A 53,805-nucleotide genomic window follows, 5' to 3' on the forward strand; every position below is an offset into this window, starting at 1 on the left:
GTCGCCTTCGCCGTTTTCCAGCGGCAGCGTGTTCTTCACCTTCCACGGCTTCACTTCGCCGACGGCCAGGCTGCCAGCCACCTTCGCGATCGCATCCTGCTGGTTTTGATGGAGCTGCTTCATCGTGCGGTTGACGGCTTCGTCGGTCGCGGCCTGCACGGCAATCCCGACGCCGACGCCGACCGCCGGGTTCGCGGTGACGAGGCCCGTCGCCGCGCCGGCCAGTGCGCCGCTCGCCGCGCCGACCGATCCGCAGCCCGACAGCGCGGCCGTCGCCGCGCACAGCGCGCCGATCGTCGCGATACGGATCGCGATACGGATCGCGATGCTCATTGCAGCGCGCCCCAGCGCTCGGTCGCCGGCTCGGCCGACGCCCATTTCCACACGGGCCCGTCGCGGCAGATGGTGGCGACGTAGAACGCCGATTGCGCGGCCTTGTCGGCCTTCGCCGGCGTGTCGACCGCGAACACGATTTCCTTGCAGTCGAGCGGGCCGATGCTGATCATCCGGCTGACCGTCACGCGGCCTTGCTCGTCGTCCTCGATCGGGAACGAATGGTGCGTCGACCACGGCGCGACGCCGCCGACATCGAGCGGGCCGGCCGCCTTCGCGATCTGTTCCTGCGTGTAGCGATGCGCGACGCGTTGCGTGTACTGGACGCCCGCCCGCGCGCCGGCGACGGCGCCGAGGCCGATGCCCGTCGCGACGGCGGCGTTGTTGGTGACTTTGGACGCGATCGCGGCGCCCGCGATACCGGCGCCGGCTGTCGCGCCTTCGCTGTACAGCGAATTGCAGCCGGACAGCAGTGCGGCCGTGGCGATCGCGGCCAGCACGACGCGCGCCGGCGTGGCCCGGCGCGGCGATTCGAAACGAATGTTCATCCCTGAGTGCAAGTCCTGTCTGGGTGAGCGGCGACGCATGCACGCCCCTGATGCCGCGTCATTGTTTCGCAATTGTCATAGGAAAACTGCAAAGCTTTGACAAATCGCCGCGCGCCAGGCCGCGTGCGCGCGGGCGGCGTTATTGTCGGATAGATGCTGGACGAGGGGTCGAAACGTTACAAATTGAAGGTAATTGTTACCTTCGCGTGCGACGAGGCGACCTAGACTGTTTTGTTATGGAATGTTTCTACGACGGCCTCGAGCCGCGCCGCATATGAGACACCCAGCCATGCGCCGTTCCAAACGGTTGTCACACCGGCCGCCCGACGCGGCGGCCGGCCATCCGGAAGACCGCCCGCGTCCGCAGACCGACGCGCCCTCGGCACCGCCCGCGGGCGTGCCGGACGAGACGCCGTCGGACGGCGATCACAACCAGGGTGGTGCCCGCCCGGAAGGGCTCGACTATCAGCGCGATCTCGGTCAGGAGCAGGACGCTTGATACGGTCGTCGCCGCATTCCACCGCCGTATTTCATTGCAATTCTCGGAACTGAATCGCCGCGCGGCCGCCTTCGGGCCGCCGCGCCTGCTGCGGCGCGCGTCGCGCGCCAGCCAATCGAATCGAGGAGGGGAAATCGCATGAGCAGATTGATCGTGGTATCGAATCGCGTCGCCGCCGGCGAGGACACGCGCCCGAGCGCGGGCGGCCTGGCCGTCGGCGTGATGGACGCGCTGAAGGAAACGGGCGGTGTCTGGTTCGGCTGGAACGGCGAGATCGTCGGTGCGCCGGATGCCGAGCCCGCGATCCAGCGGGACGGCAACGTGACGTATGCGACGGTCGGGCTGACCCGGCGCGACTACGACCAGTACTATCGCGGCTTCTCGAACGCGACGCTGTGGCCGGTGTTCCACTACCGCGGCGATCTCGCGCGCTTCGATCGACAGGAGTACGCCGGTTATCTGCGTGTGAATGCGATGCTCGCGAAGCAGCTCGCCGCGCTGCTGCGTCCGGACGACCTGATCTGGGTGCACGACTACCACTTGCTGCCGTTCGCGCATTGCCTGCGCGAGCTCGGCGTGACGAACCCGATCGGCTTCTTCCTGCACATCCCGTTTCCGGCGCCCGACGTGCTGCGTCTCGTGCCGCCGCACGAGGAACTCGTGAAGTTCATGTGCGCGTACGACGTCGCGGGCTTCCAGACGGAGGCCGACAAGCAGGCCTTCACCGACTACATCGAGCGGCGCGGCATCGGCGCGGCGAGCGAAGACGGGATGCTGCATGCGCACGGCCGCGTCGTGAAGGTTGCCGCTTATCCGATCGGCGTGCATCCCGACGCGATCGCGCAGGCGGCCGTCCAGTACGGTTCGCGCAAGCCGGTGAAGATGCTGCGCGAGGCGCTGGGCGAGCGCAAGCTGGTGATGAGCGTCGACCGCCTCGATTACTCGAAGGGGCTCGTCGAGCGCTTCCAGTCGTTCGAGCGGATGCTCGCGAATGCGCCGGGCTGGCAGGGGCGCGTGTCGCTCCTGCAGATCGCGCCGCCGACGCGCTCCGACGTGCAGACCTATCAGCAGATCCGCGAAACGCTCGAAGGCGAGGCCGGCCGCATCAACGGCCGCTTCTCGCAGCTCGACTGGACGCCGATCCAGTACCTGAACCGCAAGTACGAACGCAACCTGCTGATGGCGTTCTTCCGGATGTCGCACGTCGGTTACGTGACGCCGCTGCGCGACGGGATGAACCTCGTCGCGAAGGAATACGTCGCATCGCAGGACCCGGCCGATCCGGGCGTGCTCGTGCTGTCGGAGTTCGCGGGCGCCGCGGCCGAGCTGACCGGTGCGCTGCTCGTCAACCCGTACGATCTGTCGCAGATGGCCGAGGCGCTCGAACGCGCGTTGTCGATGCCGCTCGCGGAGCGGCAGGCGCGTCACGAGCAGAACCTCGCGCGGCTGCGCGAGAACGACCTGTCGGTCTGGCGCGACACGTTCGTCGCCGACTTGCGCAGTGTCGCGGCGACGGCGTCGGTCACACGGCGCGCGGGCCGGCGAGTGGCGCATGCGTGAGTGCACGCCGGGAGCCGGTGGCGCCGAAGAAGCGGCCGACGATGCAGCCGGCCGCTTTTTCGTCGTGACGGGCGGCCCGGGTTCCGGCAAGAGCACGTTGCTCGATGCACTCGAGCGGGCCGGATTCGCGCGCTCGCAGGAGGCCGGGCGCGGCGTGATCCGCGACCAGATGGCCGTCGACGGCCCGGCGCTGCCGTGGCGCGACCCGGCTGCGTTCGCCGAGCTGATGCTGGGCTGGGAGATGCGGTCCTACCACCTCGCGCGGCAGGCGCGCGGGCCGGTGTTCTTCGACCGCGGCGTGCCGGACGTGATCGGCTATCTGAAGCTCACCGGGTTGGCGGTACCCGCGCACGCGCAAGCCGCTGCGCGGCGTTTCCGCTATCACCGGCGCGTGTTCATCGCGCCGCCGTGGCCCGACATCTATGTGCAGGACCCCGAGCGCCGGCAGGATTTCGCGGAAGCGGTGCGGACTTATGACGCGATGGTCGATTGCTATACGTCGTATGGCTATCGGCTGATCGAGTTGCCGCGCGTGAGCGTGAAGGCGCGCGTGCGCTTCGTGATGGATGCGCTCGACGCCGCATGATGCCTGCTGCGTGGCGGCGCGCGACGGTGTCAGGCCGCCGCGTCCGGCCGCGGCGACGCGATGCGCAGCAGGCTCACGACCGCGGCCACCGCCGCGAACACCGCCGCGACATGGAGGGCGATCGTCGGCCCGTGGTCGGGCGCGAGCCCGAAAATCAGCGCGACGAGCGCGGCGCCGAGCGTCTGGCCCGTCAGGCGCGCGGTGCTCAGCATGCCGCCGGCGCCGCCGCTGCGCTCGCGCGGCGCGGACGACAGCATCGCGCGGTTGTTCGGCGACTGGAACAGCCCGAAGCCCGCGCCGCACAGCGCCATCCGCCATACGATGTCGACCGTACCCGGGTGCGCGCCGATCGTCGCGAGCGACAGCAGCCCGGCTGCAAACAGCGCAAGCCCGATCCCGCCGAGGACGCCGGCCGAATAGCGGTCCGACAGCACGCCCGCGAGCGGGGCGGCGAATACGATCACGAGCGGCCACGGCGTCATGTAGAGACCCGTCTCGACCTGCGAGAAGCCGAGCGAATGCTGCAGCCAGAACGGCAGCGCGACGAACGCGAGCATCTGCGACGTGAACGACGCCATCGACGTGTAGATCGACAGCGCGAACATCGGGATGCGCATCAGGTCGACGGGCAGCAGCGGCGCCGGCTGCGACAACTGACGCTTCACGAAGAAGTAGCCGACCACGCATGCGATGGCCAGTTCGGCCGCGACGTACGCATGACCTTCGCCGTGGCCGAGCCCGTCCACGGCCGTGATCAAGAGGCCGAACACGCACGCGTTCATCAGCGCGCTCGGGAAGTCGTACGGCGCGTCGTGCAGCGGGTTGGCCGGCAGCGCGCGCACGCTGCCGAGCACGGCCGCGATGCCGATCGGCACGTTGACCGCGAAGAGCCAGGGCCACGACGCGAACGACAGGATCGCGGACGCGACCGTCGGCCCGATCGCCGACGACAGCGCGACCACCATCGCGTTGATCGACAGCCCGCGCCCGAGCATCGACGACGGATAGATCATCCGCACGAGCGCCGCGTTGACGCTCATGATGCCGGCCGCGCCGAACCCCTGGATCACGCGCATCACGGCCAGCACCGGCAGCGAGCCGGCCAGCGCGCAGCCGAGCGACGCCGCGGTGAACAGCGCGAGCCCGGCGATGTAGATGCGGCGATAGCCGATGCGTTCGCCGAGCGATGCGAGCGGCAGCAGCGTGATCGTGACCGCGAGCTGGTACGCGTTGACGATCCAGATCGACGCGGCGTCGGACGCATGCAGGTCGTGCGCGATGGTGGGCAGCGCGACGTTCGCGATGGCGCCGTCGAGCACGGCGAGCGTGATGCCCAGGGCCACGCAGACGATCGCCCAGTAGCGTTGCGGAAGCGGCAGGCCGGTATCGGCGTTCATGACGGGAGCGAGAGCAGGGTTGTCCGCACGCCCGCTTGCCGGTTGCGTGCGCAACCATGCGCAGCGGTGGCGGCGGCGATGAACGGCCCGGCCGGCGCGGCTGCGCCGGAACGGGGTCGGTCGAGTGTATCACCGGGTTGCATCGCGCGCCGCCGCGCCGCGCACTCGCCCGCTGGGGCGCGCATTCAGCCTTCGAAGTCGAGGCCGCCGAGCCGCACGAGCGGGTCGGCCTGCGTGCGCGATGCGAGATCGATGTCGCGCGCGCTTTGCCATGCGCCGAGCTTTCTCGGCAGCGCGGCCAGGTAGTGCTCGAAGCGCTGCGGGCCGTCCGGCTCCATCAGCCGCTCGATTTCGTCGGTGTCCCACGTCAGTTCGAGGTTCAGCGAATGCACGAAGCCGCTCACGTGCTCGTGCGGCGCGCTGCGGATCTGCACGCGGGTCGGGTGCCCGTGCCCGCCGTAGGGGACGACGTCGGCCTGCACGTGACCGGCGAAGAACGCGGCGATCGCCTGTGCGATGCGCGGAGCGAATTCGGTATCGAAACGGCGGGCGGTTTCGGGCTGCATGAAGGCGTCTCCTGTATGCCGAAAATCGTAGCACGGCGACGACGCGTTTCGGCACGTGCGATACCGGTAATCGCGCGTTACCACTTGCTGCATCTATTACGGTCGAGGGCGGCCACAATGCATCGCATCCAGTACCACTTCGCGTGGGAGTCCATCATGAAAAAGATTGCCGCAGTGTGTGTCCTTGCCGGTTCGCTCGCGGCCGCGGGCCCGGCGTCCGCGCATGGCCGCGACGGCGGCGCCGTCATCGGCGCATTGATCGGCGGCGCGGTGCTGGGCGCGATCGTGACGTCCGCGATGAATCCGCCCGTCGCGTATCAGGCGCCCGCGTACCAGGCACCGGCCTATCCGCCGCCGACGTACTACCAGGCCCCCGCGTACCAGCAGCCGGCCTACCCGACCTATCAGCAGGCGCAGTATCAGGACGACGGCCCGAACTATTGCTACGACCGCTACCAGCGCGCGTATGTGTGCGGTGCGCCGGTGCAGGGCGGCTACGCGCGGCCGGCCGGCTGGTAAGCGCGCGGCGCACGAGCCGGTTCCGGGCCGATTGGCCGGCACCCGCCGGCGTTCGCTTCGCCGGGCCGGACGATGAAAGGCCCTCGCTCGATGCGAGGGCCTTTGTCTTTTGCGTCGCCGTTCGCCGGCCAGCGTGATGCGCGGCCGGCGTTTGGCGGGCCGTGCGTGGATACAAACGGTTGCAATTGCGCGTCAGTGGCGATGACCGCCGCCGTCGCCGCGACCGTGTCCGCCGCCACCGCCCTCGTTCCAGTCGCCGCGGCGTCCGCCGCCGCGCCACCAGCCGTTGCCGCGGTTGCCGCGATCGCCGTCCCAGTGATGGTAGTCGCGCCGGCCGCGATCCCAGTCGCGTCCGCCGCCACCGCCCCAGATATTGACCGTGCCGTACACGGGGGACGGCGCGTACGCATAGCCGGGATCGGAATAGTAGGGCTGCCCGTAACCGTATCCGGCGTCCGGGGCGACGACGCAGCCGGCCAGCAGGGTGGCGACGCCGGCGGCAGCAATGAGCTTCAGCATGATGTTCTCCGTTGGTTCCGCTATAAGTACCGCGCCCGGGGATTGCCGGCTGTTTGCAATTGTGTCGCCAAATTACAGCCTCGTAAGGTCTTGCGACGAAAGTGTTAGCATCCGGGGCTCATTTGTTTTTCAGGAGCACATCGATGAAATTCGCGATCCGGGCCGCGCTGGCCGCCTTCTGCGTGACCACGGCCGCCGCGTGCGTGGCCGCGCCGGCTTCCGCGCCCGCCGTGCCGGCCGAGTCGATCAAGATGTTTCCGCAGGCAGCGGCCGGCCAGCAGCGCGTCGTGATCGCGCTGCCCGCGCTCGAGAACGAGGGCGATGCGCGCGTCGAGCTGATGATCGGCAAGACGCTGCAGACCGACTGCAACCAGCAGTGGTTCGGCGGCGAGCTGACCGCCGAGGACGTGAAGGGCTGGGGCTACACGTATTACCGGCTCACCGACGTGAAGGGGCCGGCATCGACGCTGATGGCGTGCCCGGGCCAGGCGCCGCAGCAACGGTTCGTGCAGGTGCGCGGCGACGGTCAACTGTTGCGCTACAACAGCCGCCTGCCGCTCGTCGTCTATGTGCCGGACGGCTTCGACGTGCGCTATCGCGTGTGGCAGGCGTCGAAGGACGTGCAGCAAGCCCTGAAGCAGTAATCGCTGCGCGGCGTCCCGCCGCTACGCAACGGCCGCGCCGCTCGTGCCGACGAGCGCCGGCCATGCGGTCAGCGCGGCCTGTGCGACCGCCTCCAGATCGCGGCGGCTCGCGCCGTCGCGCGCCTGGATCGACATGCCCTGCTGAACCGTCACGTAGTAGCGCGCGATCGCATCGAGATTCGCTTGCGCGGATATTTCGCCCGTCGCGACGCCTTGCGCGAGGCGTTCCCGCAGCGCGTCGACCGTGCCCTCGCGCATCGCGATCAGCGTTTGCCGGACCATGTCGGAGCGCTCGGCCGGATGCAGCGCCGACAGCACGATCAGGCAGCCGGCCGGCTTCGAGCGCCGCGTGAACACGCGTGCGGTATCCATCAGGTAGTTGTGCACGGCGTCGTACGCGCTGGCCGCCCGTTCGACGCCACCCCAGATTTCCCGCCCCTCGGTTGCGCGGTAATGCTCGAGCGCTTGCCGGAACAACGCTTCCTTGCTGCCGAAGGCCGCATACAGGCTCGGCGACGCGATGCCCATCGCGGCCGTCAGGTCGGTCATCGACGCCCCTTCGTAGCCGAGACGCCAGAACACCTCCATCGCGCGATCCAGCGCCGCTTCCTTGTCGAAGCTTCTCGGTCGGCCTCGTTCAGCCATTGCGTCCGTTCCTTCGTCGATATCTGTATCGATCGATAAAATAAATCAATTGACTGTGCGGCGCAACTTGCCACATTCTGTGTCGGTCGTTACATAAATGAGGAAAGGAACCGACATGAATCGACTTCAAGGCAAGCGTGCACTCGTCACGGGCGGCAGCCGCGGCATCGGCGCGGCGATCGCGAAACGGCTGGCGGCCGACGGCGCGGACGTTGCGATCACGTATGAAAAATCGACCGAACGTGCGCAGGCCGTGGTTGCCGCCATCGAGGCGCTGGGCCGCCGCGCCATTGCAATCCAGGCCGACAGCGCCGATCCGGTGGCCGTGCGCAACGCGGTCGATCGGGCGGCGGAGGCGTTCGGCGGCCTCGACATTCTCGTCAACAACGCGGGGATTTTCCGGGCCGGCGCGCTGGACGACCTCACGCTCGACGATATCGACGCGACGCTGAACGTGAACGTGCGCGCGGTGATCGTCGCGTCGCAGGCGGCGGCGCGGCACCTCGGGGAGGGCGGGCGCATCGTGTCGACCGGCAGTTGCCTCGCGACGCGCGTGCCCGATGCGGGGATGAGCCTCTATGCGGCGAGCAAGGCCGCGTTGATCGGCTGGACGCAGGGGCTCGCGCGCGACCTCGGCGCACGCGGCATCACGGTCAACATCGTGCATCCGGGGTCGACCGACACCGACATGAACCCGGCCGATGGCGAGCATGCCGATGCGCAGCGTGCGCGGATGGCGATTCAGCAGTACGGCAAGGCCGATGACGTGGCCGCGCTCGTGGCGTTCGTCGTCGGGCCGGAAGGGCGGTCGATCAACGGCACCGGGTTGACGATCGACGGCGGGGCGAACGCGTAAAGGCCGATGTCCGGCGAGGGTTGCCGGGCGGAGGTGTGTATTCGTGGGCCGTTACTGGCAGCCGAGGCGCTGGTGCTCGGCTTCCAGATCGGCCCGTTTGTCGTAGCCGCGCCGTTCGTTGCGCGGCTTGCCGTCCGGGCTCATCACTCGCACGACCTTCCGGCCGCGGTCGGGCGAGTGCGTGACCGCGTCGATGCCGGCGGCCAGTTCCCGGCAGCGGGCGTCGGGGGAGGTGCTTTCGGGGCGCGGGGTGGCCGAGGCCGTGACGTTGGTGACGCCTGGGCTGACGTAGCGCTGTTTGACCGGGGACGTGCCGATGTCGGCGGCGCCTGCCGTGGCGGTCATCGCTGAAAGCGCGGCGAGCGCCGCGATCGGTCGAATCATTCGAGAAGTCCGTGTGCTGAACCGAAGAAGGTTCGGAATTCTACGCAATGGCGTGTCGCCCGTCGTGGTGAGCGCTCGCTCGCGCCATCTTCGTCTACCGTGCTGCGCCCGCGGGCAACATCCTCCGGACAGCAAAAAGCCCGCTTGCTTTCGCAAAGCGGGCTTCGGTATTTGGTTGCGGGGGTAGGATTCGAACCTACGACCTTCGGGTTATGAGCCCGACGAGCTGCCAGACTGCTCCACCCCGCGGCGCGAAGTGTACTTGGGTCGATGCGGGGAGTCAAACGATTCGTGCGACGGGCGGCCGATGCGATATCGGCCCTGTTTCCCGAAACCCGTGCGACGCAGGGCAGCCGATGCCTGCAGCCGGAAATTTTTCACATTCACCACAATATTCGCGCGCCTGAAACGTCTTCAGACGCATGGAACCGCCACTCACTTCGCAACCGATGACCGACGCAGACCGCGACATCACTGCGACAGTGATGCGTGAACGAACGAGGCTAGGGAATTTCATTCGGCGCCGGATCCGTGACCCGGACGACGCCGAGGACGTTCTGCAGGATGTCCTTCACGAATTCGTACAGGCTTATCGACTTCCTGCGCCGATCGAGCAGGCGAGCGCGTGGCTGTTCCGTGCCGCGCGTAACCGCATCGTCGATCGTTTTCGCAAGAAGAAGGAGCAGCCGCTGACCGACCTGCTCGATGCCGACGACGAAGCCGACAGCGAGTATCGCCTGGATCTCGCGCTACCGGCGCACGATGCGGGGCCTGAAGCGCTCTACGCTCGCACGCTGTTGCTCAAGGCGTTGCAGGACGCGCTCGACGAATTGCCGGCGAATCAGCGCGAGGTTTTCATCGCGCACGAACTGGACGGGCTGTCCTTCAGGGAGATGGCCGCGCAAAGCGGTGTCACGCTCAATACGCTGCTCGCGCGCAAACGCTACGCGGTTTTGCATCTGCGTGCTCGACTGCAACCCATTTATGACGAACTGGATATCTAGAGGAGTCGACGGATGAATTTTCGAATCAGATGTGCGGGCAAGGCGCTGCTCGTGGTGGTGGCGATCGGCGTGCTCGGCTGGGTCGTCATGATGCTGTGGAACTGGGTGATGCCGGCGCTATTCGTCGGCGCGCGGACGATCGACTTCGCTCATGCGCTGGGCCTGCTCGTGTTGAGCCGCATCCTGTTCGGCGGATTTCGCGGACACCGCGGCTGGCACGGCCGGCGCCACTGGCGCAAGTGGGAAGCCATGACGCCCGAGGAGCGCGAGCAGTTCCGCGCCGCATGGCGATCGCGCGGCAAGCGGCCCGCGCAGGAGTGAACATGCGCGAGAAAGCAACGGCCGACTGCAAGCAGAAGGCGGGCGTGATTGCGCCCGTCGTCGATCTGAAACGGTGTGAAGGGAAGGGCGATTGCGTCACCGTTTGCCCCGAAAACGTGTTCGAGGTTCGACGCATCGATCAGGCCGATTACCTCGATCTTGGCTTGATGCATCGCTTGAAGCTGCGCGTGCATGGAATGAAAGTCGCGTACACGCCGAATGCCCAAGCCTGCCGGTCGTGCGGGCGCTGCGTGACGGCGTGTCCCGAACGCGCGATCACGCTTGCCCGAAGGGCATAGCGTCGTCCCGTGCACGCCGATCATGGATCGGCAGCGCGGCAGGCCTGACGGCAGGTAGCAGTCGATGGATATCGCCGTCGACGTGATCAACTTCCTCAAGGAACGCACTTGGCTTCCACCACCCACGCTCTTTTGCAACGGCTCCATGAAGAGAGCCAGCGCGAAATCATCGCCCGCGCACGCGCGCAGTTCCAGGGGCCGAACGAGGCGTTTCCGACGCTCGTCGACGAATACGAAGCACTCGCCCCGAGGCTGCGCGGGCGGTTCCTCGAAACGTTCGGCTTGTTCACCGAAGATTTCGAGTCTTCGGCAGGCAGTGCTCTATCGTTGGCCGTGTCGGCGGAAACGGGACGATTCTTGCGCAACATGGTGCTTGCACAACGGCCGGCCAGAATCCTCGAGCTCGGCAGTTCGTGCGGCGTGTCGACGCTGTATTTTGCCGATGCGTTGCGGACGCTGGGCCGTGGCGTGGTCATCGCGACCGAATGCGATGCGTTCAAGTGCGCGCGGTTGCGGGCTCATGTCGAAACAGCGGGCCTGGGCGCCCATGTCGACGTGCGGGAGGGCGATGTATTCGAGACCGTTGCCGGACTGGACGGGACTGTCGACATGGTGTTTATCGACGTATGGGCCGACGCCTATCTGAAGCTGTTCAAGCAGATCGAGCGCCTGCTACGCCCGGGATCGGTCGTGCTGGCCGACAACATGTACACGGCCGAGGACGCCGTTCGACCGTACAAGCATTACCTCGACGAGAATCCGCGGTTTTCGACCACGACGCTGGATTTTGAGTCGGGGGTCGAGTTTACGGTTGTGGTTGCTTGAGCGGGGGCGTTCTTGTGAGCTTGGGGAGGCATGGCGCTTGACTGGTCACCGACAGAATTCATATTTGCGGAATGGACGGTCGTTACCGGCTAAGACGTCCCATAGATGCCGACAGAATACCGGCAGGCATCGGTGCAATGCGCGCCCGATACCCTTGCTGGCGCCCGTGATCGAAAGCGTCCGTCTGAGTATTTTGAAAATCCTATAGACGTGGAAATCAAGCGCGTCGCGCCTGCCGAACAGGTCAGCGCCAGCTCGAATTCAACATGATGCTGCACACGTTCACGCGCTCGAATGTCGGATCCTTGTAGGCGAGAAAATCGTCGTTGAAGGTGCCGAACGTGGTGCCTGGGCGATGCTTCATGCCGTCGTAGAAGGCATCGATCATCTTGCCGGCGAAATCGGCGCCGCGCGGGTAGGCCGCGACCACCGCCGCGCGCTGTTCCTCCGAGAACGCATCGAAACCCCGTCCGGCTACGTCCATTCCTGCTCCTGCTTGTACCAGCGCGATTTCCCCGTGCATGTGCTCGGGAATGCCCGGCGTCGTATGGAGCGCCACCGCCGTCCATACCTTCATTACATCGGCCTCGTCGACGTGATGGCTGCGCAGAAAATCGCGCGCGGCGTTTGCGCCGTCCACCTCGAAACGCAGATCGCTTTCGCGATAAGCCGACGTCAAACCAATATCGTGGAACATGGATGCTACGTAGAGCAGCTCCGGGTCGAAGGAAATGAGTTTCCGTTTGCCGAGCATCGCGCCCCATAGGTAGACCCGTGTCGAGTGGTTGAACAGCAGTTCGCTCTCGGTGTCGCGAATGAGCTGGGCTACCTCACGCGCCAGCTGGCTGTCTGGGATGGCGACGTCCAACGTGTCGTGTGTCGACGCTGTTTTTGCTTGCTTCATCGTATGACCTCAGCTGTAAGGAGCGTGCGTTTGGCGCGGCACGCTTGGCTTGCGAGCCGCCTCACGTTGGCGGCTGGTTCGGCGCCGGAACTGACTGGCGGCGTTACACCGAGGAAGTTACGCTTACCATGGAGCATGGAACAGGCCCAAGATCGAGCAATCCGAATGTACTATCGCCCCCATGGCACCCCTTTCCATTGGTCTCGATCGCGCCGGACGCACCTCGCTGTCGGCGCAAATTTACGGCTCGATCCGGGATGCGATCGAATCGGGGCAGCTTGCCGCCGGCGCGAGGCTGCCGTCTTGGTCGGATCTGGCCGCCCAGCTCGGCGTGTCCCGGGGCACCGTGCGTGCCGCGTATGAACGTCTGATCGACGAGCAGTTCGCGATCGGCCTGGGCGCGGCCGGCACCCGGGTCGCCGCGCGGCCTTTGCCGGCGACGACCGGATGGTCGCCGGAGGAGCCGCCGCTGCCGGATCTCTTCTACGATTTCAGCGCGGCGCCTTTGGCGTTTCAAATGGGTGTGCCCTCCCAAGACGCCTTTCCCTTCAAGCTCTGGTCACGCATTCAGGCACGCGCGGCGCGCCGAGCGGCAGCGGCTCCAGTCGGATATCCCGATCCACGCGGCGAGCCGGATTTGCGACAGGAGATCGCGGCGTATCTTGGCGTCTCGCGAGGGCTTCGATGCAGTCCGTCCCAGGTCTTCGTCACGGCAGGTTTCTCCGGCGCGCTCAATCTGGCGATTCGCGGTCTGCGCCTGGAAGGCGGGCAGGCCTGGATGGAGGACCCCGGCTTTCCGCTCACGCGTACGGCGCTCGGGTTGGCCGGCATGACCGTGGCCGGGGTGCCGGTAGACGCGCACGGGCTCGATATCGACGCAGGTATCCAGATTGCGCCCGAAGCCACCCTCGCGGTGGTGACACCGGGCCAGCAGGCTCCGCTCGGAATGACGATGTCGCTCGCTCGGCGGATTTCACTGCTCGGTTGGGCCAAACAACACGATGCCTGGATCGTCGAAGACGATTATCTCGGCGAACTGCAATTGAAAGGGCGGGCAGCACCGGCGCTGGCCTCGCTCGATCAGGACGGGCGCGTGCTGCACATCGGGACCTTCAGCAAAACGATCAGCCCGTCACTGCGCCTGGGATTTCTCGTTGTCCCGCCGGGCATGGCGCGCCACTTCGGTGACGTCGCCGCGTGCCTCGCGCCCGCCTCGGCTGTATCCGTGCAGCACGCCGTGACCGAGTTCATGCACGACGGACACTATCTTCGCCATCTACGGCGGATGAAGCGTCTTTACGCTGCCCGGCAGGAAGCCCTGGTTCGTTGTCTGAACGGACTGGACTCGGACTCGATCAAAGTGCAGGCCGCCGCCGGCATGACCGTCGTGGCCGCGCTTCCCCAATCCGTATCGGATATCGATGTCGCTTTGCGGGCGCGTGCTTTCGGGCTGGCCCCGGTTCCTTTCTCACCGTGGTATACGAGCGGTCCGGGGCAACAGGGGCTATTGCTGGGCGTTACGAACCTGAATGAAAGAACGCTGGCGGCCAACTGTTCCCGCCTGCTTGAACTCGTTCGCGGACGCCACTGACGGACCACCTATACCTGCTCCCCGGGCTTCTTGGTACATTGAAAATGTTCATTCCTGGTGCTTTTGCGTGCCGCCATGTCAAACGACAATGCAGGAACGCAAAGGAGCCAGACGCACATGAATATTCAATCCCTCGTGGGAGCCGCCGGCATAGCGATGGCCGTCGGCATCGCCGTGCCGGTCGCGGCACATGGCACGGCTGAAACCGTCACACCGAACTTTCAGCACGCCATTCCCAACATTCCGGGCAAGTCGTTGACCGCCGTCGTCGTCGATTACGCACCCGGTGCGGCGTCGGCCGCGCACAGGCATGCGGGCTCGGCTTTCATCTATGCCTACGTCGTATCGGGTGAGATCGAATCACAGGTCGATGGCGGTCCGAAGCATGTCTACCATGCCGGCGAGAGTTTCTTCGAGGAGCCGGGCGCCATTCACCGCATAAGCCGCAATGCGAGCGAAACGCGGCCTGCAAGGTTGCTCGCTGTGTTCGTCGCGAACAGCAACGACAAAGCTCTGACCACCCCCATCAAGTAAACCACTGACTCAAGGAGTATCCCCATGAGCAAGCGTCTCGACTATACCCAGATTGCTCCGGCGGGCGTCAAAGCCCTCGGCGGCGTCTATGGCTACGTCATGCAGAGCGACCTGTCGCCAGTGCTCGTCGATCTGGTCTATCTCCGCGTTTCGCAGATCAACAACTGCGCCTATTGCCTCGACATGCATACACGCGACCTGCTGAACAAAGGCGTGAAGGTCGAAAAGCTGGCGCTCGTGCAGGCATGGCGGGAAGCGGGCCATCTGTTCGACGATCGCGAGCGTGCAGCACTCGCATGGGCGGAATCGGTGACACTCGTGGCGCAGACCGGTGTGCCGGATGCGGCCTACGAGGCCGCCCGCGGCACGTTCAATGAACGGGAACTGGTTGACCTGACCATCGCCGTCGGCCTGATGAATACCTATAACCGTATGGCGATCAGCTTCCGGAATACACCTCAAGCCGTGATGGAGCAGTAAAACGCTGCGCGGGTTTATGCAGCGTAAAAGCGCCGCGACGTCGGCACGATGGGAGCTAGATGGCCGCCGGACGGGCTTGAGCGGGGAGTTTCTTGTGAATCTTGGGGGAGGTTTGGGGCATGGCTGGTCCCCCCGACAGGAATCGAACCTGTATCTAGCGCTTAGGAGGCGCTTGTTCTATCCATTGAACTACGGGGAGCGCCAAGTCCGGGCAATCGCGCAAAGGAAGGCGAACCGGACGGCGGTGTGGACAGCGCGCAGAGTATAGCAAACGCGCGGCGCGTCGGCGGGGCGGAATGCGCCTCCGACGCGCGTATCGCGTGATCGACCGCGATCGGAACGGAAAATCAGAAATCGACGACGACGAAATCTTCCTTGCCCACGTCGCACAGCGGGCAGCGCCAGTCGGCGGGAATGTCGGCGAAACGCGTGCCGGCCGGGATGCCTTCGTCGGGCAGCCCTTCCGCTTCGTTGTAGACCCACCCGCAAATCAGGCAGACCCAGCTCTGGTATTCGGTTACTTCGCTCATGTTGCGCTCGGGAAAATGAAAATTCGGCGATGCCGTCCGCGGCCTGGCCACCGGACGAAAGGCGCAATGGTACCGGAATTTCGCCGAACGCCTGCGCAACGTCGTTTTAAACGTACGCATCGCGAACAACCGGCGCCGTCGCGTCGGTCGGGCATGCAGTGTATGCTTCGTGAGCCTTTCAATCTGAAGGAGGAAACGATGCTCAACAGAAAGTGGATCGCGGGTGCAGTCTGTGTCGCGGCACTGGCCGTGTCGACGCTCGCGCGCGCCGAAGCGCGCGTGTTCTTCGTCGAGCCGCAGGACGGCGCGACGGTGTCGAGCCCCGTGCACGTGAAGTTCGGTCTCGAAGGCATGGCGCTCAAGCCGGCCGGCGACATGACGCCGGATACCGGCCACCATCACCTGCTGATCGACGGCAAGCCGGTGCCGAAGGGCGACGTGATCCCGGCGACCGAGCATTCGCTGCATTTCGGCAAGGCCCAGACCGAGACCGACGTGAAGCTGCCGCCCGGCCAGCACACGCTGACGTTGCAGCTCGGGGACGGCGCGCACCGTTCGTATGGTCCCGAAATGAGCTCGACCATCACGATCAACGTGAAATAACCGCGCGTTCCGCGCCGGCGCTCGCCGCGCCGCGCGCGGGATCGGCCGATCGGCCGGCCGTGGGCATCCGGCCGGCATTCGCCCGTTGACGCGGGTACGCAAACGGCGTCCGGGATCCTGAGGGAAAAACCGTCCGCAATCCGCTCACGGCACCACCCCGGAGCGCTTCAAGCGCATCGCGCGGCCCTCGTCCGTCCAGCCAAGCCGATAACGGCTCGCGCGCCCGGTACAATGGGCGCTTCCGATTTCTCTCTTCGCCGTCTCCCCATGTCGCTCTATTCCATTACCGGCGCGCAGCTCGCGTTCGGTCACGTCGCGTTGCTCGATCACGCGGATTTCTCGCTGGAAGCCGGCGAGCGGGTCGGCCTGATCGGCCGCAACGGCGCGGGCAAGTCGTCGCTGCTGAAGATCGTCGCCGGCCTCGCGAAGCCCGACGACGGGCTGATCACGCGCCAGCAGGAGCTCGTGACCGTCTACGTGCCGCAGGAGCCCGAGTTCGAACCGGGCGCGACGGTGTTCGACGCGGTCGCGTCGGGGCTCGCGCATACGCGCGAACTGCTCGAAGAATACGATTCGATCGCGCACCGCCTTGCGGAAATACCGGAAGGCGCCGAGCACGATGCGCTGCTCGCGCGGATGAACGCACTGCAGTCGTCGCTGGATGCGCACGACGCGTGGAACTGGCGCACGCGCGTGTCGATGACGCTCGCGCAGATCGGCCTGCAGGACGGCGACGCGAGCGTCGACGCGCTGTCGGGCGGGATGCAGAAGCGGGTCGCGCTGGCGCGCGCGCTGGTGCTGCAACCGGACGTGCTGCTGCTCGACGAGCCGACCAACCACCTTGATTTCGACGGCATCCGCTGGCTCGAGGAACTGCTCGTCGCGCAACGCGCGGGCCTGCTGTTCATCACCCACGATCGCGCGTTCCTCGATCGCGTCGCGACGCGCATCGTCGAGCTGGATCGCGGCCGGCTGCTGTCGTACCCGGGCAATTTCTCCGCATACCAGACGCGCAAGGCGCAGCAGCTCGAAGTCGAGCGCGTGGAGAACGAGAAGTTCGACAAGCTGCTCGCGCAGGAAGAGGTGTGGATCCGCAAGGGCGTCGAAGCGCGCCGCACGCGCAGCGTCGGCCGCATCGCGCGGCTCGTGCAGATGCGCAACGAGCGCGCGGAGCGCCGCAACGCGCAGGGCAACGTGAAGCTCGACGTCGCGCAGGGCGAGAAGTCCGGCAAGATCGTCGCGGAGCTGACCGACGTGACGAAGCGCTACGGCGGCCGCACGGTGGTCGACCGCTTCTCGACGACGGTCATGCGCGGCGACAAGATCGGCTTCGTCGGCCCGAACGGCGCCGGCAAGACGACATTGCTGAAGCTGATCCTCGGCGAGCTGAAGCCCGACGAAGGCACGGTGCGCACCGGCACGAACCTGCAGGTCGCGTATTTCGACCAGATGCGCGCGCAGCTCGACCAGGAGAAGAGCCTCGCGGATACGATCAGCCCCGGCAGCGAATGGGTCGAGATCGGCGGCGTGCGCAAGCACGTGATGAGCTATCTCGGCGATTTCCTGTTCGCGCCGGAACGCGCGCGCTCGCCGGTGAAGTCGCTGTCCGGCGGCGAGCGCAACCGGCTGCTGCTCGCGCGCCTGTTCGCGCGCCCGGCCAACGTGCTGGTGCTCGACGAACCGACCAACGACCTCGACATCCCGACGCTCGAACTGCTCGAAGAGCTGCTGGCCGACTACGACGGCACGGTGCTGCTGGTCAGCCACGATCGCGCGTTCCTCGACAACGTCGTGACGTCGGTGATCGCGGCGGAGGGCGACGGCAAGTGGCGCGAATATGTCGGCGGCTTCACCGACTGGCAGGTCCAGAGCGAGCGCTCGGAGCAGCTCGCGCAGCAGGACGCGGCGAAGCGCGCGGTCAAGGAGGCGGCGCCCGCGAAGGACGAGCCGGCGAAGAGCGCGGCGGGCCGCAACGCGCAGCGCACGGTGAAGCTGTCGTTCAACGAACAGCGCGAACTCGATTCGCTGCCGGAGAAGATCGCCGCGCTCGAAGCGGAGCAGAAGACGATCAATGCACAGCTCGAGGACGGTTCGATTTTCGCGAAGGACCCGCAGGAAGGCACGCGCCTGACCGAGCGGTTCGCGGCGATCGACGACGAACTGCTCGCCGCGCTCGAACGGTGGGAAACGCTCGAGGCGAAGCGCAAGCCGGTGTGACGCGCGCGGCGCGCGCCGATCCCGCGATTGGCGCGCCACGCGGAACCAGTAAAATACCGCGCGTCCAGGGTCGCGCCGCGCACGCCGCGCGCCCGCTTTCGGAGCAGTCCAAGCACACCGTTGTTTCGATTCGCTTTTTTACGGAACTCAACGTTTTGTCCACGACGTTATCCACACGAGGTGTGGACAACGTCCCGATGAATGACGAAATTCAGCGCCTATGTCAACGAAGAAACCCAGCGCGGCCTATAGCGAAGCATCGATCAAGGTGCTCAAGGGTCTCGAGCCGGTCAAGCAGCGGCCCGGCATGTACACCCGTACAGAGAATCCGCTGCACATCATCCAGGAAGTCATCGACAACGCGTCCGACGAGGCGCTCGGCGGCTACGGCAAGCAGATCACGGTCACGCTGCACGCCGACCAGTCGGTCTCGGTCGAGGACGACGGCCGCGGCATCCCGTTCGGCATGCACCCGGAAGAAGGCGTGCCGGTCGTCGAGATCGTGTTCACGCGCCTGCATGCGGGCGGCAAGTTCGACAAGGCCGCCGGCGGCGCCTATACGTTCTCGGGCGGCCTGCACGGGGTCGGCGTGTCGGTCACGAACGCACTGGCGACGCGTCTGAACGTGACGGTCTGGCGCGACGGCAAGATTGCCGAGCTCGGCTTCGCGGACGGCGACGTGGTCAAGCCGCTCGCCACGCAGGCGGCGGGCCGCGGCGAGAAGAAATCCGGCACGCGCGTGCAGGTGTGGCCGAACCCGAAATACTTCGATTCGCCGAACCTGCCGCTCGGCGAGCTTCAGCGCCTGCTGCGCTCGAAGGCCGTGCTGCTGCCGGGCGTCGAGGTCGTGCTCGTCAACGAAAAGACGGGCGAGCGCCAGACGTGGAAGTATGAAGACGGCCTGCGCGGCTACCTGCTCGACGAGATGAACGGCAGCGAGCTGCTGATCCCGCTGTTCGAGGGCGAGCGTTTCGCCGATTCGCGTTCGACGGACGAAACCTTCGCCGAGGGCGAGGGCGCATCGTGGGTCGTCGCATGGAGCGAGGAAGGCTCGCTCGTGCGCGAGTCGTACGTGAACCTGATTCCGACGCCGGCCGGCGGCACGCACGAGTCGGGCCTGCGCGATGGCCTGTACCAGGCCGTGAAGAGTTTCGTCGAACTGCACAACCTGCAGCCGAAGGGCGTGAAGCTGCTCGCGGAAGACGTGTTCGCGCGCGTGTCGTTCGTGTTGTCCGCGAAGGTGCTCGATCCGCAGTTCCAGGGGCAAATCAAGGAGCGGCTGAACAGCCGCGACGCGGTGAAGCTCGTGTCGTCGTTCTCGCGCCCGGCGCTCGAACTGTGGCTGAACCAGCACGTCGAGCACGGCAAGAAGCTTGCCGAACTCGTGATCAAGCAGGCGCAGGCGCGCACGCGCGCCGGCCAGAAGGTCGAGAAGCGCAAGAGCTCGGGCGTCGCGGTGCTGCCCGGCAAGCTGACCGACTGCGAGACGGAAGATATCGCGCGCAACGAACTGTTCCTCGTCGAGGGCGACTCGGCGGGCGGCTCCGCGAAGATGGGCCGCGACAAGGAATACCAGGCGATCCTGCCGCTGCGCGGCAAGGTGCTGAATACGTGGGAAACCGAGCGCGATCGCCTGTTCGCGAACAACGAGGTGCACGACATCTCGGTCGCGATCGGGGTCGATCCGCACAGCCCCGACGATACCGTCGACCTGTCGAACCTGCGCTACGGCAAGATCTGCATCCTGTCGGACGCGGACGTCGACGGCTCGCACATCCAGGTGCTGCTGCTCACGCTGTTCTTCAAGCATTTCCCGCAACTGATCGAGCGCGGCCACGTGTACGTCGCGCGCCCGCCGCTGTTTCGCGTCGATGCGCCCGCGCGCGGCAAGAAGCCCGCGCAGAAGCTCTACGCGCTCGACGACGGCGAGCTCGAGGCGATCCTCGACAAGCTGCGCAAGGACGGCGTGCGCGACACGCAGTGGAGCATCAGCCGCTTCAAGGGCCTCGGCGAAATGAGCGCCGAGCAGTTGTGGGACACGACGATGAACCCCGACACGCGCCGCCTGATGCCGGTGAAGCTCGGCGAGCTCGACTACGAGGCGACCGTCGCGCGGATGACGATGCTGATGGGCAAGGGCGAGGCGGCCGCGCGGCGCGGCTGGCTCGAGGAAAAGGGCAACGACGTCGAAGCGGACATTTAAGCGGAGCGTTCCGCGCGGCCGGGCATGACGCCCGGCCCGGCCTCACGCCACTTACGAATACGGAATTCAGATGGACGACAATACTTCCGATCTCTTTGCCACCCCCGACGCGCCCGAGAGCGACGCGCTGACGCTCGGCAACTACGCGGAGCAGGCGTATCTCAGCTACGCGGTCAGCGTCGTGAAGAGCCGCGCGCTGCCCGACGTGTGCGACGGCCAGAAGCCGGTGCAGCGCCGGATCCTGTTCGCGATGAACGAAATGGGCCTGGGGCCCGACGCGAAACCGGTGAAGTCGGCACGCGTGGTCGGCGACGTGCTCGGTAAATACCACCCGCACGGCGACCAGTCGGCGTACGACGCGCTCGTGCGGCTCGCGCAGGATTTCTCGCTGCGCTATCCGCTGATCGACGGGCAGGGCAACTTCGGCTCGCGCGACGGCGACGGCGCGGCGGCGATGCGTTACACCGAAGCGCGGCTCACGCCGATCTCGAAGCTGCTGCTCGACGAAATCGACCAGGGCACGGTCGACTTCATGCCGAACTACGACGGCTCGTTCGAGGAGCCGAAGACGCTGCCGAGCCGCATGCCGTTCGTGCTGCTGAACGGCGCGTCGGGCATCGCGGTCGGCCTCGCCACCGAAATCCCGTCGCACAACCTGCGCGAGGTCGCGGCCGCGGCGGTCGCGCTGATCCGCAATCCGAAGCTCACGCACGCGGAGTTGATGAACCTGATTCCCGGCCCGGATTTCCCCGGTGGCGGCCAGATCATCTCGAGCGACACCGAAATCTCGGCGGCGTACGAAACGGGCCGCGGCAGCCTGAAGGTGCGTGCGAAGTGGAAGATCGAGGATCTCGCACGCGGCCAGTGGCAGCTCGTCGTGACCGAACTGCCGCCGAACACGTCGGGCCAGAAGGTGCTCGAGGAAATCGAGGAGCTGACCAACCCGAAGCTCAAGCTCGGCAAGAAGACGCTGACGCCCGAGCAGCTCAACACGAAGAAGGCGATGCTCGACCTGCTCGACGCGGTGCGCGACGAGTCGGGCAAGGAAGCGGCGGTGCGGCTCGTGTTCGAGCCGAAGTCGCGCACGATCGACCAGACGGAATTCGTGAACACGCTGCTCGCGTACACGAGCCTCGAATCGAACGCGACGCTGAACCTCGTGATGATCGGCGCCGACGGCCGGCCGGGCCAGAAGGGGCTGCTGACGATCCTCGACGAATGGGTGAAGTTCCGTCAGCTGACGATGACGCGCCGCTGCCGCCATCGTCTCGCGAAGGTCGACGACCGCATCCACATCCTCGAAGGGCGGATGATCGTCTTCCTGAACATCGACGAGGTGATCCGCATCATCCGCGAGTCGGACGAGCCGAAGGCCGCGCTGATGAGTGCGTTCGGCCTCAGCGAGCGGCAGGCCGAGGACATCCTCGAAATCCGCCTGCGCCAGCTCGCGCGGCTCGAGAAGATCAAGATCGAGAAGGAACTCGAAGCGCTGCGCGACGAGAAGGCGAAGCTCGAGGAACTGCTCGCGAACGAAAGCGCGATGAAGCGGCTGATGATCAAGGAGATCGAGGCCGACGCGAAGCAGTACGGCGACGATCGCCGCACGCTGATCCAGCAGGAAAAGCGCGCGACGTTCGAGGCGAAGGTGGTCGACGAGCCGGTGACGGTCGTCGTGTCGCAGAAGGGCTGGGTGCGCGCGCTGAAGGGCCACGGGCTCGACCCGGCCGCGTTCTCGTTCAAGGCCGGCGACAGCCTGTACGCGGCGTTCCAGTGCCGCACGCCGGATCGCCTGATCGCGTGGGGCAGCAGCGGCCGCGTGTACTCGGTCGACGTGTCGGTGCTGCCGGGCGGGCGCGGCGACGGCGTGCCGGTCACGTCGCTGATCGAGCTCGAATCGGGCTCGCACCTGATGCACTACTACGCGGCGCCGGCCGATCAGCAACTGCTGCTCGCGTCGAGCAACGGCTTCGGCTTCCTCGCGAAGGTCGGCGACATGGTGAGCCGCGTGAAGGCCGGCAAGTCGTTCATGACCATCGATGCGGGCGCGGTGCCGCTCGCGCCGATGCCGGTGCTGCCGAACGCGACGCAGGTCGCGTGCCTGTCGAGCGGCGGCCGCCTGCTGGTGTTCGGGATGGACGAGATGAAGACGCTGTCCGGAGGCGGGCGCGGCGTGATCCTGATGGCGCTCGAGGACAAGGAAACGCTCGTGCAGGCGCTGGCGATCGATCCGGCCGGCGTCGTGCTGATCGGCACCGGCCGCGGCGGCAAGGTGCAGGACGAGACGCTGTCGTACGCCGGGCTCGCACCGCACATCGGCAAGCGCGCACGCAAGGGCCGTGCGCCGGAGACGAAGCTCAAGGTCGTCACCGAGCTGCGTCCGCTGCTCGGCTGACGCCGCGCGCGGTCGCACGGTCGACCGCGATCGAAAGCCGCGCGTCCGCTTCGGCGGGCGTGCGGCTTTTTGCTTTCCGGCGCCGGGATTCGGGTAAGCAAGCGTGGCGCTGTCACGCGGAACTTGCAAAATAGTGTGAAATCGCGCGGAGGGTCTGAACCGCGACGCGGCTGGCCGGTCGAACGTCGCTTGATGCCGCGTACGACGCGGCCGTTCGCTGCACCCCACTCATCACAGGATCGTCGCCATGTCCCATGCCGTTGCCGTCGCGCTGTTTCTTCACCTGCTGGCCGTCGCCGTGTGGGTGGGCGGGATGGTCTTCGCACACTTCTGCCTGCGCCCGGCGCTGTCCGACCTGTCGCCGCAACTGCGGCTGCCGCTGATCGAAGGCGTGTTCGGCCGCTTCTTCAACTGGGTGGCGGGGGCCGTGATCGTGATCCTGCTGTCGGGCGGCTTCCTGCTGATCAGCTTCGGCGGCGCGCACGCGACGTGGTCGCTGCATGCGATGGCCGGGCTCGGCGTCGTGATGATGCTGATCTTCGGACACATCCGCTTCGCGCTGTTCCCGCGCATTCGCCGTGCGGTGCAGGCGCAGAACTGGCCGGACGGCGCGCGCGCGGTGAACGCGGTACGCCTGCTCGTCGTCGTGAACCTCGTGCTCGGCGTCGTCACGATCGGCGCGGCCGTGCTGTCGCGCGGCTTCTGACGGGCCGCCGTCGGATTTCCACCTTCTGCCGCCGCACGTCCGGCGGCACGCGCGGCTACGCGGCGAGCATCGCGTCGAGCAGCCATGAACCGGCCGGCCCGAGCGGCCGGTTGCGCGACCAGACCGCATCCACCCGCACGCGGCGCGGCCAGCCGCGCGCGCGCAGCTCGCACAGCCGGTCGCGCGCGAAGTGTTCGACCATCCAGCGCGGCAGTTCCGCCCAGCCGAAGCCCAGTACCGCCATCTCCAGCAGCATCAGGTAGCTCGGCGCCAGCCAGTGCTGCGTGCCGACGACGATCCGGTCGTCGGTGCCGCGGCCTTCCGCTTTCACGTACGTATTGAGGCGCAGCTCGCGCACGTCGCGCAGCGCCGCGTGCGGCACCTCGGCGTCGCCGTATTCGGCAAGCGCGTGCGTGCGACCGACGAACAGCCCGATCTCCGATTCCTCCGCCACCGTCGCCGCGCCGATGTCGGCCGGGTAGACCGTGCGCGCGGCCATCAGCCCGAGTTGCGCGCGGCCCTGCTGGATCAGGTCGAGCACGTCGTCGTGTTCGGCGATCTGGCATTCGAGCTCGAGCGCCGGGAAGCGCCGCTCGAGCGCCATCAACGTTTCCTCGTAGCGCTTCGACTGGTACGTATCGGAGACGACGAGCGTGAGCCGCGCTTCCTCGCCGTGCGCGAGCCGGGCGGCCGCGCGGTCGATCGCCGCGCTGGCCTCGAGCGCGCGCTGCACCTGCGGCAGCAGCGCGCGGCCGGCATCGGTGAGCGTGGGCGTGCGCGTCGAGCGGTCGAACAACTGCACGCCGAGGTCGATTTCGAGATTCGCGATCGCTTCCGACACGGTCGACTGGCGTTTGCCGAGCTTGCGGGCGGCGGCCGTAAACGAGCCGAGCAGCGCCGCTTCGGCGAACGCGAGCAAGGCTTCGGGGGCGTGGTGCATGGCGCGCTCCTGGTGGCGTACTATCGGTAAAGCCGATGATATCAAACTGGATTCATACGGTTGTGCCGATCAAAATGGCCGCCATGAATCAGGTCATGCATCGGAGGAAATCATGAAACAGATCAACAAGACGGTGACGGAGCGCCTGCTGCACGCGCTGACGTTCGAACTGGTGGCGATCGCGCTGTGCGCGCCGATCGGTGCGTGGCTGCTCGACATGCCGGTGTCGCACGTCGGCGTGCTGACGGTGATGGTGTCGCTGATCGCGATGGCGTGGAACATGACCTTCAACGCGCTGTTCGACCGCTTCGAGCGGCGGGCCGGATTGTCGCGCACGCTCGGCATGCGGGTCGCGCACGCGGTGACGTTCGAGCTCGGCCTCGTCGCGATGGTGGTGCCGGTCGCCGCGTGGTGGCTGAACGTGAGCCTCGTCGAGGCGCTGCTGCTCGACCTCGGCATCGTGCTGTTCTTCCTGCCTTATACGTTCTGCTTCAACCTCGCATACGACGCGCTGCGCGCCCGCTGGATGGCACGCCGGGTCGCGGTGCAGGCCGGTTGAGCGGGGCCGGCAGGCCGAACCGAGCAGGGCGGCGGCCGGCGCGCGTCAGTGCGCGGCCGCCCACAGCCACACGCTGCACGCAACGGCGACCGTGCCGTACACGGCATAGACGGGCACCTTGAAGCGCGTGAAGCACAGCGTCGCGAACGCGCCCGTCAGCCAGTAAACCGGATCGGCCGGTTCGCGATGCAGGATCTTCACGACGGCGACCACGAGAAAGCCGGTCGTCGCCGCGCGCAGCAGGCGCATCCCGTGCTCGAAGCGCGCATGGCGCTTGAGCCGGGACAGATGATTCTGCGCGAACACGACGAGGCACCCGGACGGAATGAACAGCGCGGCCGTGGCGGAGAGCGCGCCGGCCCAGCCGTCGGTCAGGTAACCGAGAAACGGCACGACGTTCAGCAACGGCCCCGGCGCGACCGGCGACAGCGCGAAGGCCAGCGTGAAGTCGTGATCGGAGATGCCCGTCGCCGGCGAGACGAACAGCGTCTTGAGCACCGGCAGCGCGGAGAAGCCGCCGCCGAACAGCGTCATGCCGGCGCCCGCGAGGCGCGGCCACAGCAGTTCGGCCTGATAATCGCCGGGCAACGGCACCGCGAACAGCACGACGAGCACGCCGAGCAGCACGAGCAGGCCGCGGTCGCGCTTCGACAGCGTGAAATCGACCGCGTCGCGTTGCGATGGCCCCGTGAGCCAGCCCGCTGCGAACGCGGCGAACAGAATCCCGACGAAAGCGGCCGGACTATGCGCGAAAGCGAGCAGAATCGTCGATAGCGCGGCGATCGACTGTTCGAGCCGCGTGCGTGCGAGCGAGCGCAACTGCTTGACCCACGTGACGCCGATCAGCGCGGCGAGCACCATCCCGAAGTGATTGATCAGCATCGGTGCGGCGAGCGAGCGCACGAGCGGCGTCTGATAGAAGATCGCGAACAGCGTCATCAGGATCGAGAACGGCAGCACGCTCGCAATGCCGGCGACCCACGCGCCGGCGCGGCCGTTCAGCGTCTGGCCGACCTGCACGGCGACGTTGCAGCCGACGGGGCCCGGGACGAGCCACGCGAGCGCGACGAGATCGCCGAAGACGTGCGGCTCGATGCGCTGCAGCCGCTCCACGTAATGGCGTTCGAGTTGCGCCATCATCGAAAGCCCGCCCCACGAGACGGCCGAAATGCTGGCGACGACCTTGAACAAGGCCCATAGGGATGCCGGTGCCTCTTCGACACGAGCGGTCGCTTCGACTTCGACGGTTGTCATGATTGTGTGGATGGCGCAGCGCCAAATCTCTCGTATGTGACCGTGCCGGCGGCCCGCCGACACGTCGGCCCTCCCGATTGTCCACCGCGCATCATGACACTGCCATGCGCGAAAACGCTAGTTAATGAACCGGGCGATCGGATCGGAAAACGAAATAATTGCGGCGGTGCGCAATACGCGCCGCGGCTGCGGTGGTGCGGCGCTCAGGCGCCGGTGCTGCCGGTCGCGCGATGCGCGACGACGTCCGGATGCTCGCCGCGCACGCCGAAGCGGGCGATCAGCGCGGGAATCGCATCGGCCGGCACCGGGCGCGAGAACAGGAAGCCCTGCGCCTCGATTTCGCCGAGCGCGGACAGCCACGTGATCTGCTCCTCGGTCTCCGTGCCCTCGACGACGACGGTGAGCCCGAGCGAGCGCGCGAGATGCACGATCGACGACACCATCACGCATACGCTGCGATCGGTCGGAATCGCCTGCACGAACGAGCGGTCGACCTTCAGCGTGTCGACGGAGAAGCGGTGCAGGTACGACAGCGACGAATAGCCGGTGCCGAAATCGTCGAGCGCGATCCGGATGCCGAGCTTTTTCAGCGCGACGATCTTCTCGGACACGAGTTCCGGGTATTCCATCATCGCGGTTTCGGTGATCTCGATCTCGAGCCGGTTCGCGTCGATGCCGGTGTCCTGCAGCGCCTGCGAGATCGTCTCGATCAGGTCGCCGCGCCAGAACTGCACGGGCGAGATGTTGACCGCGAGCGTCAGCGTGTCGTGGCCCTCGTCGCGCCAGCGCGCGATCTGCTCGCACGCGGTGCGGATCACGAAATCGCCGATCGGCACGATCAGGCCGGTCGACTCGGCGATCGAAATGAACTCGTTCGCGGAGATGACGCCGTGCTCCGGATGATCCCAGCGCGCGAGCGCCTCGAAGCCGGTGATATGGCGGTGCGTGAGGTCGATCTTCGGCTGGTACGCGAGGAACAACTGCCCGTCGGCGAGCGCGACGCGCAATTGCTGCTCCCAGCGCATCAGGTGGTCGGCGCGGTGGGACAGGTGCGGCGCATAGAACTGGTAGCAATTCTTGCCGGCGTCCTTCGCGCTGTACATCGCGAGGTCGGCCTTTTTCAGCAGGTCGATCTCGCTTTCGTTCGCGACGGTGTGCAGCGCGATGCCGATGCTCGCATGCAGCACGAACGAACTGCCGCGAACGTCGAACGGCTCGCTGAACATCCGGATGATCGCTTCCGCGAGCCGCACCGCGCGCCGCTCGACGTCGTCGCCCTTCATCACGACGACGAACTCGTCGCCGCCGATGCGCGCGAGCGAGCCTTCGTCGCCGACCGCATCGGCCAGGCGCGACGCGGTCATCTGCAGCACGATGTCGCCGGCATTGTGGCCAAGCGTGTCGTTGACGGTCTTGAAGTTGTCGAGGTCGATGAACAGCAGGCCGAGCCGCGACAGGCTCGCGGGCATCGACACGTCGTTGCGCAGCCCGCGCAACGTCGCATAGCGGTTCGCGAGGCCGGTGAGCAGGTCGTATTCGGCGAGCTGCGTCATTTCGCGCTCGCGGCCGAGCAGCTTGCCGATCAGGCCCGTCGCGACGCCGAAGAACGCGAGCATCGCGAGCGTGATGAAGCTCGTCATCAGCAGGTAGACGTTGCGCGTGTGGTAGTAGTCCGCGAACTCTTCCGTCTGCGACAGCCCGACCATCACCGCGAGCGGGTAGCCGTCGAGGTGGCGGTACGACACGATGCGCGTCACGCCGTCGATCGGATCGATGATCGTGCCGGTCACGCGCTCCGCGATCGGGTAGACGCCCGACGCCGAAAACGCGCCCGGCGCGTTGCTCACCGAGCCCGTGCGCCGCGCGAGCACGGCGCCCGTGTCGGACACGACGGCGATCACGCCTTCCTTGCCGATGGCCGCGTTGTTGTAGAAATCGTTCGTGAAGTAGCTCGGATCTTCCGACACCACGACGATGCCCGCGAAGCTGCCGTCCGGGTTGTTCAGGCGCCGCGTCATCTGCAGCGTCCAGTGGCTCGACACGCGGCCGAGCACGGGCTTGCTGATGAAGAGCCGGTCGTCGTTGTGCGCGAGGTGGACCTTGAAGTGCTCGCGGTCGGACAGGTTGATCGGCTGCGGATGAAGGTCGGCGGTGTTCGCGAACAGGATGCCCTTCGCGTTGACGAGCGACACCTGGATCAGCGTGTCGCTCGGCACGACGCCTTTTTCGACGGCGCTCGCGAGATTGAAGCGCGCCGGCGATTTCTCGAATTCGAACTTGACGAAGCGGGTGATCTGGTCGACCTGGTGGATCGCCTTGACCGTATGCTGCTCGAGCGCGGACGACAGGATCGCGGCGGAGGCCGCCGCTTCCTTGTACGCGCTGTCCTTTTCGACGGACAGGCGCGCGATGATCACCGCCCACAGCAGCGCGAGCGCCAGCATCCCGAGCAGCGGGATGGCAAACAGCGCACGCCGGCGCGATTTGCGCGGCGCGCGCAGCGGCCGGTTCGGCGGCGTGTGGTTGGACCGGGCGGAGCTCATCGAAGAGGGCGGCGTCCTGCTCGCGTGCGCCATCCGTCTGGATGGCCGGCTATGGTTCGGATTGTCCCGACGTCTGTTCGTTCGCGGGCCGCGCAACCATGGACAGACCTCCGAAACAACGGATTAGGCCCGATATTACTGGCTGGAACGTTTTTGCGATAGTTGGGCAAAGCGTAGGGCGCCGGACGAGCCGGCGCCATCGCACATCGCGAAATGTCAGTCGGGTGACCGGAACGTGCCGTCGACGACCGTGACGACGTGGCCGCCGATCCAGGTCGTGCCGTCGGCGTCGTAGCTGACGAAGACGCGGCCGTCGCGGCCGATCGCGGTACCCTGGCGGGCCGTATACGACGGGCCGGGGCGGCGGCCCTGGCGCGTCAGCAGCCCGGCCAGCGCGGCGTTCGCGCTGCCGGTGACGGGATCCTCGCCGGGGATGCCGAACTTGCCGCCCGTCATCAGGCAGCGGACCTCGAACGTCGCCGGGCCGCCTTCGGCGTGCGGTGCGTAGGCGGCGAGGCCGTCCACGCCGTAGCGGCGGGTCAGCGCCGCCAGCGCGGCCGGATCGGGCGACAGGCCGATGCACGCGTCGGCCGACTTCAGCCGCACGACGAGCCACGGCGCGCCGTTGTCCACCGCGCACGGCTCGGCGTCGAGGTCGAGCGCGTCGCTGCGCAGCGCGGCGGCCAGTGCCGCGTAGTCCGAACGGTCGAGCGGCGCGACGCGTGCCGGCGGCGCGCCGAACGCCCAGCCGTCGGCCTGCTCGCGCAGCACGACCCGGCCGACCCCGCACTGCTGGATCAGCCGGCCCGGCGTACGCGGCCGCGCGCCGCTTTCCAGGAACGCATGCGCGGTGCCGAGCGTCGGGTGGCCGGCGAACGGCAGTTCGCCGCCCGTCGTGAAGATCCGCACGCGGTAATCGGCTTCCGGATCGGTCGGCGTGCAGAGGAACGTGGTTTCCGACAGGTTCGTCCAGCGGGCGATCTCGCGCATCGCGTCGTCGCCGAGCGAATCGGCGTCGAACACCACGGCGAGCGGATTGCCCTTGAACGGCACCGACGTGAACACGTCGACCTGCTTGAAGCGAACGAAACGGCCGGGCATCGCGCTGCGCCCGTTACGCGACTTCGGCGATCAGTTCGATCTCGACGCACGCGCCGAGCGGGATCTGCGCGACGCCGAATGCCGAGCGCGCATGCTTGCCCGCGTCGCCGAACACTTCGGCGATCAGCTCCGACGCGCCGTTCGTCACGACGTGCTGTTCGGTGAAATCGAGCGTCGAGTTGACGAGGCTCATCAGCTTGACGATGCGCGTGACCTTGTTCAGGTCGCCGGTGTGCGCGTGCAGCGTCGCGAGCAGGTCGATCGCGATCGAGCGGGCGGCCGCCTTGCCGTCTTCCGTTTGCAGATCCGCGCCGAGCTTGCCGGCCCAGACCTTGCCGTCCTTCTTCGCGATGTGGCCCGACAGGTAGACCGTGTTGCCGCTTTGCGCGCTCATCACGTACGCGGCAGCCGGTGCGCCGGCGGTCGGGAGCTCGATGCCGAGCGACTTCAGTTTGTCGTAGACGTTAGCCATGCGTTCGATTCCTCGTAGAGAGTCGTGACAGGAAAAAGGGGATCAGAGGCGCTCGCGCAGCAGCTTGCCGAGACGCGCGACGCCTTCCTCGATCTTCTCGGGCGGCACCGTCACGAACGACAGGCGCAGCGTGTTCTGCTGCGCGTTCTCCGCGAAGAACGGCGCGCCCGGCACGAAGGCGACGTGGTTGTCGACGGCCGCGGCGAGCAGCTTCATGCTGTCGATCTGCGCGGGCAGGTTCACCCAGATGAACATCCCGCCTTCCGGGCGGTTCCACGTGACGCCTTCCGGCATGTGGCGCGCGAGCGCGCCGAGCATCGCGTCGCACTGCGCGCTGTACAGCGCGCGGATCGTCGGGATGTGCTCGTCGAGGAAGCCGTCCTTGATCACTTCGTGCGCGATGCGCTGCGTGAGCGTCGGCGTGTGCAGGTCGGTGGCCTGCTTGGCCTGCACGAGCTTGAAGTGGAGTTCCTCGGGCGCGATGATGTAGCCGATCCGCAGGCCCGGCGCGAGGACCTTCGAGAACGTGCCGAGGTGCACGACGTGGTCGGGCGCCATCGACAGCATCGTCGGCAGCGGCTCGCCCCGGTAGTTCAGCGCGCCGTACGGATCGTCCTCCAGCACCGGGAACGGGCTCGACTGCGCGAACGCGGCGAGCGCACGGCGGCGCTCGACCGGCATGCGGCGGCCGGTCGGGTTCTGGAAGTTCGGCTGCGCGTACAGCAGGCGCGCGCCTTGCGTGAGTTCGGGCGTGAGACCTTCCGGCAGCAGGCCCTGCTCGTCGGTGGGCACCTGCACGTAGCGCGGCTCGTACAGCGAGAACGATTGCAGCGCGCCGAGGTAGGTCGGCGTTTCGACGAGGATCGGGCTGCCCGGATCGACGAGCGCCTTGCCGAGCAGGTCGAGCGCCTGCTGCGAGCCGGTCGTGATCAGCACCTGCGACACGCGCACGCCGTAGCGCTCGGCGATCCACTCGCGCAGCGGCAGGTAGCCTTCGGTCGCGCTGTACTGGAGCGCGGCGGCCGGCGCGTCGCGCAGCACGCGATCGGCGGCGGCGCGCATGCGCTCGGCCGGGAACGTCGCGGGGGCGGGCAGGCCGCCGGCGAACGAGATGACCTCGGGGCGTTCCGTGACCTTCAGGATCTCGCGGATCGCCGAGCTCGTCAGCTTGCGGGCGCGTTCGGAAAGCTGCCAGTGCGGCGGATGCAGGTCGCTCGGATTCATAGTCTCCTCGTGCGGATATCGTGGTCGGTCAGGAAAGGTCGTTCGGGCCGATGGCGTCGTCGCAGCCGGGTGGGCGTGCGGGAGCGCGATCGGGCCGTCGCGGCCGGGTGGGCACGCCAGTCTGGCAAAACCGTTCAGGTAAAACGGACATTATGGCGCACCTCATCAGCCGGCGCGAGCGGGACGCGGCGCGGTGGCCACCGCCGAGCGGCGCCCGAGCACCACGGTCGCGATCACGGCGCCCGCGAACAGCCACGTCGACGGCGTGACCGTTTCGCCGAACAGCAGCGCGGAAAAGGCGATCGTGAAGAAGATCTGCAGCAGTTGCACCTGGCCGACGCGCGCGGTGCCGCCCATCGCGAGCCCCGCATACCACGCGAAAAAGCCGATGAATTGCGAAAAGAGGGTCACGTAGCCGAACGCGAGCCACGTGCGCAGCGCGAGCGGGCCCGGATGCGCTGCGTACTGCAGCCACGCGAGCCAGCCGACCGGCAGCACGAGGAACGGCGCCGACACGACGAGCGCCCAGCAGATCACCTGCCAGCCGCCGATCTGGCGCGCGAGGCGGGCGCCTTCCGCATAGCCGAGCGCGCCGATGCCGACCGCGACGAGCATCAGCGCGTCGCCGGCCTGCACGGCGCCGCCGCCGTCGCGCAGCGCGAACGCGATCACGAGCGCGCTGCCGGCCACCGCGCTGGCCCAGAACGCCTTCGACGGCCGTTCGTGCGACAGCCACGCCGCGTACAGCGCGACGAACAACGGCTGCAACCCGTTGACCACCGCGCCGTGCGAGGCCGGCACCGATTTCATCGCCCACGCCGAGAACACCGGATACGCGATGATCACGCCGGCCGACGTGATCGCGAGGCTCTTCAGTTGCGCGCGGCTCGGCAGCGGCTCGCGGCGCCACCACAGCAGCAGCCCGGCCGGCACGGCCGCGGCGAGCGCGCGGCCGAGCCCGTTGAGCAGCGGATTGAGCTCGGAGACGACGATCCGCGTCATCGGCAGCGTCAGGCTGAAGATCATCACGCCGATCAGGCCGAGCAGCATGCCCCGGGTTTCGCGCGAATTCATGTCGTGGGTGTCTCCGTCTGGCTGGCTGGATGGATGTGATTGATGTAATGGAAGCGGCGCAGGATGGTCAGCGCAGCGTGCGCGGGCCCTGCGGCGTGTCGAATTCGGCGACGAGCGCCGGCGGGCCGTCGGTGGATTCGACGTCGAGCAGGTGGGCGGCGCCGAGCCAGTCGAGCTGCTCGCGGATCGTATCGGCGCGCGGGTGGGCGCCCTTGAGCGCCTTCAGCGCGACACCGTCGGCCGGCAGCGATTCGGCCGGATGGCGCGGGCTGTCCCACTGGATCAGCGACGGCACGAGGCCGTCGCCCGCGCCCTGCCACGCGGGGAAGCTGCCGTCGTCGGGCACCGTGAGGCCCCAGCTCAGGTCGCCGCGCCGCATCGCGACGACGGGCGCGATGCGGGCCGGATACTGGCGCTGCCACAGCGCGAGCTGGCGCGGGCGGTCGACGCGCGCGACCCAGTGCGCGAGATACGGGCCCTGCGCGAGCCGCGCCTGGATCGCCGGATCGTCGAGCCCGAACAGCCGGGCGCGCGGCGGCTGCGCGCCGTCGTCCGGCGCGGGCGCGTCGGGATCGATCGCGATCACTTCGAGGTAGCGCCCGCCCCACGCGCCGAACAGCGCATTGTGGGTCCGCATCAGCGGGTGGCGGCCGCCGCCGGCCGGTTCGATGCCGAGCGCGTCGGCGACGTGGCGCACGCCTTCGTCGAGGGTGCGCGCGGCAATCACGAGATGGTCGAGTGTCAGGGAGCGGGCTGGCATGAGCGTCGGTCGGGAAGCGAAAGTGTCATGGTCGGCGGATGGCGTGCCGGGCGGGGCCGGACCGGCCGGCGCGCCGGCCGCGCCGCAGGCCGACGGGCGCCGCGCCAGGTGCGGCGGGCTGCACCGGCGGCCGCACGATCGCCATTCCGGTCAACTGTAATCGTCGCTACCGGCACAGTAACGGTACAATCGGCGCGATAGCCTTCGGTACAGTTGGAGCTGCCGCCCATGTCCACCGTCCCACTCGCCCAGATTCCCGCGCCGCACGACACGGCCACGCTCACGCTCGTCGACCAGCTGGTCCAGTGGGCGCGGCGTCGCATCGACGAACGGGTGTTCCGTCCCGGCATGCGGATGCCGTCGATCCGCAAGCTGGCGCTCGACAAGGGCGTGTCGCGCTTTACCGTCGTCGAGGCCTACGAGCGGCTCGTCGCGCAGGGCTACCTCGACTCGCGGCGCGGCTCCGGCTTCTACGTGCGCGAGCGTACCGGCGTCGGCCCGCAGCCGGCCGACAGCGTCGCGCGCGTGGCCGAGGCCGCGCCCGTGCACAACACGATCGACGTCGTCTGGCTGCTGCGCAACATGCTGCACACCGTCAGCCCGGAGAAGGGCCCGGGCCTCGGCTACCTGCCGGGCCGCTGGCTCGACGGCGAGCTGATCACCGGCGCGCTGCGCGCGCTCGGGCGCCAGTCGGGCGCGCAGATGCTCGGCTTCGGCACCGCGCAGGGCTTCCTGCCGCTGCGCCAGCAACTGCAGACGCGCCTCGCCGAAGTCGAGATCGGCGCGAAGCCCGAGCAGATCGTGCTGGTGTCGGGCATCACGCAGGCGATCGACCTGATTTCGCGGATCTACATGCGGCCGGGCGATGCGGTGATCGTCGGCGATCCGGCGTGGTTCCAGATGTTCGGCCGTTTCGCGGCGCAGGGCGCGCAACTGGTCGGGATGCCGTATACGCCCGACGGCCCCGACCTCGACGCGCTCGAAACCCTGGTGCAGATGTGGCGGCCGAAGATGCTCGTGATCAACTCGGTGCTGCAGAACCCGACCGGCACGTCGCTGTCGGCCGCGCAGGCGTTCCGGATCCTGAAGCTCGCGGAGGCCTACGATTTCCTCGTCGTCGAGGACGACGTGTACGGCGACCTTTGCCCGCCGAGCTATCCGGCCACGCGCCTCGCGAGCCTCGACCAGCTGAAGCGCGTGATCTATCTCGGCAGCTATTCGAAGACGCTCGCGGCGAACCTGCGGGTCGGCTACGTGGCCTGCGCGCCGGAGATCGCGAAGGCCGTCACCGACCAGAAGATGCTGGTCGGGATGACCACGCCCGAGCTCAACGAGCGCGTGCTGTACAAGATCCTGACCGAAGGGCATTACCGGCGCCACGTCGAGCGGCTGCGCGCGCGGCTCGACGGCGTGCGCGACAAGACCGCGCGGATGCTCGAGCGCACCGGGCTCGGGCTCTTCACGATGCCGGCGGCCGGGATGTTCCTGTGGGCCGACACGGGCGTCGATTCGGACGCGCTCGCGGCGGTCGCCCACGAGGCGGGCTTCCTGCTGACGCCGGGCAGCCTGTTCTCGCCGCAGCAGTCGCCTTCCACGTGGATGCGCTTCAACGTCGCGAACTGCGGCGATCCGGCGCTGCCGGGGCTGCTGGCGAGCTATATCGACTCGGCGGTGCGGCGCGCGTCGTGACGGGCGCGGCAGGCGGCTCTTGAAATCGTGCGTGCCGTCCCCAGATACGCGCGCAAACCGCCGGCGCCAGGCGGTCGTCCCCGACGGGCCGTCCCAAACGGGCCGTCCCGAACGGGCCGTCCTTCACGGGTTCGCCGGCATCGCGCGCCGGGCGCCGGCGTCACCTTGTTCCGTTCAAGTAAGAGGAAACAGCATCCATGGCACACGAAACGATGAGCTTTCAGGCAGAGGTCAAGCAACTCCTCCACCTGATGATCCATTCGCTCTACAGCAACAAGGAAATTTTCCTGCGCGAACTGGTGTCGAATGCGTCCGACGCGGCCGACAAGCTGCGTTTCGAAGCGCTCGCGGACAACGCGCTGTACGAGAACGATCCGAACCTGCGCATCCGCATCGGCTTCGACAAGGCCGCGCGCACGATCACGATCGAGGACAACGGCATCGGCATGAGCCGCGACGAGGCGATCGCGAACCTCGGCACGATCGCGCGCTCGGGCACCAAGGAATTCTTCACGAAGCTGTCGGGCGACCAGCAGAAGGATGCGGCGCTCATCGGCCAGTTCGGCGTGGGCTTCTACTCGGGCTTCATCGTCGCCGACAAGATCACCGTCGAAACGCGTCGCGCCGGCCTGCCGGCGAACGAAGCCGTGCGCTGGGAAAGCGCCGGCGAGGGCGATTTCACGATCGACGCGATCGAGCGCGCGCAACGCGGCACGACGATCACGCTGCACCTGCGCGAAGGCGAGGACGACCTGCTGTCGTCGCACCGCCTGAAGTCGATCATCCAGAAGTACTCCGACCACATCGCGCTGCCGATCCTGATGCGCAAGGAAGAGTGGGATCAGGAAAAGGGCGAGATGGTCCTGAAGGACGAGGACGAAACCGTCAACCAGGCGAGCGCGCTGTGGACGCGTGCGAAGGGCGACGTCACCGACGAGCAGTACACGCAGTTCTACCAGCACATCGCGCACGACCACCAGGATCCGCTCACGTGGACGCACAACCGCGTCGAGGGCCGCAGCGAATACACGCAACTGCTGTTCGTGCCGGCGCGCGCGCCGTTCGACCTGTGGAACCGCGACTACCGTGGCGGCCTGAAGCTGTACGTGAAGCGCGTGTTCATCATGGACGACGCCGAGCAGCTGCTGCCGCAATACCTGCGCTTCGTGAAGGGCGTCGTCGATTCGGCCGACCTGCCGCTGAACGTGTCGCGCGAGATCCTGCAGGAAAGCCGCGACGTCAAGGCGATCCGCGAAGGCGTGACCAAGCGCGCGCTGTCGATGCTCGAGGAGCTCGCGAACGCGGAAGACGATGCCGGCAAGGAAAAGTACAAGACGTTCTGGAGTGCGTTCGGCCAGGTGCTGAAGGAAGGCGTCGGCGAGGATCACGCGAACCGCGAGCGCATCGCGAAGCTGCTGCGCTTCGCGTCGACGCACGGCGACACCGACGCGCAGGACGTGTCGCTCGCCGACTACGTGTCGCGCATGAAGCCCGAGCAGAGCAAGATCTACTACGTGACCGCCGATACGTGGCAGGCCGCGAAGAACAGCCCGCACCTGGAAGTGTTCCGCAAGAAGGGCGTCGAGGTGCTGCTGCTGACCGACCGCGTCGACGAATGGATGCTGTCGTTCCTGCATGAATTCGACGGCAAGCCGCTCGCGAGCGTGGCCCGCGGCGATCTCGACCTCGGCGAGCTGAACGACGAGGAGAAGAAGGCGCAGGAGCAGGCCGGCGAGGCGATCAAGCCGGTCGTCGAGAAGATGAAGGAAGCGCTCGGCGACAAGGTGAAGGAAGTGCGCGTCACGTTCCGCCTGACCGATTCGCCGTCGTGCCTCGTCGCGGACGACAACGACATGAGCGGCTACCTGCAGCGGATGCTGAAGGCGGCCGGCCAGAACGCGCCGGCGATGCAGCCGATCCTCGAGATCAATCCCGAGCACGCGCTCGTGAAGCAGCTGAACGCCGACAGCGCCGATTTCGGCGACTGGTGCCATTTGCTGTTCGATCAGGCGCTGCTGGCCGAAGGCGGCATGCTCGACGATCCGGCGAGCTTCGTGAAGCGGACCAACGCGCTGCTGCTGTCGCGCGCCGCGTGAACGCGCGCATGCGATTCGACGGCGGCCAGGCCGGCTGGCGCGAGACGCCGCGGCCTGGCTGCACGCTCGACCAGCGCGACTGGCTGACGCGCGGTGGATCGCTGACCGCGCATCTCGCGCGGCTCGGCCGCGTGAACGTGCGCGTGACGCGCGAGGCCGTCGACCGTCCGTGGTTCGACGAGCCGGCGGCGCTTGCCAGTTCGCCGCGCGCGCCGATGTGGGTGCGCGAGGTGATCCTGTCGGTCGACGGCACGCCGTACGTCGCCGCGCACAGCATTGCGCCGCTTGCGGCCAGCAAGGGCGTGTGGCAGGCCATGCGGCGGCTGCGCACGCGGCCGCTCGCGGAGCTGCTGTACAGCGATCCGCAGGTCGAGCGCTCGGCGCTCGTGAGCCGGCGCGTGATCGCCGGCCATCCGCTGTATGCGCTCGCGAGCCATGCCTTACAGGGCGCGCGCGCGCCGCATGCGTTCGTCGCGCGGCGCTCGGTGTTCCAGCGTCACGGCAAGCCGCTGATGGTCACCGAGTGCATGCTGCCGGCACTGTGGCGCCATCTCGCCGCGCACGGCGACGGGCCGCGGTCGGGTGGCCCGCACGGAGGCGCGTGATGCTGCAAGGCTTTCCGCCCGTCGTCGCGCCGAATACGCACACGATGATCCTCGGCAGCTTTCCGGGCGAGGCGTCGCTCGACGCCGCGCAGTACTACGCGCATCCGCGCAACCAGTTCTGGCGGCTGCTCGGCGCGGTGCTCGGCGAGCCGTCGCTGCATGAACTGCCGTACGACACGCGGCTCCAACGCGTGCTGTCGCATGGCATCGGCATCTGGGACGTGCTCGATGCATGCCATCGCCAGGGCAGTCTCGATTCCGCGATCAGGAATGCGAAGCCCAACGACTTCGATTCGCTGCGCGAGCATGCGCCGTTGCTGAAGCGCGTGTGCTTCAACGGCAAGACGGCTGGGCGGTTCGCCGACGTGATCGGCCAGGCCGGGTACGAGACGCTCGTGCTGCCTTCGTCGAGCCCGGCGAATGCGATGTTGTCGTTCGAGCAGAAGCTCGAACACTGGCGTCGAATCGTGCTTTGATCGACCGGGCGCGGCCGGCAGCAGGTGTGGTCAGCCTCGCGTTGAGCGTCGAGACAATTCAGGCGTTCGACAGAGCGTTGTCGTGGCGTATCGATGACGGAGGAGGGCGTTGCTGACGAACCGCGACCACCGCATGGGCTTGCGTGTCTCGCCTGAAGCTCAATCGTCCTTGCCCCAGCGCCACCGGGGCTTTTCGCCCTTGAGCCAGCACACCGCGGTCAGCAGCGCGACCAGTACCACGATGCAGGCGCCGTACGCCACCGGCGATCGCTGCGGCGGCACCAGGCATGCGCTCGCGATGATCCCGATCGCAAACAGCAGCAGCACGACCCAGCCCTGCCACGTCACTGGCAACCCCCATCCCCAGCCGTAGCGCTTCGCCGGGAACCAGATCTTCTTGTCGTTCGAGGTCATGCGCCCTCCCGTGAGTCGCGAATGCAGCATAGCGCCGCCGGGATCCGGCGTCACGCGTGGCCGGTGCGCGTCGCGGCCTCCGTCTTCCACCAATGCTATCCTCTCGTCCGCTCATCCAGCGTCACCCAGCGAGATTCAACCATCATGACCCGACTGATCAAGCGCGCGTCCGCCGAGGCGCGCGCGTTCAAGCAACGCAAGCCGTCCGCGTACAACGGCTCCGAAAAGCTCCAGCCGCCGCGCGTGAAGCGCCGCACGGACATCGACGAACACGACGACGTGCCGGTGCTCGACGCGCCGCGCAAGCCGCGCTTCGCGCCCGTGACGTTCTCCGAGGAAGGCGGCGTGCGCTTCCTGCACTTCGGTACCGAATGGGTACAGGGCGCGATGCGGATCTCGAAGCCGCTGCATATCGAGCTCGAATACGCGCAGCAGATGATGGCGTGGCTGCTGTTCCTCGAAACGCCCGAGCGGATCGTCCAGCTCGGGCTCGGCACCGGCGCGCTGACCAAGTTCTCGCACCGTTTCCTGCCGCACGCGAAGGTCGAGGCCGTCGAGCTGAACCCGGCCGTGATCGTCGCCGCGCGCACGATGTTCGCGCTGCCGCCCGACGATGCGCGCCTCGTCGTGCACGAAGCCGACGCATGGGATTTCGTCAACGACCCGGCCAACCGCGGCACGACCGGCGCGATCCAGATCGACCTGTACGACGCGACCGCGCGCGGCCCCGTGCTCGACAGCGTCGCGTTCTACCGCGCGGTGCGCGGCTGTCTCGCCGATGCCGGCATCGCGACGATCAACCTGTTCGGCGATCATCCGAGCTTCGTGCGCAACATGAAGCACCTGAACGCGGCGTTCGATCACCGCGTGATCGCGCTGCCCGAAGTGCACGACGGCAACCGGATCGCGATCGCGTTCTCGGGCCCCGCGCTCGACGTGTCGTTCGCGCAGCTCGACGCCCGTGCGAAGCTGATCGAGGACACGCTGAAGCTGCCCGCGCGCAAGTGGGTGAAAGCTTTGAAAGCAACGACCGGCGCACGCGACACGTCGTTCGCGATCTGACGCCGGATGCGCCGGCGGCACGCCGGTGCAACGTCGCGACAAGGGGCGGATCACCTCGGGTTCGCCCCTGCTTGACCGCGTGCTCGCGGCTCCTATACTGGCGCGAAGCCAGGGGAGCCGCAGCCTACCCGTTTTGCCGCTCCTCTCGGCGCCGTACCCGCTCAACAAGATCGATAACCGGGATAGAAGAGGAGACGTCATGGCTCACGATGCCGACGCCAACCGGGCCGCCAAGCGCTGGCTCTGGCTGCTGGTACTGCCGCTGATCGCGATGGTCTGGGTGCCGTCGTACAGCAAGATCGAACCGCAATGGCTCGGTTTTCCGTTTTTCTACTGGTACCAGTTGCTTTGGGTCTTCATCAGCGCGGTGATCACCGCGTTCGTGTATTTCAAGACCAAGAATGCGTGGAAGGCGAGCGGCACGCAAGGAGGGGCGCAATGAATCTCGGCGCGACTTTCGTTTTCGTGCTGCTGTTCATCGGCGTCACGATCATCGGTTTCCTGGCCGCGAACTGGCGGCGCGGCGATCTCGCCCATCTCGACGAATGGGGCCTCGGCGGACGCCGCTTCGGCACGATCGTCACATGGTTCCTGCTCGGCGGCGACCTCTACACCGCCTACACGTTCGTCGCGGTGCCCGCGCTCGTGTTCGGCGCCGGCGCGATGGGCTTCTTCGCGCTGCCGTACACGATCCTGATCTATCCGTTCGCGTTCGTCGTGTTCCCGAAGCTGTGGAGCATCGCGAAGCGGCACGGCTACGTGACGGCCGCCGACTTCGTCAACGCGCGCTACGGCAGCCGGATGCTCGCGCTGGCGATCGCGGTGACGGGCATCGTCGCGACGATGCCGTACATCGCGCTGCAGCTCGTCGGCATCGAGGTGGTGATCGGCGCGCTCGGCTTCGACACGACCGGCTTCGTCGGCGACCTGCCGCTGATCATCGCGTTCGCGATCCTCGCCGCGTACACGTACACGTCGGGGCTGCGCGCGCCCGCGATGATCGCGATCGTGAAGGACGTGCTGATCTACGTCACGATCGCGGCCGCGATCATCGTGATCCCCGCGAAGCTCGGCGGCTTCGGGCACATCTTCTCCGCGGTGCCGCCCGCGAAGTTGCTGCTGAAGGCGCCCGACGCGACGAGCCTGAACGGCTACAGCGCGTATGCGACGCTCGCGATCGGCTCGGCGCTCGCGCTGTTCCTGTATCCGCACTCGGTCACGGCGATCCTCTCGTCGTCGTCGGGCAACTCGATCCGCCGCAACATGGCGATGCTGCCCGCGTACTCGTTCGTGCTCGGCCTGCTCGCGCTGCTCGGCTACATGGCGCTCGCCTCCGGCGTGAAGGACATGCCGCAGTACGCACCGTACTTCAAGGCGTTCGGCCCGAACTTCGCGGTGCCCGCGCTGTTCCTCGAGTACTTCCCGTCGTGGTTCGTCGGCGTCGCGTTCGCGGCGATCGGCATCGGCGCGCTGGTGCCGGCGGCGATCATGTCGATCGCGGCCGCGAACCTGTACACGCGCAACATCCACCGCGAGTTCGTGAACCGCAACATGTCGCACGACCAGGAAACGCACGTCGCGAAGCTCGTGTCGCTGATCGTGAAGGTCGGCGCGGTGGCCTTCATCCTCGGGCTGCCGCTGACCTACGCGATCCAGCTGCAGTTGCTCGGCGGGATCTGGATCATCCAGACGCTGCCCGCGATCGTGCTCGGCCTGTACACGCGCGTGCTCGACCATCGCGGCTTGCTGGTGGGCTGGGCGGCCGGCATCGTGTGCGGCACGTGGATGGCGATCTCGCTGAAGCTGGCCAGCTCCATCTTCACGATCCATCTGTTCGGTCTCGCGATTCCCGGCTATGCGGCCGTGTGGTCGCTGGTCGTGAACCTCGTGGTGTCGGTGGCGGTCAGCGTGCTGGTGCGCGTGATGGGCATGGCGCATGCGGAGGATCGCACGCGGCCGGAGGATTATCTCGACGTCGTCGAGGGGTGAGACGGGCCGTGCGCGGCGGTGTGCCGCGCACGCGCCGCGCAGCGACAGCAACGAAAACGCCCGCCACCGCAAGGTGGCGGGCGTTCGTTTTGGCATCAGCCCTGCGCGTGTTTCGCGAGCGCTTCGCGTTGCGACAGGTCCTCGACGTTGACCATCCAGTGCACGCCGAAGCGATCCTTCGCCATCCCGAAGCCGAGCGCCCAGAACGTCTTGCCGAACGGCATCGTCACTTCGCCGCCGTCGGCGAGCGCATTGAACAGCTTCTGGCCTTCCTCGACGGTGGCCGGGTTCAGCGACAGCGAATAGCCGGCGTGCGCGGCGCCCGCGGGCTGGCTGCAGTCGCCGTCCGAGCACATGATCATCGAGTCGCCGATCGTGAAGCTCGCGTGCATCACCTTGTCGCTCATCTCCGGCGACATCGGGTAGTCGGGATTCGGCGGTGCGTCCTTGAAGTGCATCTTGAACATGGTCTTCGCGCCGAGTGCCTTTTCGTAGAACTGAAGGGCTTCGTCGGCACGACCGTAGAACGTCAGGTACGGTTGAACTTGCATCGTTGTCTCCTGGGATGAACCGTGCCGGCGCGGCGGTGCCGGCACGGCGTCGTGCAAGATTGACTGGGGAAAGGGCGCATCGGGAGGCGGCCGTCGCACCCGTGACGTGGATTGTAGTGCGCGCGCTTGACGATGGAATGAAAAATAAAAACGGCCGCGAACATCACGTTCGCGACCGTTTGCAGCGCTTGCTGACGGCTGTTGTCAGCGCTGTTGTCAGTCTTGCTGACAGCCGCTGACGTGCGGCGCGCGTCAGCGCAGCGCGTCGATCAGCTTCTCGAGCTTCACCGCGTCGGCGGCGAACACGCGGATGCCTTCGGCGAGCTTTTCGGTCGCCATCGCCTCGTCGTTCAGCTGGAAGCGGAACGACGCCTCGTCGATCGCGACGCGCTCGGCCGGCTTGTCCTGCAGCGTGTCCGGCGACAGCTTGCGGGCGACCGTCTCGTTGCTCTCCTGCAGCTTCTGCAGCAAATCGGGACTGATCGTCAGCAGGTCGCAGCCGGCGAGTTCGACGATCTGGCTGGTCGTGCGGAAGCTCGCGCCCATCACCTCGGTCTTGTAGCCGAACGTCTTGTAGTACGTGTAGATGCGGCGCACCGACTGCACGCCCGGATCGTTTGCGCCGCCGTCGCGCGCTTCATTCCATTCCGCGCCGGCCTGCTTCTTGTACCAGTCGTAGATGCGGCCGACGAACGGCGAGATCAGTTGCGCGCCGGCTTCCGCGCACGCGGCGGCCTGCACGAGCGAGAAAAGCAGGGTCATGTTGCACTTGATCCCTTCCTTCTGCAGCACCTCGGCCGCGCGGATGCCTTCCCACGTCGACGCGAGCTTGATCAGGATGCGCTCGCGGCCGACGCCGGCCGCTTCGTACAGCTTGATGAGCTCGCGACCCTTGTCGATCGAGCGCTGCGTGTCGAACGACAGACGTGCGTCGACCTCGGTCGACACGCGGCCCGGGATCAGCTTCAGGATTTCGGTGCCGAATGCGATCAGCAGGCGGTCGATGATGAAATCGGTGCTTTCGTTGCGATGATCGCGGACGGTTTTCTCGAGGATCGGCTTGTACGCATCCTTCTGGACGGCCTTCAGGATCAGCGACGGGTTCGTGGTCGCGTCCTGCGGCTGGTATTGCGCGAGCTGCTGGAAGTCGCCCGTGTCGGCGACGACGGTCGTGTACTGCTTCAGCTGGTCGAGTGCGGTAGTCATGGCGATTCGGAAGAAGAGCGCAGGGCGCCGGGTTCTCACGGGCCGCGCGAGCGCGGCGGCGAAGCGAAGCGGCGCCGGGCGCCGCTTCCGATCCATCATTTTAGGCCCGATTCGTGTCCGGCACGTTTTGGCGTGCCCGGGCGCGGGCCGCGGCGGCCGGCGAGCCGCGTCACGCGGGGTGCCGGGCGTTCAGGATCACCTGCGTGACGACCCCCGCGACGAGCCCCCAGAACGCGGAGCCGATCGACAGCAGCGTGAGGCCCGACGCGGTCACCATGAACGTGACGAGCGCCGCTTCGCGCTGCTTCACGTCCTGCATCGCGTTCGCGAGCCCGCTCATGATCGAGCCGAACAGCGCGAGCGCCGCGACCGACACGACGAGCGCCTTCGGCAGCGCCGCGAACAGCGCGGCGATCGTCGCGCCGAAGATGCCGGCGATCAGGTAGAACGTGCCGCACCACACGGCGGCCGTGTAGCGCTTCGCGCGATCCTCGTGCGCTTCGGGCCCCGTGCAGATCGCGGCCGTGATCGCCGCGAGGTTCACGCCGTGCGAGCCGAACGGCGCGAGCAGCAGCGACGCGAGGCCGGTCGTCGCGATCAGCGGCGACGACGGCGTCGGATAGCCGTCCGCGCGCAGCACCGCGATGCCCGGCACGTTTTGCGACGCCATCGCGACGACGAACAGCGGAATGCCGATGCTGACGATCGATGCGATCGAGAACGCGGGCATCGTGAACACGGGTTGCGCGAGCGCGATCTGGAAATGGCTGAAGTCGAGCAGGCCGAGGCCGCCGGCCACGGCCGTGCCGACGATCAGCGTCGTGACGATCGCATAGCGCGGTGCGAGCCGCTTGACGATCAGATACGTGAAGAACATCGCGAGCACGAGCGTGGTCCGGAACTGCGCGGCGCGGAAGATCTCGATGCCGATCTCGAACAGGATGCCCGCGAGCAGCGCGGCCGCGATGCCGGCCGGAATGCGCTTCATCAGCGTGTCGAACAGCCCGCTCACGCCGACGGCGGTCAGCAGCAGCGCGCACACGACGAACGCGCCGATCGCCTCGGGGTAGGGCACGCCGGGCAGCGACGCGACCAGCAGCGCGGCGCCGGGCGTCGACCACGCGACGACGACGGGCGCCCGATACCGCAGCGACAGGCCGATCGTCGTCAGCGCCATGCCGATCGACAGCGCCCAGATCCACGACGAGATCTGCGCATCGGTGAGGTGGGCGGCACGGCCGGCCTGGAACATCAGGACGAGCGAGCTCGTATAACCGGTCATCATCGCGACGAAGCCGGCGACGAGCGCGGACACGGACGTATCGGCGAAAAAGCGGCGGCCGCCGGCGCGGTCGGCGCTCGCGGTGGGCGAAGGGTTCATGCTCTCTCCGGGGCGGCCGCTCGAACGCGGCCGGTGTCTCTACGGGTGGGTGTCGTTACTTGCTGAGTGCGCGCATCGCGGTTTCGAGGCCCGCAAGCGTCAGTGGATACATGCGCTGGCCGAGCACGTCGCGAATGATCGCGATCGATTGCCGGTACTCCCATAGCCGCTCGGGCTCCGGGTTCAGCCATGCATGATGGGGGAACTGGTCGGCGAGCCGGCGCAGCCAGACGGCGCCGGTTTCCGGGTTGTTGTATTCGACCGAGCCGCCGGGCTGCAGCACTTCGTACGGGCTCATCGTCGCGTCGCCGACGAAGATCAGCTTGTAGTCGGGCGTGAACTTGTGCAGCACGTCCCACGTCGCGGTGCGTTCCGAGTGGCGGCGGCGGTTGTTCTTCCACAGGTGGTCGTACACGCAGTTGTGGAAGTAGAAGAATTCGAGGTGCTTGAATTCGGCCTTCGCGGCCGAGAACAGCTCTTCGGTGCGCTTGATGTGGTCGTCCATCGAGCCGCCGACGTCGAGCAGCATCAGCACCTTCACGTTGTTGTGGCGCTCGGGCACCATCCGCAGGTCGAGCCAGCCTGCGTTCGCGGCCGTGCTGCGGATCGTGCCGGGCAGGTCGAGCTCCTCGGCCGCGCCTTCGCGCGCGAAGCGGCGCAGCCGCCGCAGCGCGACCTTGATGTTGCGCGTGCCGATCTCGACCGAATCGTCGTAGTCGCGGTACGCGCGCGCCTCCCACACCTTCACCGCGGTGCGGTTGCCGTTCGACGGGCCGCCGATGCGCACGCCTTCCGGGTTGTAGCCGCCGTGCCCGAACGGCGAGGTGCCGCCCGTGCCGATCCATTTGTTGCCGCCTTCGTGGCGCTCCTTCTGCTCGTCGAGCAGCGCCTTCAGGCGCTCCATCAGCTTGTCGAGCCCGCCCATTGCCTCGATCTGCGCCTTCTCTTCCGGCGACAGCTCGCGCTCGAGGCGCTTCTCGAGCCAGTCGAGCGGGATGTCGAACGCCTCGGACGGCAGCGCGGACACGCCGTGGAAATACGCGCCGAACGCCTGGTCGAACTTGTCGAAATACTGCTCGTCCTTGACGAGCGTCATGCGCGCGAGGAAGTAGAACGCATCGATCGACGGCGAGATCAGCCCGGCCTTCAGCGATTCGAGCAGCGTCAGGTATTCCTTCACCGAGACGGGCAGCTTGGCTGCGCGCAGCGCGTAGAAGAAATTGAGCAGCATGGCCGGGCCTTCGCGGGTTGGGGTTACCGGTTGTGCCGGTTCATGTAGACGAGCCGCTCGAGCAGGCTCAGATCCTGCTCGTTCTTCAGCAGCGCGCCCGCGAGCGGCGGCACGATCTGCTTCGCGTCCGCGCCGCGCAGCGCGTCGGCCGGGATGTTCTCGGCGAGCAGCAGCTTCAGCCAGTCGAGCAGTTCGGACGTCGACGGCTTTTTCTTCAGGCCCGACACGCCGCGCAATTCGAAGAAACTCTCGAGCGCCGCGCGCAGCAGTTCCTCGCGGATGTCGGGGAAGTGCACGGCGACGATCTTCTGCATCGTCGCCGGGTCGGGAAACTGGATGTAGTGGAAGAAGCAGCGGCGCAGGAACGCGTCGGGCAGCTCCTTCTCGTTGTTCGACGTGATGATGACGAGCGGGCGGTGCTTCGCGCGCACCGTCTCGCGCGTCTCGTACACGTGGAACTCCATGCGGTCGAGCTCGCGCAGCAGGTCGTTCGGGAATTCGATGTCGGCCTTGTCGATCTCGTCGATCAGCAGCACGCTCGGGCGCTCGGCGTCGAACGCCTGCCACAGCACGCCCTTGACGATGTAGTTCGCGATGTCCTTCACGCGCGCGTCGCCGAGCTGCGAGTCGCGCAGCCGCGACACGGCGTCGTATTCGTACAGGCCCTGCTGCGCCTTGGTGGTCGACTTGATGTGCCACTGCAGCAGCGGCATGTCGAGCGCGGCGGCCACTTCCTCGGCCAGCATGGTCTTGCCGGTGCCGGGCTCGCCCTTGATCAGCAGCGGGCGTTGCAGCGTCAGCGCGGCATTGACCGCGAGCTTCAGATCGTCGGTGGCGACGTAGTGCGAGGACCCTTCGAAACGCATGGCGGCGCTCTTCTTCATCGGGAAAAAAACCCAGTATAAGTCAGAAGGGCTGTCCGGGCGGGCCGCGCCCGCGTATCGTTGCGGGGCTGTGGCGGGGCGAGCCGGGGCGCCGTATGGACGCGTTCCCCGCCGACGCGGTACAATCTGGCCGTTTTTTTTGGCCTGCGTGGCGACCGACAAGCAAAACGGCGCGGGCCGTTGCCGCTTCGGCGCCAGTTTCCCCTCAAGCTAGGTTACAAGAGCTATGAACAAATTCGTCGGCAAACACGTGGTTGTCGCAGCGCTCGTGGCGCTCGCGGGCAGCGCGCAGGCGGCCGGTGTGGTCGGCAACCCGAAGGACGGGGCGAGCAAGGCCGCCATGTGCATCGGTTGCCACGGCATCCAGGACTACCGCGCGGCGTACCCGGAGGTCTACCGGGTGCCTGTCCTCGGCGGCCAGAACCAGCAATACCTCGAGAACGCGCTGAAGGCCTACCGCAAGAAGGATCGTCACTTCCCGTCGATGAACGCGATCGCCGGTTCGCTGACGGATCAGGACATCGCGGATCTGTCGGCCTACTACGCCGCCCAGAAGGCCGACACGAAGGACAACCCCTACAAGTAAAGCGCGCGCCGCCGATCTCTCCGGCGGGACAGGAGCATTCATGAACAACGCATTCAAGACGGCGGCGGTTGCACTGGCGGCCGGCCTCGCGATCGGTACCGCGCACGCCGCGGACATCTCGAAGGGCAAGGAACTGGTCGAATCGCACAACTGCGCGGCCTGCCACGGCGCGCAGCTGAACAAGCCGATCAACGCGGAGTACCCGCGACTCGCCGGCCAGCACGCCGACTACCTCGTGTGGGCGATGCGCCAGTACCAGATGGGGCTGACGAACCCGCTGCTCGGTCGCAACAACGCGATCATGCAGGCGCAGGTGCAGAACCTGTCGGTCAGCGACATGAAGGACATCGCGTCCTACATCGAGTCGCTGAAGGAAACCGATCTCGTCTTCAAGAAGTAAGCGCGATGGGCCTCACGGGCCTGCGCAGCAAGAAATGCCCCGCCTCGGCGGGGTATTTTTTTGCCCGCGGCCAGGCTCGGCCCGGCGCGCACGGCTCGGCCGGGCGCTCAGTCGCGCGACGCGCGGCGCAGGATGCGCTGCAGGTACGCGTCGGTATCGGGCGGCATGTTCGTGCGCTGCGCTTCCCAGATCGTCTCGCCGAGGCACTCCATGATCGCGTGCTGCGCGTCGTGGGTCGAGTCGAGCTTCGCGGCCAGCTTGTCGTGCGCGGCGCGGATGCCGGGCGGCTGGTCGATCGACAACTGCTCGCTGATCGCGAGGTGCATCGACAGGTGCAGGAACGGGTTCGTGCGGCCTTCCTCGGGCGTGTAGTTGCGCGCCGCCGCGCCGTCGGCGTCGGCCAGGTCGTCGTGGTATTCGGGATGCTCGACGATCCAGTCGGCCGCCATCGCTTCCAGCGGCGTCAGGATCTCGCCCGCGCGCTGCTTGCGCCAGGTCTCGGTGAAAAAGCGACGCACTTCGTCGCGGCTTGGATTGAACATGGTGGGGAAACGTCGTGATTCGGGCGGCGTCATGCCGCGTCGGGCATTGTACGCCGGAGCGGCGGACGGCGCTGGCGGCGGCTCGGGGGGCGGCTGGTGAGACGCGGCGCGGCGCGGGTAAGCGCGGGCTAGGCTCGCCGCCGCCGCGTCGCTACACTCCGACGATTGCCGTCACAGCGCCTTGTCCGCCCGTTTTTTCATGACCGCCACCGTCCGCTCATCGTCCGCCGCCCTGCAGGGCGCGCTCTACGTCGCGTTGTCCGCCGCCGCGTTCGGTGCGATGGCGATTTTCGGCCGCTATGCGTATGCGGCGGGCGTCGACGTGCTCGGGCTGCTGATCGTGCGCTTCGCGATCGGCGGCGCGGTGCTCGCCGCGATCGCGCGGCACCGCCGCGTCGCGTGGCCGCGCGGGCGCTCGCTCGCGCCGCTGGTGGCGATGGGCGCGCTCGGCTACGTCGGGCAGTCGTTCTGCTATTTCAGCGCGCTGCAGCACGCGCAGGCGAGCCTCGTCGCGCTGCTGCTGTACCTGTATCCGGCGTTCGTCACGCTGCTGGCCGCGTGGTGGCTCGGCGAGCGCCTGACGCGCGCGAAGGCCGTCGCGCTGGTGCTGTGCGTCGCGGGTTCGGCGCTGATGGTCGGCGGCGGGCACGGCGAGCCGCTCGGGATCGCGCTCGCGCTGGCCGCCGCGGTGATCTATTCGCTGTACATCGTCGGCGGCACGAAGGCGACGCGCGGCGTCGATCCGCTCGCGACCACCGCGATCATCTGCCTGTCGGCCACCGCGACGCTCGTCGCGATCGCCATCGTGCGAACGGCGGCGTTCGGCGCGCCGCCGCGCTGGCCCGCGACGGCCGGCGGCTGGGCGTCGATGCTCGCGATCGCGCTCGTGTCGACGGTCGCGGCCATGCTCGCGTTCTTCGCCGGGCTCGAGCGGCTCGGGGCCGCGCGCACGTCGATGCTGTCGACGCTCGAGCCGGTCGTCACGGTCGCGCTCGCGGCGCTGCTGTTCGGGGAGGCGCTGTCGCCGCTGCAGTGGGCGGGCGGTGTCGCGATTCTGGCGGCCGTGCTCGCGCTCGTGCGCGCGGGCGGCGCGGCCGCCGACGATGCGACGGCGACGTCCAACGCGTAGCCGGGAAGCGGGTGGGCGGGCGTCGTGCCCGCGGCGCGCTGTCGCGCGGCCTGACGCTTATTCGTTGGGCGGCGGCGTCTTCGGCCGGAACTCGCACAGCGGCTCGATCGCGCAGTGCCAGCATTCGGGCCGGCGGGCCTTGCACACATAGCGCCCGTGCAGGATCAGCCAGTGATGCGCGTCCTGCAGGAATTCCTTCGGCGTGAACTTCTCGAGCGCGGCCTCGACGGCTCGCACGTCCTTGCCCGGCGCGAGCCCGGTGCGATTCGCGACGCGGAAGATATGCGTGTCGACCGCGATCGTCGGCTGGCCGAACGCGGTGTTCAGCACGACGTTCGCGGTCTTGCGGCCGACGCCCGGCAGGCCTTCGAGCGCTTCGCGATCGGCCGGCACCTCGCCGTCGTAGCGCTCGAGCAGGATCCGACACGTCGCGACCACGTTTTTCGCCTTGGTGCGATAGAGGCCGATCGTCTTGATGTACTCGGTGACGCCTGCCTCGCCAAGCGCGACGATTTGTCGCGGGGTGTTCGCGACCGGAAACATTTTCCGCATCGCCTTGTTGACCGACACGTCGGTCGCCTGTGCGGACAGCATCACGGCGATCAGCAGTTCGAACGGTGTCGAGTATTCGAGCTCGGTGGTCGGATGCGGATTGAGGCTCTGCAGCGTTTCGTAGATCGCGCGTCGTTTGCTGGCGTTCATGGAGCGTTCTGGTCGGGCGGCGCGGACGGGCCGTCCGGATCGCCGTTGTCTGCGTCGCTGTCGTTGTCGTGGTCGGTGCGGCCCGATGCCGCTTCGGCGTCGCGCTGCGCCTGCTGTTCGGCGAGCCGCTTGCGGCGCGCCTCGGCCGCGTCGATCTGCGCCTGGACGGCCGCGCTCACGCCCTCGGTGTTCTTCGGCCCGGCGCCTTGCCCGGACAGCTCTTCCTTCTTCTTGCGCGCGCGTTCGAGCGCCGCGGCGATGATCGCGCGCTTCTTCGCTTCGGCATCGTCGGCGGCCGGTGCCGCGGCTGGCGCGCCGGGCTGCGTGGCGGCCGGCCCCGCGGCCGGTTTCGCGGCACTGGCCGCACGGCGGGCGGCGGCGCGCGCTTCGGCGGCCTCGCGTTCGCGGCGCTGGCGCGCGAGCCGCAGGTCGTGACGTTCGCGCGCGGCGTCGGCCTGCTCCTGCGACCACGCATCCCAGCCCGTGCGATCGCCGGTCACCGGCAGCATCGCGATGCAGTCGACCGGGCACGGCGGCACGCACAGGTCGCAGCCCGTGCACAGCGACGCGACGATCGTGTGCATCTGCTTCGGCGCACCGACGATCGCATCGACCGGGCACGCCTGCATGCACAGCGTGCAGCCGATGCACAGGTTTTCGTCGATGAACGCGACCGCGCGCGGATGTTCGGTGCCGTTGACGGGGTTCAGCGGAATCACCGGCTTGCCGAGCAGGTTCGCGAGGCGCGCGATGCCTTCGGCGCCGCCGGGCGGGCACTGGTTGTAGTTCGCGTCGCCGGCGGCGATCGCCTCGGCGTACGGGCGGCAGCCGTTATAGCCGCACTTCGTGCATTGCGTCTGGGGAAGCAGATCTTCGATGCGATCCGCGAGTGTTTTGGAATCGGTCACGGTGACGACAGGCTGACAACAGGCGCAGCGGCGCCGAATGGCTCCCGGCCGCGTCGGGCGCGGCCGGAAAGGTTTGCCAAAGCTCGATTATCGCCGATTTCCCGCATTGCGCTGGACGCCGTCTATGCGCATAATCGAACCGCTTTTTTGCAGGGGCTCAGCAGGAGGGTGGCCGCCCGCGGCGCGCCCGTTCCAGGGCGGCCGGCGCCGAGGCGGTGGGGGTGCCGGTCCGGATCAAGCGGCTCACATAGCAAAACGCCACCATGAATCAGCCAAAAATCAAAAGAGATCCTGAAGGTACGCGCCGCCGCATCCTGATGGCGGCAGCCGAAGAGTTCGCGAATGGAGGGCTGTTCGGCGCGCGCGTCGATCAGATCGCGCGCCGGGCCGAAACCAACGAGCGCATGCTCTATTACTACTTCGGCAGCAAGGAGCAGCTCTTCACCGCCGTGCTCGAACACGCGTTCTCCGCGCTGACCGAGGCCGAGCGCGTGCTGGATCTCGACGGCGTCGCGCCGGTCGAAGCCGTCACGCGGCTCGCGCATTTCGTTTGGGACTACTACCGCGACCATCCGGAGCTGCTCCGGCTCATCAACAACGAGAACCTGCACGAAGCGCGCTATCTGCACAAGTCGACGCGGATCCGCGAGATGATGTCGCCGATCGTCGCGAAGCTCGGCAACGTGCTGATGCGCGGCCAGAAGGCCGGGCTGTTCCGCGGCGACGTCGATCCGCTGCGCTTCTACGTGACGCTGTCGGGGCTCGGCTACTACATCGTGTCGAACCGCTTCACGCTCGCCGCGACGCTCGGCCGCGACTTCACCGACACCGACGAGCGCGCGGAGATGGTCCGGATGAACACCGAGGTGCTGCTCGCGTATCTGCTGCGGCGCTGACGCGACGAACGAACGAGCCGGCGAGCCACCCGCTCGCGCCGCGGCCGGATAAAGAAACGCCGCCGTGCAACGGCGGCGTTTTTGCGTCGGAGCGCGGCGAATCAGGCGGCCTTGCGGGCACGCACGGTTTTTGCGCGCGGGCTGCCGGCTGCGCGCTTCGCGGCCGGCGCGGCCTTCGCGGCAGGCGTCCTGGCGGGCGCGACCGTCACGGCCGGCGCCTTCGCGCGCGTGCGTTTCGCGGCGGTCGCGCGCACTGCCGTTTCCGGCTCTTGTCTGGCGGCCGGCACGGTGCCGATCGTGGTCGCATCCTGGGCATCGGCGGGCAGCTTCGCCGCGCCTTGCTTCGGCTCCGGCGCATGCTCGCGGATGAAGTCGCGCAGTTGCGGATAGATGATCGTGCGCCAGCGGCGGCCCGAGAAGATCCCGTAGTGGCCGCACTTCTCGGCGGTCAGGCTGCGGCGATCGTCTTGCGGGATGCCCGTGCACAGTTCGTGCGCAACGTGCGTCTGGCCGCTGCCCGAGATGTCGTCGAGTTCGCCTTCGATCGTCATCAGCGCGGTGTGCCTGATGTCCTGCGGCCGCACGCGCTCGCCTTCGACGTCCCACGTGCCTTCCGCGAGGCGGAACTCCTGGAACACGACGCGGATCGTCTCGAGGTAATACTCGGCGGCCATGTCGAGCACCGCGTTGTACTCGTCGTAGAAGCGGCGGTGCGCTTCGGCGTCGTCCTCGTCGCCGCGCAGCAGACTTTGGTAGAAATCCCAGTGCGATTGCGCGTGCCGCTCCGGATTCATCGCGACGAAGCCCGTGTGCTGCAGGAAGCCCGGATACACCTGGCGGCCTTCGCCCGGATAGTTCGCGGGCACCGTGTGGATCACGTTGTTCTCGAACCACGCGGTCGAGTGCTGCGTTGCGAGCGAATTCACGGAAGTCGGGCTGCGGCGCGCGTCGATCGGGCCGCCCATCATCGTCATCGTGAGCGGCGTGTCCTCGCCGCGGCTCGCCATCAGCGAGATCGCCGCGAGCACCGGCACCGTCGGCTGGCATACCGAGATCACGTGCAGGTTGCGCGCGCCGATGTGGCGGATGAATTCCTGGATGTACGCGATGTAGTCGTGCAGGTGGAACGGGCCGACCTCGACCGGCACCATCCGCGCGTCGATCCAGTCGGTGATGTAGACCTTGTGATCCTGCAGCAGCGTGCGCACCGTGTCGCGCAGCAGCGTCGAGTGGTGGCCCGACAGCGGCGCGCAGACCAGCACGACCGGCTCGTCCTTCAGTTGCGTGACGGCGTCGGCGTCGTCCGAATAGCGCTTGAAGCGCAGCAGCCGGCAGAACGGCTTCTCGATGATCGTCTGCTCGACGATCGGGATGTTGTGGCCGTCCTTGATGATCTGATGAATGTTGAATTCCGGCTTTTCGTAATCCTTGCCGAGCCGATACATCAGCTCATAGGCGGCCGCCAT

At 67.3% G+C, this 53,805-nt stretch carries 56 protein-coding genes, 2 tRNA genes and 1 pseudogene (2 of these 59 only partly in view); 30 read left to right on the forward strand and 29 right to left on the reverse strand.

Translation table 11 applies throughout. The features are described 5' to 3' along the window. On the reverse strand, positions 1 to 333 hold the 5' portion of the coding sequence (locus HWX62_RS21635; RefSeq protein ID WP_175930551.1) for a hypothetical protein. 174 nt of this gene lie to the left of the window's left edge; the window shows 333 of its 507 coding nt (coding positions 1–333); it begins with the start codon at positions 331 to 333; its stop codon lies off the left edge, out of view. Next, positions 330 to 881: a hypothetical protein gene (locus HWX62_RS21640; RefSeq protein WP_059824981.1), complete on the reverse strand. Its 552-nt coding sequence runs from the start codon at positions 879 to 881 to the stop codon at positions 330 to 332. The genes HWX62_RS21635 and HWX62_RS21640 overlap by 4 nt, the downstream gene beginning before the upstream one ends. A 289-nt stretch (positions 882 to 1,170) precedes the next feature. Between HWX62_RS21640 and HWX62_RS21645 the strand changes: the two genes are divergently transcribed. From HWX62_RS21645 to HWX62_RS21655, 3 genes are all read left to right on the forward strand, one after another. Beyond that, positions 1,171 to 1,380 carry a hypothetical protein gene (locus HWX62_RS21645; RefSeq protein ID WP_175930552.1) on the forward strand — a complete coding sequence of 70 codons (210 nt, stop codon included), beginning with the start codon at positions 1,171 to 1,173 and terminating at the stop codon, positions 1,378 to 1,380. Between the two features lie 138 nt (positions 1,381 to 1,518). After that, a complete protein-coding gene (gene otsA / locus HWX62_RS21650; RefSeq protein WP_175930553.1) occupies positions 1,519 to 2,940 on the forward strand; it encodes an alpha,alpha-trehalose-phosphate synthase (UDP-forming) in 1,422 nt (473 codons plus the stop codon). Then, the gene (locus tag HWX62_RS21655; RefSeq protein WP_175930554.1) at positions 2,933 to 3,526 is read left to right on the forward strand and encodes an AAA family ATPase; all 594 of its coding nucleotides are present in this window, start codon (positions 2,933 to 2,935) and stop codon (positions 3,524 to 3,526) included. The genes otsA and HWX62_RS21655 overlap by 8 nt, the downstream gene beginning before the upstream one ends. A gap of 29 nt (positions 3,527 to 3,555) precedes the next feature. Here the strand turns inward: HWX62_RS21655 and HWX62_RS21660 are convergent, their stop codons facing one another. Next, on the reverse strand, positions 3,556 to 4,923 hold the full coding sequence (locus HWX62_RS21660) for an MFS transporter (protein WP_175930555.1): 1,368 nt from the start codon (positions 4,921 to 4,923) through the stop codon (positions 3,556 to 3,558). Between the two features lie 185 nt (positions 4,924 to 5,108). Continuing rightward, positions 5,109 to 5,489: a DUF5594 family protein gene (locus HWX62_RS21665; protein WP_175930556.1), complete on the reverse strand. Its 381-nt coding sequence runs from the start codon at positions 5,487 to 5,489 to the stop codon at positions 5,109 to 5,111. Positions 5,490 to 5,606: 117 nt separating this feature from the next. Between HWX62_RS21665 and HWX62_RS21670 the strand changes: the two genes are divergently transcribed. After that, complete coding sequence (locus HWX62_RS21670; protein ID WP_175930557.1) at positions 5,607 to 6,008, forward strand: hypothetical protein; 402 nt, start codon at positions 5,607 to 5,609, stop codon at positions 6,006 to 6,008. A 192-nt stretch (positions 6,009 to 6,200) separates the two neighbouring features. Here HWX62_RS21670 and HWX62_RS21675 read toward each other — a convergent pair whose 3' ends face one another. Next, entirely contained in the window at positions 6,201 to 6,527 is a 327-nt protein-coding gene (locus tag HWX62_RS21675) for a hypothetical protein (protein ID WP_006478153.1), read from the reverse strand. A 143-nt stretch (positions 6,528 to 6,670) separates the two neighbouring features. On the opposite strand from HWX62_RS21675, the gene eco reads away from it, so the two are divergent. Further along, a complete protein-coding gene (gene eco, locus HWX62_RS21680; protein WP_175930558.1) occupies positions 6,671 to 7,171 on the forward strand; it encodes a serine protease inhibitor ecotin in 501 nt (166 codons plus the stop codon). A 21-nt stretch (positions 7,172 to 7,192) separates the two neighbouring features. On the opposite strand, the gene HWX62_RS21685 is transcribed toward eco, so the two are convergent. Further along, positions 7,193 to 7,816, reverse strand: coding sequence for a TetR/AcrR family transcriptional regulator (locus HWX62_RS21685; RefSeq protein WP_175930559.1), 624 nt, complete (start codon positions 7,814 to 7,816; stop codon positions 7,193 to 7,195). 115 nt (positions 7,817 to 7,931) lie between these two features. Here HWX62_RS21685 and HWX62_RS21690 point away from each other — a divergent pair, with 115 nt between their 5' ends. Then, on the forward strand, positions 7,932 to 8,672 hold the full coding sequence (locus HWX62_RS21690; RefSeq protein ID WP_175930560.1) for an SDR family NAD(P)-dependent oxidoreductase: 741 nt from the start codon (positions 7,932 to 7,934) through the stop codon (positions 8,670 to 8,672). 51 nt (positions 8,673 to 8,723) lie between these two features. Here HWX62_RS21690 and HWX62_RS21695 read toward each other — a convergent pair whose 3' ends face one another. Together HWX62_RS21695 and HWX62_RS21700 are read right to left on the reverse strand one after the other, a co-directional pair. Continuing rightward, on the reverse strand, positions 8,724 to 9,056 hold the full coding sequence (locus HWX62_RS21695) for a hypothetical protein (RefSeq protein ID WP_175930561.1): 333 nt from the start codon (positions 9,054 to 9,056) through the stop codon (positions 8,724 to 8,726). Positions 9,057 to 9,228: 172 nt separating this feature from the next. Beyond that, a tRNA-Met gene (locus HWX62_RS21700) sits at positions 9,229 to 9,305 on the reverse strand. Between the two features lie 173 nt (positions 9,306 to 9,478). Here HWX62_RS21700 and HWX62_RS21705 point away from each other — a divergent pair. From HWX62_RS21705 to HWX62_RS21720, 4 genes are all read left to right on the forward strand, one after another. After that, entirely contained in the window at positions 9,479 to 10,060 is a 582-nt protein-coding gene (locus HWX62_RS21705; RefSeq protein WP_175930562.1) for a sigma-70 family RNA polymerase sigma factor, read from the forward strand. Between the two features lie 12 nt (positions 10,061 to 10,072). Continuing rightward, positions 10,073 to 10,381 (forward strand): hypothetical protein, encoded by a 309-nt coding sequence (locus tag HWX62_RS21710; protein ID WP_175930563.1) that lies wholly within the window; start codon positions 10,073 to 10,075, stop codon positions 10,379 to 10,381. Positions 10,382 to 10,383: 2 nt separating this feature from the next. Continuing rightward, a complete protein-coding gene (locus HWX62_RS21715; protein WP_175930564.1) occupies positions 10,384 to 10,680 on the forward strand; it encodes a 4Fe-4S binding protein in 297 nt (98 codons plus the stop codon). Positions 10,681 to 10,788: 108 nt separating this feature from the next. After that, entirely contained in the window at positions 10,789 to 11,505 is a 717-nt protein-coding gene (locus HWX62_RS21720; RefSeq protein ID WP_175930565.1) for a class I SAM-dependent methyltransferase, read from the forward strand. 244 nt (positions 11,506 to 11,749) lie between these two features. Here HWX62_RS21720 and HWX62_RS21725 read toward each other — a convergent pair whose 3' ends face one another. Continuing rightward, positions 11,750 to 12,409, reverse strand: a complete 660-nt coding sequence (locus tag HWX62_RS21725; protein WP_175930566.1) for an HD domain-containing protein — start codon at positions 12,407 to 12,409, stop codon at positions 11,750 to 11,752. Between the two features lie 181 nt (positions 12,410 to 12,590). Between HWX62_RS21725 and HWX62_RS21730 the strand changes: the two genes are divergently transcribed. The 3 genes from HWX62_RS21730 to HWX62_RS21740 all read left to right on the forward strand — a co-directional run bounded on the left by HWX62_RS21730 (position 12,591) and on the right by HWX62_RS21740 (position 15,014). Next, the gene (locus HWX62_RS21730) at positions 12,591 to 14,000 is read left to right on the forward strand and encodes a PLP-dependent aminotransferase family protein (protein WP_175930567.1); all 1,410 of its coding nucleotides are present in this window, start codon (positions 12,591 to 12,593) and stop codon (positions 13,998 to 14,000) included. Positions 14,001 to 14,117: 117 nt separating this feature from the next. Next, entirely contained in the window at positions 14,118 to 14,534 is a 417-nt protein-coding gene (locus tag HWX62_RS21735) for a cupin domain-containing protein (RefSeq protein ID WP_175930568.1), read from the forward strand. A 24-nt stretch (positions 14,535 to 14,558) separates the two neighbouring features. Beyond that, the gene (locus HWX62_RS21740) at positions 14,559 to 15,014 is read left to right on the forward strand and encodes a carboxymuconolactone decarboxylase family protein (protein WP_175930569.1); all 456 of its coding nucleotides are present in this window, start codon (positions 14,559 to 14,561) and stop codon (positions 15,012 to 15,014) included. 124 nt (positions 15,015 to 15,138) lie between these two features. Here the strand turns inward: HWX62_RS21740 and HWX62_RS21745 are convergent. Continuing rightward, positions 15,139 to 15,213: transfer RNA gene (locus tag HWX62_RS21745), tRNA-Arg, on the reverse strand. A 148-nt stretch (positions 15,214 to 15,361) separates the two neighbouring features. After that, positions 15,362 to 15,544: a rubredoxin gene (locus HWX62_RS21750; RefSeq protein WP_006478164.1), complete on the reverse strand. Its 183-nt coding sequence runs from the start codon at positions 15,542 to 15,544 to the stop codon at positions 15,362 to 15,364. A gap of 198 nt (positions 15,545 to 15,742) precedes the next feature. Here HWX62_RS21750 and HWX62_RS21755 point away from each other — a divergent pair, with 198 nt between their 5' ends. From HWX62_RS21755 to HWX62_RS21775, 5 genes are all read left to right on the forward strand, one after another. Then, entirely contained in the window at positions 15,743 to 16,147 is a 405-nt protein-coding gene (locus HWX62_RS21755) for a DUF4399 domain-containing protein (protein WP_175930570.1), read from the forward strand. Positions 16,148 to 16,378: 231 nt separating this feature from the next. Then, positions 16,379 to 18,364, forward strand: coding sequence for an ATP-binding cassette domain-containing protein (locus HWX62_RS21760; protein WP_175930571.1), 1,986 nt, complete (start codon positions 16,379 to 16,381; stop codon positions 18,362 to 18,364). A gap of 220 nt (positions 18,365 to 18,584) precedes the next feature. After that, entirely contained in the window at positions 18,585 to 20,567 is a 1,983-nt protein-coding gene (gene parE, locus HWX62_RS21765) for a DNA topoisomerase IV subunit B (RefSeq protein ID WP_175930572.1), read from the forward strand. Between the two features lie 70 nt (positions 20,568 to 20,637). Continuing rightward, positions 20,638 to 22,959: a DNA topoisomerase IV subunit A gene (gene parC / locus HWX62_RS21770; RefSeq protein WP_175930573.1), complete on the forward strand. Its 2,322-nt coding sequence runs from the start codon at positions 20,638 to 20,640 to the stop codon at positions 22,957 to 22,959. Positions 22,960 to 23,206: 247 nt separating this feature from the next. Then, positions 23,207 to 23,665, forward strand: a complete 459-nt coding sequence (locus HWX62_RS21775) for a CopD family protein (protein ID WP_175930574.1) — start codon at positions 23,207 to 23,209, stop codon at positions 23,663 to 23,665. 55 nt (positions 23,666 to 23,720) lie between these two features. Here HWX62_RS21775 and HWX62_RS21780 read toward each other — a convergent pair whose 3' ends face one another. Further along, positions 23,721 to 24,605: a LysR family transcriptional regulator gene (locus HWX62_RS21780; RefSeq protein WP_175930575.1), complete on the reverse strand. Its 885-nt coding sequence runs from the start codon at positions 24,603 to 24,605 to the stop codon at positions 23,721 to 23,723. Positions 24,606 to 24,717: 112 nt separating this feature from the next. On the opposite strand from HWX62_RS21780, the gene HWX62_RS21785 reads away from it, so the two are divergent. Further along, the gene (locus HWX62_RS21785; protein WP_175930576.1) at positions 24,718 to 25,164 is read left to right on the forward strand and encodes a multidrug/biocide efflux PACE transporter; all 447 of its coding nucleotides are present in this window, start codon (positions 24,718 to 24,720) and stop codon (positions 25,162 to 25,164) included. A 45-nt stretch (positions 25,165 to 25,209) separates the two neighbouring features. Here HWX62_RS21785 and HWX62_RS21790 read toward each other — a convergent pair whose 3' ends face one another. From HWX62_RS21790 to HWX62_RS21820, 7 genes are all read right to left on the reverse strand, one after another. Next, positions 25,210 to 26,418: a chromate transporter gene (locus HWX62_RS21790; protein ID WP_175930577.1), complete on the reverse strand. Its 1,209-nt coding sequence runs from the start codon at positions 26,416 to 26,418 to the stop codon at positions 25,210 to 25,212. Between the two features lie 203 nt (positions 26,419 to 26,621). Continuing rightward, entirely contained in the window at positions 26,622 to 28,961 is a 2,340-nt protein-coding gene (locus HWX62_RS21795) for an EAL domain-containing protein (protein WP_175930578.1), read from the reverse strand. Positions 28,962 to 29,177: 216 nt separating this feature from the next. Then, entirely contained in the window at positions 29,178 to 30,062 is an 885-nt protein-coding gene (locus HWX62_RS21800; RefSeq protein WP_175930579.1) for a PhzF family phenazine biosynthesis protein, read from the reverse strand. A gap of 13 nt (positions 30,063 to 30,075) precedes the next feature. After that, the gene (locus HWX62_RS21805) at positions 30,076 to 30,534 is read right to left on the reverse strand and encodes a RidA family protein (RefSeq protein ID WP_006478174.1); all 459 of its coding nucleotides are present in this window, start codon (positions 30,532 to 30,534) and stop codon (positions 30,076 to 30,078) included. A gap of 42 nt (positions 30,535 to 30,576) precedes the next feature. Beyond that, positions 30,577 to 31,758 carry a PLP-dependent aminotransferase family protein gene (locus HWX62_RS21810; RefSeq protein ID WP_175930580.1) on the reverse strand — a complete coding sequence of 394 codons (1,182 nt, stop codon included), beginning with the start codon at positions 31,756 to 31,758 and terminating at the stop codon, positions 30,577 to 30,579. 165 nt (positions 31,759 to 31,923) lie between these two features. Continuing rightward, the gene (locus HWX62_RS21815) at positions 31,924 to 32,832 is read right to left on the reverse strand and encodes a DMT family transporter (protein WP_175930581.1); all 909 of its coding nucleotides are present in this window, start codon (positions 32,830 to 32,832) and stop codon (positions 31,924 to 31,926) included. 67 nt (positions 32,833 to 32,899) lie between these two features. Further along, positions 32,900 to 33,592, reverse strand: a complete 693-nt coding sequence (locus HWX62_RS21820; RefSeq protein ID WP_175930582.1) for a VOC family protein — start codon at positions 33,590 to 33,592, stop codon at positions 32,900 to 32,902. Between the two features lie 228 nt (positions 33,593 to 33,820). Between HWX62_RS21820 and HWX62_RS21825 the strand changes: the two genes are divergently transcribed. The 4 genes from HWX62_RS21825 (at position 33,821) to HWX62_RS21840 (ending at position 38,458) form a co-directional block, all read left to right on the forward strand. Continuing rightward, on the forward strand, positions 33,821 to 35,281 hold the full coding sequence (locus HWX62_RS21825) for a PLP-dependent aminotransferase family protein (RefSeq protein ID WP_175930583.1): 1,461 nt from the start codon (positions 33,821 to 33,823) through the stop codon (positions 35,279 to 35,281). A gap of 197 nt (positions 35,282 to 35,478) precedes the next feature. After that, entirely contained in the window at positions 35,479 to 37,377 is a 1,899-nt protein-coding gene (htpG, locus tag HWX62_RS21830; protein WP_175930584.1) for a molecular chaperone HtpG, read from the forward strand. A gap of 8 nt (positions 37,378 to 37,385) precedes the next feature. Continuing rightward, positions 37,386 to 37,982: a chorismate lyase gene (locus HWX62_RS21835; RefSeq protein WP_175930585.1), complete on the forward strand. Its 597-nt coding sequence runs from the start codon at positions 37,386 to 37,388 to the stop codon at positions 37,980 to 37,982. Next, on the forward strand, positions 37,982 to 38,458 hold the full coding sequence (locus HWX62_RS21840; RefSeq protein WP_175930586.1) for a DNA-deoxyinosine glycosylase: 477 nt from the start codon (positions 37,982 to 37,984) through the stop codon (positions 38,456 to 38,458). The genes HWX62_RS21835 and HWX62_RS21840 overlap by 1 nt, the downstream gene beginning before the upstream one ends. 159 nt (positions 38,459 to 38,617) lie before the next feature. On the opposite strand, the gene HWX62_RS21845 is transcribed toward HWX62_RS21840, so the two are convergent. Then, the gene (locus HWX62_RS21845) at positions 38,618 to 38,872 is read right to left on the reverse strand and encodes a hypothetical protein (protein WP_175930587.1); all 255 of its coding nucleotides are present in this window, start codon (positions 38,870 to 38,872) and stop codon (positions 38,618 to 38,620) included. Between the two features lie 144 nt (positions 38,873 to 39,016). Between HWX62_RS21845 and HWX62_RS21850 the strand changes: the two genes are divergently transcribed. From HWX62_RS21850 to HWX62_RS21860, 3 genes are all read left to right on the forward strand, one after another. Beyond that, entirely contained in the window at positions 39,017 to 39,934 is a 918-nt protein-coding gene (locus HWX62_RS21850) for a spermidine synthase (RefSeq protein ID WP_175930588.1), read from the forward strand. Between the two features lie 199 nt (positions 39,935 to 40,133). Further along, positions 40,134 to 40,376: a DUF3311 domain-containing protein gene (locus HWX62_RS21855; RefSeq protein WP_006490660.1), complete on the forward strand. Its 243-nt coding sequence runs from the start codon at positions 40,134 to 40,136 to the stop codon at positions 40,374 to 40,376. Next, entirely contained in the window at positions 40,373 to 41,923 is a 1,551-nt protein-coding gene (locus HWX62_RS21860; RefSeq protein WP_175930589.1) for a sodium:solute symporter family protein, read from the forward strand. Before HWX62_RS21855 ends, HWX62_RS21860 begins: the two co-directional genes overlap by 4 nt. Before the next feature lie 95 nt (positions 41,924 to 42,018). On the opposite strand, the gene HWX62_RS21865 is transcribed toward HWX62_RS21860, so the two are convergent. The 5 genes from HWX62_RS21865 to HWX62_RS21885 form a co-directional block, all read right to left on the reverse strand. After that, the gene (locus HWX62_RS21865; protein WP_175930590.1) at positions 42,019 to 42,474 is read right to left on the reverse strand and encodes a VOC family protein; all 456 of its coding nucleotides are present in this window, start codon (positions 42,472 to 42,474) and stop codon (positions 42,019 to 42,021) included. Between the two features lie 252 nt (positions 42,475 to 42,726). Next, positions 42,727 to 43,680 (reverse strand): transaldolase, encoded by a 954-nt coding sequence (gene tal / locus HWX62_RS21870; RefSeq protein ID WP_175930591.1) that lies wholly within the window; start codon positions 43,678 to 43,680, stop codon positions 42,727 to 42,729. 169 nt (positions 43,681 to 43,849) lie between these two features. Further along, positions 43,850 to 45,061: a benzoate/H(+) symporter BenE family transporter gene (locus HWX62_RS21875; RefSeq protein ID WP_175930592.1), complete on the reverse strand. Its 1,212-nt coding sequence runs from the start codon at positions 45,059 to 45,061 to the stop codon at positions 43,850 to 43,852. Between the two features lie 55 nt (positions 45,062 to 45,116). Then, positions 45,117 to 46,292, reverse strand: a complete 1,176-nt coding sequence (locus tag HWX62_RS21880) for a VWA domain-containing protein (protein WP_175930593.1) — start codon at positions 46,290 to 46,292, stop codon at positions 45,117 to 45,119. Between the two features lie 23 nt (positions 46,293 to 46,315). Then, complete coding sequence (locus tag HWX62_RS21885) at positions 46,316 to 47,158, reverse strand: MoxR family ATPase (RefSeq protein ID WP_175930594.1); 843 nt, start codon at positions 47,156 to 47,158, stop codon at positions 46,316 to 46,318. A gap of 244 nt (positions 47,159 to 47,402) precedes the next feature. Here HWX62_RS21885 and HWX62_RS21890 point away from each other — a divergent pair, with 244 nt between their 5' ends. Together HWX62_RS21890 and HWX62_RS21895 are read left to right on the forward strand one after the other, a co-directional pair. After that, on the forward strand, positions 47,403 to 47,762 hold the full coding sequence (locus HWX62_RS21890; protein WP_006478192.1) for a cytochrome c: 360 nt from the start codon (positions 47,403 to 47,405) through the stop codon (positions 47,760 to 47,762). A 40-nt stretch (positions 47,763 to 47,802) separates the two neighbouring features. Next, a complete protein-coding gene (locus tag HWX62_RS21895) occupies positions 47,803 to 48,162 on the forward strand; it encodes a cytochrome c (protein WP_006490657.1) in 360 nt (119 codons plus the stop codon). 107 nt (positions 48,163 to 48,269) lie between these two features. Here HWX62_RS21895 and HWX62_RS21900 read toward each other — a convergent pair whose 3' ends face one another. After that, entirely contained in the window at positions 48,270 to 48,704 is a 435-nt protein-coding gene (locus HWX62_RS21900) for a DUF1841 family protein (RefSeq protein WP_175930595.1), read from the reverse strand. A gap of 199 nt (positions 48,705 to 48,903) precedes the next feature. Here HWX62_RS21900 and HWX62_RS21905 point away from each other — a divergent pair, with 199 nt between their 5' ends. Further along, entirely contained in the window at positions 48,904 to 49,833 is a 930-nt protein-coding gene (locus HWX62_RS21905; RefSeq protein WP_175930596.1) for a DMT family transporter, read from the forward strand. A 57-nt stretch (positions 49,834 to 49,890) separates the two neighbouring features. Here HWX62_RS21905 and nth read toward each other — a convergent pair whose 3' ends face one another. Together nth and rsxB are read right to left on the reverse strand one after the other, a co-directional pair. Further along, a complete protein-coding gene (gene nth, locus HWX62_RS21910) occupies positions 49,891 to 50,535 on the reverse strand; it encodes an endonuclease III (RefSeq protein ID WP_175930597.1) in 645 nt (214 codons plus the stop codon). Further along, a pseudogene (gene rsxB, locus HWX62_RS21915) lies at positions 50,532 to 51,550 on the reverse strand (electron transport complex subunit RsxB). Before rsxB ends, nth begins: the two are co-directional and overlap by 4 nt. Before the next feature lie 156 nt (positions 51,551 to 51,706). Here rsxB and HWX62_RS21920 point away from each other — a divergent pair. Then, entirely contained in the window at positions 51,707 to 52,339 is a 633-nt protein-coding gene (locus tag HWX62_RS21920) for a TetR family transcriptional regulator (RefSeq protein WP_006478198.1), read from the forward strand. Between the two features lie 101 nt (positions 52,340 to 52,440). Here HWX62_RS21920 and phaZ read toward each other — a convergent pair whose 3' ends face one another. Continuing rightward, positions 52,441 to 53,805, reverse strand: the 3' portion of a protein-coding gene (gene phaZ, locus HWX62_RS21925) for a polyhydroxyalkanoate depolymerase (protein ID WP_175930599.1). Its footprint extends 126 nt past the window's final position; only the last 1,365 of its 1,491 coding nucleotides appear in the window; its start codon lies off the right edge, out of view — the gene reads right to left on this strand; the stop codon is at positions 52,441 to 52,443.

This window comes from Burkholderia sp. BCC0506, assembly GCF_902833145.1.
In the GTDB taxonomy this organism is placed as follows: domain Bacteria; phylum Pseudomonadota; class Gammaproteobacteria; order Burkholderiales; family Burkholderiaceae; genus Burkholderia.

Excerpts from the sequence above, each read along its gene's own strand:
- HWX62_RS21820 (WP_175930582.1), bottom strand. The coding sequence starts at position 33,592 with ATGCCAGCCCGCTCCCTGACACTCGACCATCTCGTGATTGCCGCGCGC.
- HWX62_RS21775 (WP_175930574.1), top strand. The coding sequence starts at position 23,207 with ATGTCCCATGCCGTTGCCGTCGCGCTGTTTCTTCACCTGCTGGCCGTC.
- HWX62_RS21685 (WP_175930559.1), bottom strand. The coding sequence starts at position 7,816 with ATGGCTGAACGAGGCCGACCGAGAAGCTTCGACAAGGAAGCGGCGCTG.
- HWX62_RS21795 (WP_175930578.1), bottom strand. The coding sequence starts at position 28,961 with ATGAGCTCCGCCCGGTCCAACCACACGCCGCCGAACCGGCCGCTGCGC.
- HWX62_RS21750 (WP_006478164.1), bottom strand. The coding sequence starts at position 15,544 with ATGAGCGAAGTAACCGAATACCAGAGCTGGGTCTGCCTGATTTGCGGG.
- HWX62_RS21655 (WP_175930554.1), top strand. The coding sequence starts at position 2,933 with ATGCGTGAGTGCACGCCGGGAGCCGGTGGCGCCGAAGAAGCGGCCGAC.
- HWX62_RS21740 (WP_175930569.1), top strand. The coding sequence starts at position 14,559 with ATGAGCAAGCGTCTCGACTATACCCAGATTGCTCCGGCGGGCGTCAAA.
- HWX62_RS21835 (WP_175930585.1), top strand. The coding sequence starts at position 37,386 with ATGCGATTCGACGGCGGCCAGGCCGGCTGGCGCGAGACGCCGCGGCCT.
- HWX62_RS21880 (WP_175930593.1), bottom strand. The coding sequence starts at position 46,292 with ATGCTGCTCAATTTCTTCTACGCGCTGCGCGCAGCCAAGCTGCCCGTC.
- HWX62_RS21730 (WP_175930567.1), top strand. The coding sequence starts at position 12,591 with ATGGCACCCCTTTCCATTGGTCTCGATCGCGCCGGACGCACCTCGCTG.
- HWX62_RS21920 (WP_006478198.1), top strand. The coding sequence starts at position 51,707 with ATGAATCAGCCAAAAATCAAAAGAGATCCTGAAGGTACGCGCCGCCGC.
- HWX62_RS21850 (WP_175930588.1), top strand. The coding sequence starts at position 39,017 with ATGACCCGACTGATCAAGCGCGCGTCCGCCGAGGCGCGCGCGTTCAAG.
- HWX62_RS21815 (WP_175930581.1), bottom strand. The coding sequence starts at position 32,832 with ATGAATTCGCGCGAAACCCGGGGCATGCTGCTCGGCCTGATCGGCGTG.
- HWX62_RS21845 (WP_175930587.1), bottom strand. The coding sequence starts at position 38,872 with ATGACCTCGAACGACAAGAAGATCTGGTTCCCGGCGAAGCGCTACGGC.
- nth (WP_175930597.1), bottom strand. The coding sequence starts at position 50,535 with ATGAACGCCAGCAAACGACGCGCGATCTACGAAACGCTGCAGAGCCTC.
- HWX62_RS21780 (WP_175930575.1), bottom strand. The coding sequence starts at position 24,605 with ATGCACCACGCCCCCGAAGCCTTGCTCGCGTTCGCCGAAGCGGCGCTG.
- HWX62_RS21785 (WP_175930576.1), top strand. The coding sequence starts at position 24,718 with ATGAAACAGATCAACAAGACGGTGACGGAGCGCCTGCTGCACGCGCTG.
- HWX62_RS21665 (WP_175930556.1), bottom strand. The coding sequence starts at position 5,489 with ATGCAGCCCGAAACCGCCCGCCGTTTCGATACCGAATTCGCTCCGCGC.
- HWX62_RS21735 (WP_175930568.1), top strand. The coding sequence starts at position 14,118 with ATGAATATTCAATCCCTCGTGGGAGCCGCCGGCATAGCGATGGCCGTC.
- HWX62_RS21905 (WP_175930596.1), top strand. The coding sequence starts at position 48,904 with ATGACCGCCACCGTCCGCTCATCGTCCGCCGCCCTGCAGGGCGCGCTC.
- HWX62_RS21660 (WP_175930555.1), bottom strand. The coding sequence starts at position 4,923 with ATGAACGCCGATACCGGCCTGCCGCTTCCGCAACGCTACTGGGCGATC.
- HWX62_RS21875 (WP_175930592.1), bottom strand. The coding sequence starts at position 45,061 with ATGAACCCTTCGCCCACCGCGAGCGCCGACCGCGCCGGCGGCCGCCGC.
- htpG (WP_175930584.1), top strand. The coding sequence starts at position 35,479 with ATGGCACACGAAACGATGAGCTTTCAGGCAGAGGTCAAGCAACTCCTC.
- HWX62_RS21705 (WP_175930562.1), top strand. The coding sequence starts at position 9,479 with ATGGAACCGCCACTCACTTCGCAACCGATGACCGACGCAGACCGCGAC.
- HWX62_RS21840 (WP_175930586.1), top strand. The coding sequence starts at position 37,982 with ATGCTGCAAGGCTTTCCGCCCGTCGTCGCGCCGAATACGCACACGATG.
- HWX62_RS21760 (WP_175930571.1), top strand. The coding sequence starts at position 16,379 with ATGGGCGCTTCCGATTTCTCTCTTCGCCGTCTCCCCATGTCGCTCTAT.
- HWX62_RS21695 (WP_175930561.1), bottom strand. The coding sequence starts at position 9,056 with ATGATTCGACCGATCGCGGCGCTCGCCGCGCTTTCAGCGATGACCGCC.
- eco (WP_175930558.1), top strand. The coding sequence starts at position 6,671 with ATGAAATTCGCGATCCGGGCCGCGCTGGCCGCCTTCTGCGTGACCACG.
- HWX62_RS21645 (WP_175930552.1), top strand. The coding sequence starts at position 1,171 with ATGCGCCGTTCCAAACGGTTGTCACACCGGCCGCCCGACGCGGCGGCC.
- HWX62_RS21790 (WP_175930577.1), bottom strand. The coding sequence starts at position 26,418 with ATGACAACCGTCGAAGTCGAAGCGACCGCTCGTGTCGAAGAGGCACCG.
- HWX62_RS21805 (WP_006478174.1), bottom strand. The coding sequence starts at position 30,534 with ATGGCTAACGTCTACGACAAACTGAAGTCGCTCGGCATCGAGCTCCCG.
- HWX62_RS21725 (WP_175930566.1), bottom strand. The coding sequence starts at position 12,409 with ATGAAGCAAGCAAAAACAGCGTCGACACACGACACGTTGGACGTCGCC.
- HWX62_RS21670 (WP_175930557.1), top strand. The coding sequence starts at position 5,607 with ATGCATCGCATCCAGTACCACTTCGCGTGGGAGTCCATCATGAAAAAG.
- HWX62_RS21895 (WP_006490657.1), top strand. The coding sequence starts at position 47,803 with ATGAACAACGCATTCAAGACGGCGGCGGTTGCACTGGCGGCCGGCCTC.
- parE (WP_175930572.1), top strand. The coding sequence starts at position 18,585 with ATGTCAACGAAGAAACCCAGCGCGGCCTATAGCGAAGCATCGATCAAG.
- HWX62_RS21675 (WP_006478153.1), bottom strand. The coding sequence starts at position 6,527 with ATGCTGAAGCTCATTGCTGCCGCCGGCGTCGCCACCCTGCTGGCCGGC.
- parC (WP_175930573.1), top strand. The coding sequence starts at position 20,638 with ATGGACGACAATACTTCCGATCTCTTTGCCACCCCCGACGCGCCCGAG.
- HWX62_RS21800 (WP_175930579.1), bottom strand. The coding sequence starts at position 30,062 with ATGCCCGGCCGTTTCGTTCGCTTCAAGCAGGTCGACGTGTTCACGTCG.
- HWX62_RS21865 (WP_175930590.1), bottom strand. The coding sequence starts at position 42,474 with ATGCAAGTTCAACCGTACCTGACGTTCTACGGTCGTGCCGACGAAGCC.
- HWX62_RS21900 (WP_175930595.1), bottom strand. The coding sequence starts at position 48,704 with ATGTTCAATCCAAGCCGCGACGAAGTGCGTCGCTTTTTCACCGAGACC.
- HWX62_RS21890 (WP_006478192.1), top strand. The coding sequence starts at position 47,403 with ATGAACAAATTCGTCGGCAAACACGTGGTTGTCGCAGCGCTCGTGGCG.
- tal (WP_175930591.1), bottom strand. The coding sequence starts at position 43,680 with ATGACTACCGCACTCGACCAGCTGAAGCAGTACACGACCGTCGTCGCC.
- HWX62_RS21690 (WP_175930560.1), top strand. The coding sequence starts at position 7,932 with ATGAATCGACTTCAAGGCAAGCGTGCACTCGTCACGGGCGGCAGCCGC.
- HWX62_RS21885 (WP_175930594.1), bottom strand. The coding sequence starts at position 47,158 with ATGCGTTTCGAAGGGTCCTCGCACTACGTCGCCACCGACGATCTGAAG.
- HWX62_RS21825 (WP_175930583.1), top strand. The coding sequence starts at position 33,821 with ATGTCCACCGTCCCACTCGCCCAGATTCCCGCGCCGCACGACACGGCC.
- HWX62_RS21855 (WP_006490660.1), top strand. The coding sequence starts at position 40,134 with ATGGCTCACGATGCCGACGCCAACCGGGCCGCCAAGCGCTGGCTCTGG.
- HWX62_RS21810 (WP_175930580.1), bottom strand. The coding sequence starts at position 31,758 with ATGAATCCGAGCGACCTGCATCCGCCGCACTGGCAGCTTTCCGAACGC.
- HWX62_RS21715 (WP_175930564.1), top strand. The coding sequence starts at position 10,384 with ATGCGCGAGAAAGCAACGGCCGACTGCAAGCAGAAGGCGGGCGTGATT.
- HWX62_RS21860 (WP_175930589.1), top strand. The coding sequence starts at position 40,373 with ATGAATCTCGGCGCGACTTTCGTTTTCGTGCTGCTGTTCATCGGCGTC.
- HWX62_RS21755 (WP_175930570.1), top strand. The coding sequence starts at position 15,743 with ATGCTCAACAGAAAGTGGATCGCGGGTGCAGTCTGTGTCGCGGCACTG.
- otsA (WP_175930553.1), top strand. The coding sequence starts at position 1,519 with ATGAGCAGATTGATCGTGGTATCGAATCGCGTCGCCGCCGGCGAGGAC.
- HWX62_RS21640 (WP_059824981.1), bottom strand. The coding sequence starts at position 881 with ATGAACATTCGTTTCGAATCGCCGCGCCGGGCCACGCCGGCGCGCGTC.
- HWX62_RS21710 (WP_175930563.1), top strand. The coding sequence starts at position 10,073 with ATGAATTTTCGAATCAGATGTGCGGGCAAGGCGCTGCTCGTGGTGGTG.